This window comes from Streptomyces sp. NPDC057486, from assembly GCF_042802415.1.
Lineage (GTDB): Bacteria > Actinomycetota > Actinomycetes > Streptomycetales > Streptomycetaceae > Streptomyces > Streptomyces yanii.
Genome location: NZ_JBHVEE010000079.1, coordinates 1 through 46460 on the forward strand (window position 1 = coordinate 1; position 46460 = coordinate 46460).

The 46460-nt window shown below is 69.4% G+C and carries 40 protein-coding genes and 3 pseudogenes; 26 read left to right on the forward strand and 17 right to left on the reverse strand.

Features of this window, described 5'->3' with window-relative positions:
* The first annotated feature begins 111 nt into the window (after positions 1 to 111).
* Positions 112 to 444, forward strand: coding sequence for a TcmI family type II polyketide cyclase (locus ACFU6I_RS30265; protein ID WP_345517114.1), 333 nt, complete (start codon positions 112 to 114; stop codon positions 442 to 444).
* 70 nt (positions 445 to 514) lie between these two features.
* Here the strand turns inward: ACFU6I_RS30265 and ACFU6I_RS30270 are convergent, their stop codons facing one another.
* From ACFU6I_RS30270 to ACFU6I_RS30280, 3 genes are all read right to left on the reverse strand, one after another.
* Positions 515 to 1573, reverse strand: a complete 1059-nt coding sequence (locus ACFU6I_RS30270; RefSeq protein ID WP_384372408.1) for a methyltransferase — start codon at positions 1571 to 1573, stop codon at positions 515 to 517.
* A gap of 34 nt (positions 1574 to 1607) precedes the next feature.
* Positions 1608 to 2681, reverse strand: coding sequence for a nitrous oxide reductase family maturation protein NosD (locus tag ACFU6I_RS30275; protein ID WP_384372410.1), 1074 nt, complete (start codon positions 2679 to 2681; stop codon positions 1608 to 1610).
* Positions 2682 to 2829: 148 nt separating this feature from the next.
* Positions 2830 to 4458, reverse strand: coding sequence for an acyl-CoA synthetase (locus ACFU6I_RS30280; protein WP_384372412.1), 1629 nt, complete (start codon positions 4456 to 4458; stop codon positions 2830 to 2832).
* Between the two features lie 168 nt (positions 4459 to 4626).
* Between ACFU6I_RS30280 and ACFU6I_RS30285 the strand changes: the two genes are divergently transcribed.
* The 8 genes from ACFU6I_RS30285 (at position 4627) to ACFU6I_RS30320 (ending at position 12998) form a co-directional block, all read left to right on the forward strand.
* A complete protein-coding gene (locus ACFU6I_RS30285) occupies positions 4627 to 5427 on the forward strand; it encodes a crotonase/enoyl-CoA hydratase family protein (protein WP_384372414.1) in 801 nt (266 codons plus the stop codon).
* 15 nt (positions 5428 to 5442) lie between these two features.
* Positions 5443 to 6384 (forward strand): Zn-ribbon domain-containing OB-fold protein, encoded by a 942-nt coding sequence (locus ACFU6I_RS30290; protein ID WP_384372416.1) that lies wholly within the window; start codon positions 5443 to 5445, stop codon positions 6382 to 6384.
* Complete coding sequence (locus tag ACFU6I_RS30295; protein WP_384372418.1) at positions 6385 to 7437, forward strand: thiolase domain-containing protein; 1053 nt, start codon at positions 6385 to 6387, stop codon at positions 7435 to 7437.
* Positions 7430 to 8596, forward strand: coding sequence for a thiolase domain-containing protein (locus ACFU6I_RS30300; protein WP_384372419.1), 1167 nt, complete (start codon positions 7430 to 7432; stop codon positions 8594 to 8596). The genes ACFU6I_RS30295 and ACFU6I_RS30300 overlap by 8 nt, the downstream gene beginning before the upstream one ends.
* A 105-nt stretch (positions 8597 to 8701) precedes the next feature.
* Complete coding sequence (locus ACFU6I_RS30305) at positions 8702 to 8944, forward strand: DUF397 domain-containing protein (RefSeq protein WP_266989605.1); 243 nt, start codon at positions 8702 to 8704, stop codon at positions 8942 to 8944.
* Between the two features lie 534 nt (positions 8945 to 9478).
* Positions 9479 to 9910, forward strand: coding sequence for an ACT domain-containing protein (locus tag ACFU6I_RS30310; RefSeq protein ID WP_384372421.1), 432 nt, complete (start codon positions 9479 to 9481; stop codon positions 9908 to 9910).
* A gap of 23 nt (positions 9911 to 9933) precedes the next feature.
* Positions 9934 to 10434 carry a hypothetical protein gene (locus ACFU6I_RS30315; RefSeq protein ID WP_030928952.1) on the forward strand — a complete coding sequence of 167 codons (501 nt, stop codon included), beginning with the start codon at positions 9934 to 9936 and terminating at the stop codon, positions 10432 to 10434.
* A 329-nt stretch (positions 10435 to 10763) separates the two neighbouring features.
* On the forward strand, positions 10764 to 12998 hold the full coding sequence (locus ACFU6I_RS30320) for a glycoside hydrolase N-terminal domain-containing protein (protein WP_384372459.1): 2235 nt from the start codon (positions 10764 to 10766) through the stop codon (positions 12996 to 12998).
* On the opposite strand, the gene ACFU6I_RS30325 is transcribed toward ACFU6I_RS30320, so the two are convergent.
* The gene (locus ACFU6I_RS30325; protein ID WP_384372423.1) at positions 12974 to 15187 is read right to left on the reverse strand and encodes a germacradienol/geosmin synthase; all 2214 of its coding nucleotides are present in this window, start codon (positions 15185 to 15187) and stop codon (positions 12974 to 12976) included. The genes ACFU6I_RS30320 and ACFU6I_RS30325 overlap by 25 nt on opposite strands.
* Before the next feature lie 389 nt (positions 15188 to 15576).
* Between ACFU6I_RS30325 and ACFU6I_RS30330 the strand changes: the two genes are divergently transcribed.
* Entirely contained in the window at positions 15577 to 16911 is a 1335-nt protein-coding gene (locus ACFU6I_RS30330; RefSeq protein WP_384372425.1) for an N-acetylmuramoyl-L-alanine amidase, read from the forward strand.
* 214 nt (positions 16912 to 17125) lie between these two features.
* Here the strand turns inward: ACFU6I_RS30330 and ACFU6I_RS30335 are convergent, their stop codons facing one another.
* Positions 17126 to 18322 (reverse strand): ROK family protein, encoded by a 1197-nt coding sequence (locus ACFU6I_RS30335; protein WP_384372427.1) that lies wholly within the window; start codon positions 18320 to 18322, stop codon positions 17126 to 17128.
* A gap of 164 nt (positions 18323 to 18486) precedes the next feature.
* Between ACFU6I_RS30335 and ACFU6I_RS30340 the strand changes: the two genes are divergently transcribed.
* The 6 genes from ACFU6I_RS30340 (at position 18487) to ACFU6I_RS30365 (ending at position 27263) form a co-directional block, all read left to right on the forward strand.
* Positions 18487 to 19974, forward strand: coding sequence for a sugar ABC transporter ATP-binding protein (locus ACFU6I_RS30340; RefSeq protein WP_384372461.1), 1488 nt, complete (start codon positions 18487 to 18489; stop codon positions 19972 to 19974).
* A complete protein-coding gene (locus tag ACFU6I_RS30345; protein WP_384372429.1) occupies positions 19971 to 20990 on the forward strand; it encodes an ABC transporter permease in 1020 nt (339 codons plus the stop codon). The genes ACFU6I_RS30340 and ACFU6I_RS30345 overlap by 4 nt, the downstream gene beginning before the upstream one ends.
* Positions 20987 to 21991, forward strand: coding sequence for an ABC transporter permease (locus ACFU6I_RS30350; RefSeq protein ID WP_384372431.1), 1005 nt, complete (start codon positions 20987 to 20989; stop codon positions 21989 to 21991). Before ACFU6I_RS30345 ends, ACFU6I_RS30350 begins: the two co-directional genes overlap by 4 nt.
* 8 nt (positions 21992 to 21999) lie before the next feature.
* Entirely contained in the window at positions 22000 to 23202 is a 1203-nt protein-coding gene (locus ACFU6I_RS30355; RefSeq protein ID WP_384372433.1) for an ABC transporter substrate-binding protein, read from the forward strand.
* Positions 23199 to 24080 (forward strand): sugar phosphate isomerase/epimerase family protein, encoded by an 882-nt coding sequence (locus ACFU6I_RS30360; protein ID WP_384372435.1) that lies wholly within the window; start codon positions 23199 to 23201, stop codon positions 24078 to 24080. The genes ACFU6I_RS30355 and ACFU6I_RS30360 overlap by 4 nt, the downstream gene beginning before the upstream one ends.
* 105 nt (positions 24081 to 24185) lie before the next feature.
* Positions 24186 to 27263 carry a ThuA domain-containing protein gene (locus tag ACFU6I_RS30365; RefSeq protein ID WP_384372437.1) on the forward strand — a complete coding sequence of 1026 codons (3078 nt, stop codon included), beginning with the start codon at positions 24186 to 24188 and terminating at the stop codon, positions 27261 to 27263.
* Positions 27264 to 27365: 102 nt separating this feature from the next.
* On the opposite strand, the gene ACFU6I_RS30370 is transcribed toward ACFU6I_RS30365, so the two are convergent.
* On the reverse strand, positions 27366 to 28502 hold the full coding sequence (locus tag ACFU6I_RS30370) for an aminoglycoside phosphotransferase family protein (protein WP_384372439.1): 1137 nt from the start codon (positions 28500 to 28502) through the stop codon (positions 27366 to 27368).
* Positions 28503 to 28733: 231 nt separating this feature from the next.
* Here ACFU6I_RS30370 and ACFU6I_RS30375 point away from each other — a divergent pair, with 231 nt between their 5' ends.
* Positions 28734 to 30230, forward strand: a complete 1497-nt coding sequence (locus tag ACFU6I_RS30375; protein WP_384372441.1) for a hypothetical protein — start codon at positions 28734 to 28736, stop codon at positions 30228 to 30230.
* A 133-nt stretch (positions 30231 to 30363) separates the two neighbouring features.
* Here ACFU6I_RS30375 and ACFU6I_RS30380 read toward each other — a convergent pair whose 3' ends face one another.
* From ACFU6I_RS30380 to ACFU6I_RS30395, 4 genes and pseudogenes are all read right to left on the reverse strand, one after another.
* The gene (locus ACFU6I_RS30380; RefSeq protein WP_384372463.1) at positions 30364 to 31806 is read right to left on the reverse strand and encodes a PP2C family protein-serine/threonine phosphatase; all 1443 of its coding nucleotides are present in this window, start codon (positions 31804 to 31806) and stop codon (positions 30364 to 30366) included.
* Between the two features lie 318 nt (positions 31807 to 32124).
* Entirely contained in the window at positions 32125 to 32418 is a 294-nt protein-coding gene (locus ACFU6I_RS30385; protein ID WP_384372443.1) for a hypothetical protein, read from the reverse strand.
* A 129-nt stretch (positions 32419 to 32547) separates the two neighbouring features.
* Positions 32548 to 34177: pseudogene (locus ACFU6I_RS30390) on the reverse strand (IS200/IS605 family accessory protein TnpB-related protein).
* 152 nt (positions 34178 to 34329) lie between these two features.
* The gene (locus ACFU6I_RS30395; RefSeq protein WP_384372445.1) at positions 34330 to 34551 is read right to left on the reverse strand and encodes a hypothetical protein; all 222 of its coding nucleotides are present in this window, start codon (positions 34549 to 34551) and stop codon (positions 34330 to 34332) included.
* A gap of 209 nt (positions 34552 to 34760) precedes the next feature.
* Between ACFU6I_RS30395 and rpmG the strand changes: the two genes are divergently transcribed.
* Together rpmG and ACFU6I_RS30405 are read left to right on the forward strand one after the other, a co-directional pair.
* Positions 34761 to 34925 (forward strand): 50S ribosomal protein L33, encoded by a 165-nt coding sequence (gene rpmG / locus ACFU6I_RS30400; RefSeq protein ID WP_266989628.1) that lies wholly within the window; start codon positions 34761 to 34763, stop codon positions 34923 to 34925.
* A gap of 59 nt (positions 34926 to 34984) precedes the next feature.
* Positions 34985 to 35245, forward strand: a complete 261-nt coding sequence (locus tag ACFU6I_RS30405) for a type B 50S ribosomal protein L31 (protein ID WP_327248284.1) — start codon at positions 34985 to 34987, stop codon at positions 35243 to 35245.
* Between the two features lie 158 nt (positions 35246 to 35403).
* Here the strand turns inward: ACFU6I_RS30405 and ACFU6I_RS30410 are convergent, their stop codons facing one another.
* Entirely contained in the window at positions 35404 to 36006 is a 603-nt protein-coding gene (locus tag ACFU6I_RS30410; RefSeq protein ID WP_384372465.1) for a YoaK family protein, read from the reverse strand.
* 462 nt (positions 36007 to 36468) lie between these two features.
* Here ACFU6I_RS30410 and ACFU6I_RS30415 point away from each other — a divergent pair, with 462 nt between their 5' ends.
* Complete coding sequence (locus ACFU6I_RS30415) at positions 36469 to 37248, forward strand: VanZ family protein (RefSeq protein ID WP_384372447.1); 780 nt, start codon at positions 36469 to 36471, stop codon at positions 37246 to 37248.
* Between the two features lie 61 nt (positions 37249 to 37309).
* Here the strand turns inward: ACFU6I_RS30415 and ACFU6I_RS30420 are convergent.
* Positions 37310 to 37693 (reverse strand): annotated as a pseudogene (locus tag ACFU6I_RS30420) (cellulose binding domain-containing protein); the annotation flags it as partial.
* 352 nt (positions 37694 to 38045) lie between these two features.
* Here ACFU6I_RS30420 and ACFU6I_RS30425 point away from each other — a divergent pair.
* Together ACFU6I_RS30425 and ACFU6I_RS30430 are read left to right on the forward strand one after the other, a co-directional pair.
* Positions 38046 to 38819: a DUF4389 domain-containing protein gene (locus ACFU6I_RS30425; protein ID WP_384372449.1), complete on the forward strand. Its 774-nt coding sequence runs from the start codon at positions 38046 to 38048 to the stop codon at positions 38817 to 38819.
* A gap of 42 nt (positions 38820 to 38861) precedes the next feature.
* Positions 38862 to 39377, forward strand: coding sequence for a DinB family protein (locus ACFU6I_RS30430; RefSeq protein WP_345517137.1), 516 nt, complete (start codon positions 38862 to 38864; stop codon positions 39375 to 39377).
* Positions 39378 to 39507: 130 nt separating this feature from the next.
* Here ACFU6I_RS30430 and ACFU6I_RS30435 read toward each other — a convergent pair whose 3' ends face one another.
* On the reverse strand, positions 39508 to 40050 hold the full coding sequence (locus ACFU6I_RS30435) for a MarR family winged helix-turn-helix transcriptional regulator (RefSeq protein WP_384372451.1): 543 nt from the start codon (positions 40048 to 40050) through the stop codon (positions 39508 to 39510).
* A 149-nt stretch (positions 40051 to 40199) separates the two neighbouring features.
* Between ACFU6I_RS30435 and ACFU6I_RS30440 the strand changes: the two genes are divergently transcribed.
* A complete protein-coding gene (locus ACFU6I_RS30440; RefSeq protein WP_384372453.1) occupies positions 40200 to 40742 on the forward strand; it encodes a YceI family protein in 543 nt (180 codons plus the stop codon).
* 14 nt (positions 40743 to 40756) lie between these two features.
* Here the strand turns inward: ACFU6I_RS30440 and ACFU6I_RS30445 are convergent, their stop codons facing one another.
* Together ACFU6I_RS30445 and ACFU6I_RS30450 are read right to left on the reverse strand one after the other, a co-directional pair.
* Positions 40757 to 41479 carry a hypothetical protein gene (locus ACFU6I_RS30445; protein ID WP_384372455.1) on the reverse strand — a complete coding sequence of 241 codons (723 nt, stop codon included), beginning with the start codon at positions 41477 to 41479 and terminating at the stop codon, positions 40757 to 40759.
* A 149-nt stretch (positions 41480 to 41628) separates the two neighbouring features.
* Positions 41629 to 41844, reverse strand: a complete 216-nt coding sequence (locus ACFU6I_RS30450) for a hypothetical protein (RefSeq protein WP_384372457.1) — start codon at positions 41842 to 41844, stop codon at positions 41629 to 41631.
* A gap of 633 nt (positions 41845 to 42477) precedes the next feature.
* Between ACFU6I_RS30450 and ACFU6I_RS30455 the strand changes: the two genes are divergently transcribed.
* Positions 42478 to 43218 carry an SDR family oxidoreductase gene (locus tag ACFU6I_RS30455; RefSeq protein ID WP_384039241.1) on the forward strand — a complete coding sequence of 247 codons (741 nt, stop codon included), beginning with the start codon at positions 42478 to 42480 and terminating at the stop codon, positions 43216 to 43218.
* Positions 43219 to 43446: 228 nt separating this feature from the next.
* Here the strand turns inward: ACFU6I_RS30455 and ACFU6I_RS30460 are convergent, their stop codons facing one another.
* A complete protein-coding gene (locus tag ACFU6I_RS30460; protein WP_384039244.1) occupies positions 43447 to 43680 on the reverse strand; it encodes a hypothetical protein in 234 nt (77 codons plus the stop codon).
* Positions 43681 to 43729: 49 nt separating this feature from the next.
* Here ACFU6I_RS30460 and ACFU6I_RS30465 point away from each other — a divergent pair.
* A pseudogene (locus ACFU6I_RS30465) lies at positions 43730 to 43978 on the forward strand (RHS repeat-associated core domain-containing protein); the annotation flags it as partial.
* Positions 43979 to 44843: 865 nt separating this feature from the next.
* Positions 44844 to 45317: a hypothetical protein gene (locus ACFU6I_RS30470; protein ID WP_384039247.1), complete on the forward strand. Its 474-nt coding sequence runs from the start codon at positions 44844 to 44846 to the stop codon at positions 45315 to 45317.
* Between the two features lie 371 nt (positions 45318 to 45688).
* On the opposite strand, the gene ACFU6I_RS30475 is transcribed toward ACFU6I_RS30470, so the two are convergent.
* Positions 45689 to 46321, reverse strand: a complete 633-nt coding sequence (locus ACFU6I_RS30475; protein ID WP_384372467.1) for a class I SAM-dependent methyltransferase — start codon at positions 46319 to 46321, stop codon at positions 45689 to 45691.
* Positions 46322 to 46460: the final 139 nt, after the last annotated feature.

Below are 46460 nucleotides of genomic sequence, written 5' to 3' on the forward strand. Positions count from 1 at the left end.
GGCGCGCCCCCCCCCCCCCCCACACCCCGGTTGACGCCCCCCCCGCCGGTGGCCCCCCCCCCCCCCGCCCCGGCGGGGTGGCCGACCGGGTATCAGAAAGGCATCCTGCCCATGCATCACGCTCTGATCGTCGCCCGGATGGCGCCGGAGTCGGCGCCGGACATCGCCGAACTGTTCGCCGCCTCCGACGGCGGCGAACTGCCGCACCTCGTCGGGGTGAACCGGCGCAAGCTGTTCCAGTTCGGGGACGTCTATCTGCACCTGATCGAATCCGACCGCCCGCCGGGTCCGGAGATCGCCAAGGTGCACCAGCACCCGGAGTTCCAGGACCTCAGCGAGAAGCTCACCGCCTTCATCAGTCCCTACGACCCCCAGACCTGGCGTGGTCCGAAGGACGCGATGGCCCATGAGTTCTACCGGTGGGAGCGCGACTCCCGCGCCTGAGGCACACCAACGATCGCCCCGGGTCCGGCTTCAGAGCCGGACCCGGGGCGATTTCGTGAGGCGAAACGGTTCAGCTGGGCACGATGCACTCGAACGCGTGCAGATATCCGTTGACCGGGCTGATGTCGTCGACGATCAGCCCCGCTTCCTCCATCCGCCCGATCAGGCTCTCCTTGGTGTGCTTCGCACCGCCGACGTTGAGGAGCAGCAGCAGGTCCATGGCGGTGGTGAACCGCATCGACGGGGTCTCGTCGACCAGGTTCTCGATGATCACGACCCGGGCACCCGGGCGGGCCGATGCCATGACATTGCTCAGGGTCCTGCGCGTGCTCTCGTCGTCCCATTCCAGGATGTTCTTGATGATGTAGAGATCCGCCTCGACCGGGATCGCCTCGCGGCAGTCCCCGGCGACGATGCTGGTCCGTCCGGCGAGCGCCCCGCCGTCCCGCAGCCGGGCATCGGCGCGCGCGACCACGCCGGGCAGATCCATCAGCGTGCCGCGGACCTTCGGGTGCTTCTCCAACAGGCTGGCGAGCACGTGCCCCTGACCGCCGCCGATGTCGGCGACCTCGGACACCCCGGCGAGGTCGAGGAGTTCGGCGACATCCCGCGCGGACTGCATGCTGGAGGTGGTCATGGCCCGGTTGAAGATCTGCGCCGACTCGTGCGCGTCCTCGTGGAGGTAGTCGAAGAACCCCTTCCCGAACACGTCGGGGAAGACGCTCGTGCCGGAGCGCACCGCGTCGTCGAGACGCGGCCAGACCTCCCAGGTCCAGGGCTCGGTGCACCACAGGGAGATGTACCGCAGGCTGTTCGGGTCGTCCTCGCGCAGCAGCCGGGACATGTCGGTGTGGACGAAGCTTCCGTCGGCGGTCTCGGCGAAGATTCCGTAGCAGGACAGGGCGCGCAGCAGCCGGCGCAGCGGCGCCGGCTCCGCGTTCACCTCCGCCGCGAGCTCGGCTGCGGTGGCCGGGGTCTCACCGAGCGCGTCGGCTACGCCCAGCCGGGCCGCCGCGCGCACGGCCGCGGCGCAGGCCGCGCCGAAGACGATCTCGCGCAGCCGCATTCCCGGCTGCGGGGTGTGCAGGGGAGTGGTGGGGATGGGGGTGTTGGTGCTCACGGTGGTCATACCGTCTCGCTTCTTCTCGTGCGGGGGGTCGCGGTCAGCACATGCCGGTCGGTGCGGATGTCGCGCATGTGTTGCCGACGAAGGTGTTGTTCCGTCCGGCTTCCTGGTTTGCCAGGTCCGCGGGCTTGTTGCCCAGCACCACATTGCGGTTGATGGAGTTGCCGGAGTTGTGGGCGCCCACGAAGCTCTTGAACAGCACGAGGCCGCCGGAGAGCGGGGTGGCGCCGACGTTGTTCCGGATCGTGTTGTCGCGCACCTTGTTGTCCACGGTGCCGGTGAGGACGATGCCGGAGCCCTGAATGGCGGGGAGCCGGGGGGTCGCCGCGCAGAACTTGTTGTTGTCGGTGACCCGGTTGTTGTGGATGGTCATCACCCCGGCCTGCGGTTTGCCCTCGTCGCCGACGACGAACATGCCGCTGCAATTGCCGGTGGCGGTGTTGTCCCGGATGGTGAGATTGCGGACCCGGCGGGCGGTGATGCCGATCCGGTTGTTCGTCAGCGTATTGTCGCGGAGCTGCGTCCCGTGGGTGTCGGTGGCCCCACCCTCTTCGGCCACGGTGTTCGCGACGAAGATCCCGGCGTCGCCGTTGCCATGGGCGGTGTTGCTCCGGAGCTCGGAGCGGGTCGACCTCTCCTGGGCGATGCCCCAGACGCCGTTGGTGTCCGAGGTCACCTGCCGGACCTTGAGACCGTCGGTCCAGGACGCCCAGATGCCGTTCTTCTTGAATCCGGAGACAGTGAGGGAGCGGATGCTCACACCGTCGACGGTGTGACCGGACGTGCCCAGTACGCAGACGCCGCTGCCGGCTTTCGCACAGGCGTTGCCGGTCTTGGTCCCGGTCGAGGCCGGCTTGATGACGGTCTTGGCCCCGGTGCCGCGCAGGGTCAGCCCCTGCTTCTTGATCAGTACGCTCTCGTGGTAGGTGCCGGGCTCGACGACGATGGTGTCACCCGTCCGGGCGGCGTCCACGGCGGCCTGGATCGACTGGCCCGGATGGACTGTGCGCACAGCCGGGGTGGCGGCGGAGACAGACGGTTCGGCGCAGGCCACCGCGGTGGCCGAGACGACTGCCATGCACACGAGGTTGGTGATGTGGCTTTTCCTCATGAGCCGAAGCTATGGGCGATCGCCGCCCACTGCCACGCAGGGTGAGCGGACGAGCGTATCCCGTGCCCGAATGGCTTACGACCGGACGGCCGCGTCGCACGTCCGGGGGGTGCTCGCGGTGTGGCGCATTCGGGTGACCCGGCGCGTCTCAGCCCTGGGTCCCGCTGCCGGGCGCGACGACGGAGCGGGCCCACCGGTAGTCGGCCTTGCCACTCGGTGAGCGCTGGATCTGCGGGGCGATCACCAGGTGTCGGGGGATCTTGTATCCGGCGAGACGGGCCCGGCAGTGCGCCTGGACGTCGTCGAGCGAGGGCTCGGCCGCACCTTCCCGCAACTGCACGACCGCCGCCACGTGGTTGCCCCACCGGGCGTCGGGCACACCCGCCACCAGTGCGTCGTACACGTCCGGATGAGACTTGAGCGCCTGTTCGACCTCCTCCGGGTACACCTTCTCGCCCCCGGTGTTGATGCACTGGGAGCCACGCCCGAGAACGGTGACGATGCCGTCCGCGTCGACGGTCGCCATGTCGCCGAGCAGCACCCACCGCTCCTCGCCCTTGCGGAAGAACGTCTCCGCCGTCTTCTTCGGGTCGTTGTAGTAGCCGAGCGGCACGTGTCCCCGTTGGGCGATCCGCCCTGCCTCGCCGGGCGCCACCGGTTCGTACGTCGACGGATCGACCACCGCGGTGCGGGAGTTGACCCGGAGGCGGAAGCCGTTCTCCGGGCCGGAGTCGGCCGTCGCCGTGCCGTTGAAGCCGGACTCGGACGAGCCGAAGTTGTTCAGCAGCATCACGGTGGGCACCAGCGACTGGAACTCCGCGCGCACCGATTCCGACATGATCGCGCCGGAACTGGAGACGGAGAACATGGACGAACAGTCGGTGCCTCTCAGTGGTCCCTTCAGCGCGTCGATCAGCGGCCGCAGCATCGCGTCGCCGACCAGCGACACGCTGGTGACCTTCTCCTTCTCGATCGTCCGGAGCACCTCCTCGGGGACGAACTTGCGATGGATGACGACCCGCTGCCCGAAGTTGAACCCGATGAACGCGGTGAGCGTCGAGGTGCCGTGCATCAGCGGGGGAGTGGGGAAGAACGTGATGCCGTCACCGCCCGCGGCAACCCGCTCGGCCAGCTCCTGCGGCGTCTTCACCGGTTCACCCGTCGGGGCGCCGCCGCCGAGGCCGGAGAAGAAGAGGTCCTCCTGGCGCCACATCACACCCTTGGGCATACCCGTGGTCCCACCGGTGTAGATGATGAACTGGTCGTCGGGCGAGCGCGGGGCGAAGCCGCGCCCGGGATTCCCGGCCGCCTCGGCGTCGGCGAACGCCACGGCATCCGGACCGGGGGCGCCCGCCATCGGTGTGCCCACCCGTACGAGGTGACGGAGCTTGCGGGCCTTCGGCGCGGCGGCCGCGACCCGGTCGTCGAACTCGGCGTCGAAGACCAGACCCGCCAGATCCGCATCGCGGTAGAGGTAGATCAATTCCTCTTCCACGTATCGGTAGTTGACATTGACCGGCACCAGGCGCGCCTTGAGGCAGGCCAATACGGTCTGGAGGTACTCGATGCCGTTGTAGAGGTGGAGGCCGAGGTGCTCTCCCGGCGCGAGGCCCGCGTCGATCAGGTGGTGGGCGATCCGGTTGGCGGCGCTGTCCAGCTCCGCGTACGTGAGTCGGCGCTCCGCACCCGTGCCGGGGTGGTCGAGGTAGACGAGCGCCTCGCGATCCGGGACCGCGTCGACGACCGACTCGAACAGGTCGGCAAGGTTGTACTCCACCGTTCCTCCTGACCCCGGGGCACTGAGTGGCTCGGCGGTCATTAGAACGCCGACCGGCACAACTGGGAAGAGGTGCCGTAGAAGAAATCTGACTGACTGTCAGGAAACTATTGAACTGGACCCCGACCTACTGCAACCTGTTCTAGATCTGGAGACGGGAGGCAGGCAATGGGTGGTACGGAACACCTCACCGTGCAGCGCGAAGGCGCCACGCTGGTGCTCACCCTGAACAGGCCCGAGGCGAAGAACGCGCTCTCGCTGCCGATGCTGGTCGGGCTGTACGACGGCTGGCTGGCCGCCGACGAGGACGACGGCATCCGCTCGGTCGTACTCACCGGCGCGGGCGGTACGTTCTGCGCCGGCATGGACCTCAAGGCCCTGGCGGGCAAGGGGATGGAGGGCGAGCAGTACCGGGACCGGATGACGGCCGACCCCGATCTGCACTGGAAGGCGATGCTGCGCCACCACCGCCCCCGCAAACCGGTCATCGCCGCAGTCGAGGGGCACTGCGTGGCCGGTGGCACCGAGATCCTGCAGGGCACGGACATCCGCATCGCCGGCGTGAGCGCCACCTTCGGACTCTTCGAGGTCGAGCGCGGACTCTTCCCCATCGGCGGCTCGACGGTCCGGCTGCCGCGCCAGATCCCCCGCACCCACGCCCTCGAAATGCTTCTCACCGGACGCCCGTACAGCGCCGACGAAGCCGCTCGTATCGGGCTCATCGGCCGAGTCGTCCCCGACGGCACCGCACTGGAGCAGGCCCTCGACGTCGCCGAGCGGATCAATGCCTGCGGCCCGCTCGCCGTCGAGGCCGTCAAAGCCTCCGTGTACGAGACCGCCGAGATGACCGAGACCGAGGGCCTCGCCGCGGAACTGAAGCGCGGCTGGCCGGTCTTCGCCACCGCCGACGCCAAGGAAGGCGCCCGCGCCTTCGCCGAGAAGCGCCCGCCCGTGTACCGGCGTGCCTGAGCCAAGGAGACAACCGTGCCCGACGTCCTCAGCGCACCGCTGGTGGTCGAGTTCCCCTTCACCCGCTCCCTCGGCCCCGTCCAGAGCGCCTTCCTCACCGGGCTGCGCGAGAGGACCGTCCTCGGCGTGCGGACCGCCGGCGGAAGAGTCCTCGTCCCGCCCGTCGAGTACGACCCCGTCACCGCCGAGGAACTCCGCGAGCTGACCGAGGTCGCCGCCACCGGCACCGTCACCACCTGGGCCTGGAACCCCTCCCCACGCCGCGACCAGCCCCTCGCCACCCCGTTCGCCTGGGTACTGGTCAAGCTGGACGGGGCCGACACCGCACTGGTCCACGTCCTCGACGCACCGGGACCCGGGGCTGTGCACACCGGCATGCGCGTCCGCATCCGTTGGTCCCCGGAGCGTACCGGCGCCATCACGGACATCGCCTGCTTCGAACCGTACGAGGGCGAGGTCGGTCAACCATCGCCGCACAACGGCGAGTTCGCGGATCCTGTCACCGGCATCGTCACGCCGGCCCGCCTCGACTACACGTACACCCCCGGCCGCGCCCAGAGCGCGTACCTCAAAGCCCTCTCCGAGCAACGCACCGTCGGCGAGCGCTGCCCGTCCTGCGGCAAGGTGTATGTCCCGCCCCGCGGCGCCTGCCCCACCTGCGGCGTCGCCACTGCCGAACAGGTCGAGGTCGGCCCGCGCGGCACCGTCACCACCTACTGCATCGTCAACATCAAGGCGAAGAACCTCGACATCGAAGTGCCGTACGTCTACGCCCACATCGCGCTCGACGGCGCCGACCTCGCCCTGCACGGACGGATCGGCGGCATCCCGTACGACCAGGTGCGTATGGGGCTGCGGGTCGAACCCGTCTGGACCGGGGAGGGCCGCCACCCCGACCACTACCGGCCCACCGGGGAGCCGGACGCCGACTACGACGTGTACAAGGAGCTGCTGTAGATGCGAGACGTAGCGATCGTCGCTTTCGCGCAGACGGATCATCTGCGGCGCACCGACGAACTCTCCGAAGTCGACCTGCTGATGCCGGTCCTCCACCAGGTCCTCGACGCCACCGGTCTGAAGGCGAGCGACATCGGGTTCACCTGCTCGGGATCCAGCGACTACCTCGCCGGCCGGGCCTTCTCCTTCACCATGGCGCTCGACGGCGTCGGCGCCCACCCGCCGATCTCCGAGTCCCACGTGGAGATGGACGGTGCCTGGGCGCTGTACGAGGCATGGGTGAAACTCCAGACAGGCGAGGCGGACACCGCCCTCGTCTACGCGTACGGGAAGTCCTCTCCCGGCGAAGTGCGCGACGTCCTCACCCGTCAGCTCGACCCGTACTACGTCGGCCCGCTCTGGCCCGACTCCGTCGCCCTCGCCGCACTCCAGGCCCAGGCGCTGATCGACGCGGGCCACACCGACGAGGCCGCCCTCGCCGCGATCGCCGACCGCAGCCGCGCCGCCGCCGCGGACAACCCGCACGCACAGCTTTCGGGTTCGGTCCCGGCCGGTGACTACCTCGTACAGCCGCTCCGCACCGGCGACTGCCCGCCGGTCGGCGACGGCGCCGCCGCCGTGATCCTCGCCGCCGGTGACACCGCACGCGCCCTGTGCACCCGCCCCGCCTGGATCCGGGGCATCGACCACCGCATCGAGGCCCACAGCCTCGGGGTGCGCGACTTGACCGACTCGCCGTCGACCCGCCTCGCCGCCGAACGCGCGGGGGCCTTCGAACGACCGGTGGACACCGTGGAGCTGCATGCCCCGTTCACGTCGCAGGAGGTCGTGCTGCGCAGGGCGCTCGGACTCGACGCCGGCGTCAGCGTCAACCCGTCCGGAGGGGCGCTCGCGGCCAACCCCATCATGGCTGCCGGACTGATCCGGCTCGGCGAGGCCGCGGCCCGCATTCAGCGCGGCGAGTCGGACCGGGCGCTCGCTCATGCCACCTCCGGGCCCTGCCTGCAACAGAATCTGGTCGCCGTCCTCGAAGGGGAGGCAACTCATGCCTGAGGAGCCCGTGGCCGTCGTCGGTATCGGCCAGACCAAGCATGTCGCCGCCCGCCGGGACGTCTCCATTGCCGGTCTGGTCCGCGAGGCCGCCGTCCGCGCGCTGCGGGACGCCGCACTGGACTGGGCGGACATCGACGCCGTCGTGATCGGCAAGGCACCGGACTTCTTCGAGGGCCTGATGATGCCGGAGCTCTATCTGGCCGACGCCCTCGGTGCGGTCGGCAAACCGATGCTGCGGGTGCACACCGCCGGCTCGGTCGGCGGCTCCACCGCACTCGTCGCCGCGAATCTGGTCTCCGCACGCGTGCATCGCACCGTCCTCACCCTGGCCTTCGAGAAGCAGTCCGAGTCCAACGCCATGTGGGGCCTGTCGCTGCCCATCCCGTTCCAGCAGCCGTTGCTCGCGGGGGCGGGCGGCTTCTTCGCCCCGCATGTGCGCGCGTACATGCGTCGCTCGGGAGCGCCCGACACCGTCGGTTCGCTCGTCGCGTACAAGGACCGGCGCAACGCGCTGAAGAACCCGTACGCCCACATCCACGACCCGGACATCACTCTGGAGAAGGTCCAGTCGGCACCGATGCTCTGGGACCCGATCCGCTACTCCGAGACCTGCCCGTCCTCGGACGGTGCCTGCGCGATGATTCTCACCGACCGGGCCGGCGCGGACCGTTCACCGCATCCGCCCGCCTGGGTGCACGGCGGGGCGATGCGCAGCGAACCGACCCTTTTCGCGGGCAAGGACTTCGTGTCACCGCAAGCGGGCAAGGACTGCGCCGCCGATGTGTACCGTCAGGCCGGGATCGTCGACCCCCGCAGGGAGATCGACGCCGTCGAGATGTATGTCCCGTTCTCCTGGTACGAGCCGATGTGGCTGGAGAACCTCGGCTTCGCCGACGAGGGGGAGGGGTGGAAGCTCACCGAGTCCGGCGTCACCGAACTCGACGGCGATCTACCGGTGAACCCCTCGGGCGGAGTGCTCTCCACCAACCCCATCGGTGCCTCCGGCATGATCCGCTTCGCCGAGGCCGCCCTTCAGGTACGCGGGCAGGCGGGCGAACACCAGGTGCCGGGCGCCCGCAGGGCGCTCGGCCACGCCTACGGCGGGGGGGCGCAGTTCTTCTCCATGTGGCTGGTCGGAGCAGAACCGCCCACCGGCTGACCCGGCTGCCGTCCCGGACCGGCCGAACCACCCTTGGTCGCGGCCTGTCCGGGACCGCCGACGGTGGCTAGGCTTTGGCCGGGACGACGAGCGGGAGGAGCCGACGTGGCGGAGAGCACCACCACCCAGCAGCCCTTTGCCGGCTGGGACAAGCCGGACCTCGATCTCAGCAACGCGAACTGGCAGCCGGGCACTCAGGGGGCCGGGGATGTCCAGATCGCCTTCGTCGAGGGATTCATCGCGATGCGCAACGCCGGCAGACCCGGCAGCCCTTCGCTGATCTTCACCCCGGCCGAATGGCGGGCCTTCGTGGTGAACGCCCGCGACGGCGAGTTCGACCTCACCTGACGTCCGGCCTCCTGGGTGCGCGAGCGGCCCGACCTGCTCGGGCTCGCCCGGGCAGGTGAGGGCAGGACGGCCGAGGAGGAGACCCTCGCCGTACGGTCCCCGCGCGCCGCCGTCCGGGCGCTCTTCGCGCGTGCCGTCCGCCCCGACGGGCAGAGCGCCGCCGACGCGCGCAGCCCGACGCCCGTGCCGGAGGCACTCCCGGCTCAACGCCGCGGCCGATGCCGCCCCGACCGTCCCGCATCTGGAGTGGCCGGACGACGGCCGCCCTCGCCTCCGGGCCACCCGACCGGGGGTACGCCGCGGGGGAACGCCCTGCCCGCTGCCCCGGCCCGCGCCGTGATCGGCTTACTCGCCGGACCGGACCGTGCCGCCCGGCGCGCCTGCCGGGCCCCACGGCCCGTCCGCTGCTTCGTCAAGGAGCACCCCACCAGGAGTGGTGCACACTGTCCTGCGGCAATCGCGCCCGAGTGGCCCGCCGGCCCGAGCGGCGGCACCGCACCCCACACTCACAGGTGGCGCAGTAGCGTGGTGATCATGACTGGCGAGCGTGATCTTCGAACCCTGCTGAGCGGCCTGCGGCCGGAGCTGAATCCCGGCCGGTACGTCTTCACCACGGTGGCCGGCGGCGCAGTCCCCGTCGGCGTCACTCCCGTGGTGACGGTCGCCGAGCCCGAAGGGCTGACCCTCGTGATCGCCGAATCGGAAGCCCTCGCCGCAGGGCTTGCGTACGACTATGTGGCGGCCTGGATCACCCTTCGCGTCCACTCCGCCCTGGACGCGGTCGGACTCACCGCAGCCGTGGCGCTCGCCCTCACGGACGCGGAGGTCAGCTGCAATGTGGTGGCGGGCTACCACCACGACCACCTGTTCGTTCCCCACGCGCGTGGCACCGAGGCGGTGAGTGTGCTGCAGGCCCTCGCGGCGGAGTCCGACGGGAGGGTCTCCGGTCCCGGCTCCGCAAGGTGAGCCGGGACACGTAACATGTCTGCATGTCCTTCCTCCGCCGCCGTAGCGCCGCCACACCCGCGGGCCCGGATTTCGACGTCCTGGCCATGGACCCGGGCGACTGGCCCGGAAATCTCGGCGCCGGTCTGCTGCCCGCCCCCGACGGGAGCTGCCAGGGCGTCTTCCTGCGGTACGACCTGTTCGGCGGCCGCGGACCCGCGATGATCATCGGTAATCTCCCGGAGGGCTCGCCCGCCCGCGAGACCGAGGAGGGCCAGGTCCCCTTCGAGGTCGCACAGCTGCTGCTGGCGCTGGAGAACGACGAGCCGGTCGAGGTGACCGGCACCGATGACATGCCCGTGATGCAGGGCGACAATCTGCTGATCGTCCGGCGCGTCAAGCTCTCCGAGACCCGGATCTCCTGCGTCCAGTTCGACCGCAGCGACGGGGTGCTCGTCACCATCGCCAGCTGGGACCGGCCGATCACCGACGATCTGTACACCCTGCTGAAGCCGCTCCCGGCGGAGTTGTTCCAACAGGGCTGAAACGTCCCTGCTTCTCCGACCCCGGCATCCCGCAAGGGCCGTCCGTGCAGATCGGGCGGCCACGGGGTCGCTTCCGTCCAAGTAGTCGCAGCCTCTGTCCAAGAGGCTGTTTTGTCATGCGCCTTGTCCGATTAGTCATCGGACCTTTAGCGTCGTGCGGCATGACATCTGGGATCACGCGTCGCACGACTGTCAAGACAGCTGTCGGTGTAACAAGCGCTCTGGCGCTGGGAGTTCCTGCCCTTGCTGGAACGGCCGCGGCAGACAGTACCTCCGATGAATCGCGAGGATCGCAGGAGCCGGAGGGAATCAAGACATTGGTGGATCCGGTGCTCTGGTACCGCGCACCGGCGGCGGGCTGGGAGCGTGAATCGCTGCCCATCGGCGGCGGATCCCTCGGCGCCGGCGTGTACGGCACGCTCGCCACCGAACGGCTCACCTTCAACGAGAAGACGCTCTGGACCGGCGGCCCCGGCTCCGCCCAGGGATACGACTTCGGCAACTGGACCACCCCCAGGCCCGGCGCCCTCGCCGGAGTGCAGCAGCGCCTCGACAGCGAGGGTTCGCTCGACCCGGACTCCGTCGCCGACGAGCTCGGCCAGGCGCGCCGCGGCTACGGCGCCTACCAGGTCTTCGGCGACCTGCTGCTGGACCTGCCGAACGCCCCGGCCGCCCCCGACGCCACCTACCGCCGCGCCCTCGACCTTCGGACCGCGCTCGCCACCGTCGCGTACACCCACCAGGACGCCCGCCACACCAGGGAGTTCTTCGTCTCCCACCCCGGCGAGGTCATCGTCGGCCGCCTCGCCGCGGACCGCCCGGGACAGGTCACCTTCACGCTGCGTTACACCTCGCCGCGCGGCGACTTCACGACCACCGCCGCCGGGGACCGGCTCACCGTGAGGGGCGCGCTCCAGGACAACGGGCTGCGTTTCGAGGCCCAGGTCAGGGTCCGTACCAGCGGCGGCACCATCACTGCCGGAGCCGGTGGCACGCTCACCGTCACCGGCGCCGACAGCGCCTGGTTCGTCCTCGCCGCAGGCACCGACTACGCCGACCGCTACCCCGCCTACCGCGGCGACGACCCGCACAAGGCGGTCACCCGCACCGTGGACAGTGCGGCCGGCAGGCCGTACGAAAAGCTCCGCGACGCCCATGTGCGCGACCACGGCGCGCTCTTCGACCGGGTCGCCCTCGACATCGGCCAGCAGCTTCCCGATCTGCCGACCGACCAGCTGCGTGCCCAGTACACCGATGGCACGAGCCCCACCGACCGGGCGCTGGAAGCGCTCTTCTTCCAGTACGGCCGCTACTTGCTGATCGCCTCGTCCCGCGCCGGCTCGCTGCCCGCCAACCTCCAGGGCGTCTGGAACAACTCCACCACCCCGCCGTGGTCCGCCGACTACCACAGCAACATCAACCTGCAGATGAACTACTGGCTCGCCGAGGTCACCAACCTCGCCGAGACCACCGAACCGTACGACCGCTACATCGAGGCGATGCGCGCCCCCGGGCGGAGAACGGCGAAGGAGATGTTCGGGACGGCCGGCTGGGTGGTGCACAACGAGACCAACCCGTACGGCTTCACCGGCGTCCACGACTGGTCCACCGCCTTCTGGTTCCCCGAGGCAGCTGCCTGGCTCACCCAGCAGATGTACGAGCACTACCGGTTCAGCGGCTCCACCGACTACCTGCGCTCCACCGCCTACCCGGCGATGAAGGAGGCCGCCGAGTTCTGGCTGGCCAATCTGCGCACCGACCCACGCGACGGGCTGCTGATCGTCACCCCCAGCTACTCTCCCGAGCACGGCGACTTCACCGCGGGCGCCGCGATGTCCCAGCAGATCGTCCACGACCTGCTCACCAACACCCTGGAGGCCGCCCGCACGCTCGGCGACGCGCCCGCCTTCCGCAGCCAACTGGAGACCGCCCTCGACCGGCTCGACCCCGGGCTGCGGATCGGCTCCTGGGGCCAGCTCCAGGAGTGGAAGACCGACCGCGACGACCCGGTCGACGACCATCGCCACGTCTCGCACCTGTTTGCTCTGCACCCGGGGCGGCAGATCGAACCCGGCACCAAGTGGGCCGAGGCCGCCAAGGTCTCCCTCGCGGCGCGCGGTGACGGAGGCACCGGCTGGTCCAAAGCATGGAAGATCAACTTCTGGGCGCGGCTGCGTGACGGCAACCACTCCCACAAGATGCTCTCGGAACAGCTGAAGAGCTCCACCCTCCCCAACCTCTGGGACACCCACCCGCCCTTCCAGATCGACGGCAACTTCGGCGCCACCTCGGGCATCGCCGAGATGCTGCTGCAGAGCCAGTACGGCGAGGTCGAGATCCTCCCCGCCCTCCCGGCGGCCTGGCCGGAGGGCTCCGTCCGGGGGCTGCGCGCCCGCGGCGGCTTCACCGTCGACATCGAATGGTCCGCGAGGCAGGCCCGCCGCGTGGTGATCACGGCGAGCCGCAGCCGCGAAGTGACCGTCCGCAGCTCACTGTTCGCGAGCGGCAAGAAGGTCTTCAAGGCCCGTGCGGGCGGCCGCTACACGCTGGTCGCCGAGGGCTGAGCGAACAGCGCGGTCACCCGCGCCGCCGAGATGCCGAGCCCCGTGGGACCACTGAGGTGCCACGGGGCGCCGGTACCGCGCCGCAGATCCTCCTCACGGTAGCGCCGGCAGCCCCGGTGCCAGATCAGGATCCCCGCGATCCAGTGCTTGAGCTCCTGGACATAGCCCGCCAGGATCTCCCTCGCCTCGGCGCCGAGCCCGAAGTCGTCGTACAGGAGAGGAAGTTCCTGCTCGGCGACATGGAGAAACTGGCGGAGCCGCGAGTTCATCAGGTCGTGCACGATCGCCACCCCGGTCGGATAGTCGACGCCGAAGAAATTCTGCACGACCAGGACGCCGTTGTGCACCTCACCCTCGTACTCGATCTCCTTCTGGTACGAGAACAGGTCGTTGAGCAGCACCGCGTAGTCGGCCGCCGCGTTCTCCAGGGAGCGCAGCGGGCCGCTCCGGTAAATCGCCTCCGGCACCTTCCTGCCGTGACCGAGCCGGCACAGACTCATCGTGAGATCCGAACCGAACGTCAGCCGCCGCATCTCGATGTAGTCCACCGGATCCGGGATCCGGTTCTGTGCCTGATTGGCGAGCTCCCACAGCCAACTGGCCGTCATCGACTCGATGGCCGTACGGAACGCACGTCGCCCGCCGTCGTCCATCGGGGCCGAGGTCCGCGCCCAGAGATCGGCGAGGCCTCGCTCCAGAGCGTTCACCGGCTCCGGCACTGCGGACCCCTCCAACGGCATGAACAGCAGCAGCCGTTCATGCGCCAGCCGCGCGCCGGCCAGGTCGCGGGGCCGCCCGTGCACCACCGGGAACCAGTCGTCACCGTACGTCCCCCAGGCCAGCCACTGCGAGGAGAGGTCCAGCTCGTCGGGCGTCGCGTCCGGATGCAGACCCGCCGCGCACAGCGGCAGATCGATCGCGACGAGCCGTTCCTCGTCCCAGATGTGCGAGCCCGGCACGCCCGGCTGTGCCTCCAGGATCCCCATCCGGCGCGACCAGTCGACGAGCCGGACCCGGGCCCCTTCCAGATGCGGACTGAGCGTCGTGCCGAACGGCAGGTCGAAATCGGGCAGCAGTGACGGACCGACGCGCCGGTACGGCACATGGGTGTGGGTGCGCAGCCGCGCCGACTCCGAACGCGGAGTGAGCCGGATCGATGCCGCGGACATACCGAAGCCGAGGACGGCCTCACCGGCCCCGCCGTTGTTCATGTACCGGCTGGAACGCATGTGCCACTCATGGCCGCCGGACTGCCAGTCCTGCAACCCCTTGACATAGGCGAGCACCGCAGCGGTCTGTGCCGGTTCGAGCCCCTTCTCCGCGCACAGCGGCCCGAGTTCCGTGAGTGCGGTGTTCTCGAACTGCTGGAGCCGCGAGGTCAGCAGGTCGTTGACCGCCTCGGCCGCCTCCTGCGTGGAGCAGCCCAGGAACGTCTCCAGTACCAGCACGCCGTTGCTGTTCTCGCCTTCCTCCTCGACCTCCCGCTGATACGAGAAGAGGTCGTTGCGCAGATGCACTCCGTCGGAGAAGGCATCCCGCAGCACCCTCAGTGCCCGCTCGTCGGCCACCGACTCGGGCACCTCTGCGCCCGCCGCGTACTCCACCAGACCCGCGGACCAGGGGGCTCCGCCCACCTTGCGACGCATCTCGATGTACTCGACCGGATTGGCGATCCGACCCTCGTTGATATTGGCGAGCTCCCACAGCGACTCGTGGAGCAGATTCTTTGTCGCCTCCGCGAACCGGGCCCGCCAGGCGTCGGACATGCCCGGCACCGTCCGCGCCCACAGGTCGGCCAGCCCCGCCTCGACCGGATTGGTCGGCTCCGGTGTCGGCGCCCCACGCTCCATCGGCATGAAGGCGGGCAGCCGGTCCAGATACTTCTTTCCGCCCTCCCGGTCCGGGGTGCGCTTGAACAGCTCCAGGAAGTGGTCGTCGAAGAAGAACACCCACACATACCAGTCGGTGACCAGCGACAGGGCCTCCGCCGAGCAGTCGGGATGGGTGTACGCGCAGAGGAGTGCGTAGTCATGGGAGTCGAGGTCCTTCTCCTCCCAGATGCCCGACCCCTCCAGCATCCCTATGCTGCGCGCCCAGGTCCTGGTGTGCTGTCGGGCCTCCTCGACATGGGAGTTGAGCCGCGCCGGATACGGAACATAGAAGTCCGGCAGGGTGAAGGGCTGAGCCATGTGCGTCCGGCCTTTCCGGGAGTCGCCGCGCGAGGTCGCGCGTCGTTCCAGTCGTGTCCGCGCGAGCACTACCCCGGGGTCATCCTGGGCACGCACACCCGGAATTAGTCACACAAAAGGTGCGTCCTGGCAGGAGGCGCCGACACGCTCGGCCGCCTGGCCGCTGCTTGCGTAAAACCCGGGTAACGGCCCACCGCCAGAAACCCGTTGCCTCTTTCCCGTCGCAGGTCACAGGCCCTGCCAGTGGTCTGGTCCGGTGGCTCGACCGGCAACCCCCGATGCGCTCTTGACGCGCCATCACCTCAGGTCACAGAGTGTGCGCCCATAGCGGAACAGCGAGATCGGACCACGTACGACTTTCCATGCGCACAGCTCCAAGAAGGGTTGTCATGACGTCCAAGCAGAGGACCAGACTCACGCTCGCCCTGACCGCCGTCGGCGCCCTGAGTCTCGCGCTGCTCACCCCCGCGGCGCAGGCCGGCGCGGACGGGGTGCGGCCCGAGTGTCCGCGCGGCCTCGACTGCGACTGGGTCCCGGCGGCCTATCAGCAGACCGGCGATCCGGCCGACAAGGAGACGTACGGCAACTACGACACTGCGGACCGGCCGCACAGCAACAAGATCAAATTCATTGTTCTGCATGACACCGAGGAGGACTTCGACACCACCCTGAAGATCTTCCAGAACCCGCTGAAGCAGACGTCCGCCCACTACGTGGTGCGCTCGGGCGACGGTCACGTCACCCAGATGGTCAAGGGCAAGGACGTCGCCTGGCAGGCGGGCAACTGGTACGTCAACACCCACTCGATCGGCATCGAGCAGGAGGGGGTCGCCGTCGAGGGTGCGAAGTGGTACACCCCCGAGATGTACAACTCGACGGCGAAGCTGGTGCGTTACCTCGCCGACAAGTACGACATCCCGCTCGACCGGCAGCACATCATCGGCCACGACGGCGTGCCGCCCACCAGTGCGGCCGGTACCAGGAACATGCACTGGGATCCGGGTCCCTACTGGGACTGGAACCGCTTCATGGCGCTGCTCGGCAAGCCGACGACCGTTCCGAGCGCCCCGAAAAGCAGTCCGCTCGTCACCGTCAGTCCACGGTTCAAGGACAACCAGCAGGCCTTCCGCGACTGCGAAAAGGGCGTCGATCTGCCGGTCCAGGGCAGCAGTGCCGTCCCGCTCCACACCGAACCCTCCACCGACGCACCGCTCTTCTCGGACCCCGGACTGCACACCGACGGCTCGCCCGGCACGAACTGTGCGGCCGACTGGGGCAGCAAGATCAGCGCGACCCACCAGGCGGTCGTCGCGGACCACGCGCCCGGTTGGACGGCGATCTGGTGGTACGGCAAGAAGGCCTGGTTCCAGACCCCGGCGCACACCCGGACCACTGTCCCGACCGCCGGCTACGTCGTACGCCCGAAGGAGGGCCGGACCGAGGTGCCGGTGTACGGGGTGGCCTACCCGGAGAAGTCCGAGTATCCCGCGGACTTCGCGGACAAGCGGGTCGGGACGGCGCTGCCGTACACGATCAAGGCCGGGCAGTCGTATCCCGGCGGGGGTGAGGCGCCGACCGGGTTCTTCTATGCCCCGACGATCGATGCGTCGTATCCCCTGGACCACTCCTACTTCCAGGGCCGGGAGAAGTATGTGACGGTGCAGATCGGGCACCGGGTGGCCTTCGTGAAGACGTCCGACGTGGATGTCGTAGCGGTGCGGTGAGTGCCGAGGGCGGGGGCGGGCGTCCTGGCGGGGCTCCGCTCCCGCACCCGTGCTCCTCATTCGCCCAATGGGTAAATTCTTCCGAATCGACTTGATTATCCGTCCAGGCGGAAAATCGCTCCCGTCCTGCCATTGCGGAACGGGCCCGGGGCAGTGCCCCGGTTTCGGGAAGCGGCGGGTAGGAGAGCAGGCCCCGCGCATCGGGCCTCGCCTCCTACCTCCGTCCCCCCGCCACCTCCCGGTCCACCTGCCCCGGCGACAACGCGTGCTCGATCGCCAGGATCCCCGCCCCCACCGCCGCCGCGTTCTCCCCCGTACGGCTCGGCTCGATCCGCAGCAGCTGCGTGGCCAGGGGATGTGAGCGCCGGTACACGGCTTCCCTCACTCCGGCGAGCAGTTGATCGTGTACGGCGGCCAGTGCACCGCCCATCACCACCGTGTCCGGGTTGAAGAAGTTCACCAGCCCCGCGAGGACCTCCCCGACAGCCCGGCCCGCCTCGCGCACCATCAGCACTGCCTCGCGGTTCCCGGACTTCACCAGCCGCACCACATCCTTGCCCGATGTCGCGTCCAGCCCAAGACCGGCCAGCTTCGCCGCCAGTGACGCACCGCCGGCCACGGCCTCCAGGCAACCCGAATTGCCGCACCGGCACGGCTCGTCGAGTTCCGCGACGCGGATATGGCCGATGTCGCCCGCGCAGCCCTGCGCCCCCCGGTGCAGCCGGCCGTCGGCCACGATCCCGCAGCCGATGCCCGTGCCGACCTTGATGTACAACAGGTAGCGGCAGTCGGGGAAGGCGCGGCGCTGCTCCGCCAGGGCCATGACGTTCACATCGTTGTCGACGAGTGCCCGTACCCCGAACCGGGCGGCGAAGAACTCCGGGATCGGGTACTGGTGCCAGCCCGGCATGATCGGCGGGTCGACCGGACGACCGGTGGAGAACTCCACCGGGCCCGGAACCCCGACCCCGATGGCCTTGAGTGCCCTGGGCGTCCGGCCCGCTTCCTCGAGGAGTGCGTGCACGGTCCGTTCGACATGGCGCAGTACGGAGTCGGGGCCGTCCCCGATCGCCAGGGGATTCTCCTGCGTCGCGAGCGTCGCACCGCCGATGTCCAGCAGTGCCACCCTGCAGTGCGAGGCTCCCAGGTCCACCCCGGCCACCGCATGCTCACGGGTCCGCAGCGCCAGTCGGCGAGGAGGGCGCCCCCCGGTCGAGGCGCCGTCCGCGTCCTCGTCCACGAATCCGTGCGCGATGAGCGCGTCCACTCGCTGGGAGACCGTCGAACGTGCCAGCCCGGTGATCCGGGCGATGTCGGCGCGCGTTGTCACGGCCCCCGAACTGATCAGCGCGAGCACCTCGCCGGGTGAGTGCGAGGAGACGGCGGACGGGCGATCCGACTGCAAAGACATGGCAGTCACCCTAAGGACGACTTCCGCTGCTCACAAGGCAGTTGGTGTTCGATTGTCGGCAAAAGTCTGCGCCAATTCGGCAAAGAGTAACGATGCAAGAACCCTTGACAGTCCAAAGTCTCGTCACGACTCTGCTCAACAGACCACTGACCGAGGAGCCGGTGATGCTGACGATGCAGGGCGTGTCCAAGAGCTTTCTCGGGGTGCGTGTGCTCCACGACGTGGAGCTCAGCCTCGAAGCCGGAGAAGTGCACGCCCTGGTGGGTGAGAACGGAGCGGGGAAGTCGACTCTGATGAAGATCCTCGCGGGTGAGCACTTACCCGACGCCGGGACCCTCACGATCGACGGAACCGAGCACTCCTTCAGTCACCCGGCCCAGGCACAGGCAGCCGGAATCGGCATCATCCACCAGGAGTTCGCGCTCCTGGCCCACCGCACCGTCGCCGAGAACGTCTTCCTCGGCCGGGAACCCACCCGGTACGGACTCGTCGACCGCGGGGCCATGGAACGGCGCACCGCCGAACTCCTCGAACGGATCGGCGCGACCGGCATCAGTCCGCGGACCCCCGTCCACGAGCTGTCGGTGGCCCGCCGGCAGACCGTCGAGATCGTCAAGGCGCTCGCTTCCGACGTCCGCATCCTGGTCATGGACGAACCCACCGCCCCGCTCGCCGACCACGAGGCCGGACAACTCGCCGCTCTGGTACGCCGCCTGGCCGCCCGCGGGCTCGGCATCCTCTACATCTCGCACCGGCTCCGCGAGGTCTTCGACCTCTCGCAGCGCATCACCGTCCTCAAGGACGGCCGCCGCGTCACCACCCTCACCACCCGCGACACGGACGCCGACACCGTCGTACGCGCCATGGTCGGCAGGGAACTGGGCGCGTATTACCCGCCCCGCGCCCGGCCCGAGGAACTGGGCGAGCAGCGGCTCACCGTACGGGGCGGCGGCAACGCCCGTATCTCCGGCATCGATCTGACGCTGCGGGCCGGAGAGGTCGTCGGCGTCGCCGGGCTCCAGGGCTCCGGCCGCACCGCCCTCGCCCGCGCCCTGTTCGGCGCCGACCCCTTCACCACCGGCGCCATGACCGTCGGCGGCCGACCCCTGCGCCCGGCCCGCCCGAGGGACGCCATTCGGGCCGGGATCGCCCTGGTCACCGAGGACCGCAAGACCGAGGGCCTGGCGCTGCGCCAGTCGGTGCGCGACAACGCACTGCTCGTCACCCGGGCGGTGCCCGCCCGTTCCAGGCCGCCGACGGGCCGTGAGGTCACCGCTCTGCTGGAGCGCGTACGCCTGCGGGCCGACGGCGAGGACCAGCAGGCCCAGTACCTCTCGGGCGGCAACCAGCAGAAGGTCGTCATCGCGAAGTGGCTCGCCGCCCGCCCCCAGGTCCTGCTGTTCGACGAACCCACCCGTGGTGTCGACGTCGGCGCCAAGGCGGCCATCCACACCCTGGTACGGGAACTGGCGCGCGAGGGTCTCGCCGTACTGATCATCTCCTCCGAACTGCCCGAGCTGATCGGAATGAGCGACCGCATCCTCGTCATGTCCGAGGGGCGCCTCGCGGGCGAACTCCCCGCCGGAGCGACGGAGGAGACCATCATGCGGGTCGCCACCGGCGGCGCCGAAGCGCGGAAGGGGGCCGCATGACCGCCCTGCGCCCCGACGTCCGGGAACCCGTCTCCAGCCCGCGGACCCGGCGGCCGGCGGTGTCGCACTTCACCGGCCCCATCACCGGTGTCTGGCTCGCGGCGCTCGCCGTCACCGTCCTCGGCTGGATCGTCGTCGCCGCCCGCGGTGGGGACTTCCTCACCGTCACCACCGTCGTCGCGATCCTGCAGAACTGTGTTGCCCTCGGCCTCGTCGCCGTAGGACAGACCGTCGTCATCCTCACCGGCTCACTCGATCTGTCCGTGGCGTATCTGATCAGCCTGGGTACGCTCGTGGCCGCCGAGACGATGGAGAGCGGCAGCGTCCTCCTCGCAGTCCTGGCAGTCCTCGCGCTCTCCGCCGCTGCCGGTCTCGTCAACGGCTTGATCATCACCGGTCTGAAGGTCAACGCCTTCATCGCCACCCTCGGAACCGCGTTCGTCCTGCGCGGCTGGATCGAGGACAACTACACGGGCCCGGCGGGCAAGGTCCCCGCCTCCTTCCAGCACCTCGGCTACGACCGGATGGGCCCGGTCCCCGTCTCCGTCTTCCTGCTGCTGGCCGTCGCCGCCGTCGTCTGGCTGATCACCCGCCGCACCAGGCCCGGCCATCACATGTACGCGACGGGTGGCGACGAGCACGCGGCGCGCCTCTCCGGTGTCCGCACCCGGCGCACGGTCGTCCTCGCCCACATCCTCTGTTCCCTGTGCGTCGGCGCAGCTGCCCTCTTCCTCGCCGCCCGGCTCGGCGCCGGAGCCCCGTGGGCCGGCACGGAGGCCCGCTACGACCTGGAGTCGATCGCCGCCGTCGTCCTCGGCGGCACCGCACTCGCCGGAGGCCGCGGGGGAGTGACCGGGACCCTCGGCGGCGTCCTCGTCCTGTCCGTACTCGACAACGTCTTCAACCAGCTCGGCGTCGACCCCTTCTTCAAGAACGTGGTCCGGGGCGTCGTCATCATCGCGGCCGTCGCCGTCTACGCCCGAGGCCGCCGCACCCCGCAGGGGAGGACCGCATGACCACCGCAACCGCCTCGCTCGGCCGCCGCACCGTCCGCTCCCTGGGCACCGGCGCCCCCGTCTACGGGCTGCTCCTCGTGCTCCTCGGCGCTCTCGCCCTGACCGACCCGGGCTTCTACGAACCCGACCGCCTCCTCGCCTTCGTCAGACGCGCGGCCCCCCTCGTCATCCTGGCCGCGGGCCAGTATCTGGTCATCGTCTGCGGCGAGTTCGACCTCTCCGTCGGGGCGATCGTCACCGCGGGCGTGGTCGTCGCCGCCGAGCTGTACGGCTCGTTCCCCGACGCCCCCTGGCTGCTCGTCACCGCCGTCCTCCTGCTCGCCGGAGCCCTCGCCGGTCTGGTCAGCGGACTGATCACCACTCTCCTGCGCGTGCCGTCGTTCATCGCCACGCTCGGCATGATGCTGATCCTCGAGGGCGCTGTCTTCTTCTGGACCGGAGGCTCCCCCCACGGCATGCTGCCCGCCGAGTTCCGCCGACTCGGCCGCGCAGCCGTGTTCGGCTGGCTGCCCTGGGCCGTCCTCGCCTGTCTCGCCGCGGGAGCCCTCGCCGTACGGCTGATGCGTTCCGACTTCGGCCGTACGCTCCTCGCGGCCGGCGACAGCGAACGCGCCGCCGCGCTCGCCGGAGTCCGGGTCGCCCGCGCCCGTACCATCGCCTTCGTCCTCTCCGGCACCGCGGCCGCGCTCGCCGCCGTCCTCGTCGGCGGCTTCTCCGGAGTCTCCGCGCAGGCGGGCCGCGGGTACGAGTTCGAGGCGATCACCGCAGTCGTCCTCGGCGGCGTCGTGCTCGGCGGCGGGCGCGGCTCCGTCATCGGCGCGATGGCCGGAGCGCTCTCACTCCAGGCGCTGTTCACCCTGCTCAACCTGCAGGGCGTCTCCGGAGCCCTGGAATCGACCGTGCAGGGGGTCGTCGTCATCGCCGCCGTCGCCCTCGGCGCCGCCGACTGGTCCCGGCTGCGCCGTCGCCGTACCCACCCCTCGGGAGTGAAACGATTATGAGTACCCGCATGGCACGCCACGCACTCGCGCCCGTCACCGTTCTGTTGGGCGCGGCACTGCTCGCCGGCTGCACGAGCGATGCACCGCCGGGCGCACCCGCCGCCTCCGGCAGCGCCGACGGCACCGGATCGGGCACCGGAAAGCAGTCGAAGTTCTTCGACCGGGCCGAATACGAACGGCAGCTCGCCCTCGCCGACGAGACCCCGCAGGGCCCTGCGGACAAGCCGTGGGAGCAGATGCTCAGCCCGGAGCTCATCGACACGACGCAGTACAAGAAGAAGAGCCCCGGCTCCGTCCACCTCTGCTTCTCCAACGCGGGTGTCTTCAACCCCTGGCGCCAGGTCGGCCTGAAGAACATGCAGGCCGAGGCCGCGCTCCACAAGGAGATCGGCGAGTTCACCGTCCTGGACGCCCAGGGCAAGGACGACAAACAGATCTCCGACATCCAGGAACTCACCGGCAAGGGCTGCGACGCCCTGATCGTCTCCCCGAACACGACCGCCACCCTGACCCCCGCCGTCGAGCAGGCCTGCGCCAAGGTACCCGTCATCGTCTTCGACCGGGGCGTCGAGACCGACTGCGCCGTCACGTTCATCAACCCCATCGGCGGTTACGGGTACGGCGCGGTCGCCGCCGACTTCCTCGTCGAGCAGGTCAAGCCGAAGGGGAAGATCCTCGCCCTGCGGATCTCGCCGGGCGTCGACGTTCTGGAGACCCGGTGGTCGGCCGCGAAGGTCGCGTTCGACAAGAGCGGACTGGACGTGGTGGACGTGAAGTTCACCGATGGCGACCCGGCCAGAACCAAGTCGATCGTCAGCGACGTACTGACCCGCAACGGCGACATCGACGGCGTGTGGATGGACTCCGGTGCGACGGCCGTCGCCGCCGTCGAGGCGTTCGAGGACGCGGGCAAGGACGTGCCGCCGATCACCGGCGAGGACCAGCAGGACTTCCTCCAGGCGTGGAAGGAGAAGAAGCTAACGGCCATTGCACCGTCGTACCCCACCTTCCAGTGGCGCACCCCTGTCATCGCGGCGCTGAGGATCCTCGGCGGACAGCAGGTCCCCAAGGAGTGGAAGCTCCCGCAGCCCACCGTCACCCAGGACACCCTCGACCAGTACCTCAAGCCCGGCATGCCGCCGCTGCACTACGCGATGTGCGGCTGCGAGAAGCTCCCCGGGTTCCCGAAGAAGTGGGGAGGCAAGGAGTGAGCGCCGCCCTGCCGCTCGGGGCCAACCCATGGATCTGGCACTCCCCGGTGACGTACGAAGCACTGGGCGACGTCCTGCCGCTCCTCTCGGCGTGGGGCTTCGACTGCGTCGAGATCCCGATGGAGAACGAACGCGACTGGGAACCCGTGGCCGTCACCAAGCTCCTCGAGGCCTCGGGGCTCGCCCCGGCCGCGGTCGTCGCCGTCATGCCGCCGGACCGCAATCTGGTGCGTACCGACCCACAGACCGTCGCGGTCACCCAGGACTATCTGCGCCGCTGCGTGGACGCCGCCCATGCCCTGTCCGCCCCCACGGTGGCCGGACCCGTCTACACCGCGGTCGGCCGTACCTGGCGGATGGACCGCATCGAACGGGCGGCGGCCTACGCGGAGTTGCGCGAGAACCTCGCCCCCGTCGTCGACCATGCGCGGGCCGCGGGCGTACGGATCGCGGTCGAGCCGCTCAACCGCTACGAGACCAGTCTCCTCAACACCGTCGGTCAGACCCTCGACGCCCTGGCCGGACTTCCCGAGGACACCATCGGCCTCGCCCTCGACACCTACCACCAGAACATCGAGGAACGCTCCCTGCCCGATGCCGTACGCCGCGCGGCGGGGCGCATCGTCCACGTCCAGGTGTGCGCGAACGACCGGGGCACCCCCGGTGCCGACTCCCTGGACTGGCCCGGCTTTCTCACCGCACTCACCACGAGCGGCTACCGGGGTCCGCTCTGCATCGAGTCGTTCACCGCGCACAACGACGCCATCGCGATCGCCGCGTCCGTCTGGCGGCCGCTCGCCGACACGCAGGACGCCATCGCCACCGAGGGGCTGGCCTTCCTTCGCCGCACCCTCGCCGCCAGTCCCGTCCCCCGCTGACCACCCCCCAAGTCCCTTACGGATCCCGACCCAGAAAGGACACTATCCGTGAGCCAGCCCGTGACCTGTCATGCTCGTGACATACGACGGGCGGTCATCGCATTAGTGAGCGCACTGCTGCTCGCGCTGACCGCCCTGCCCGCAACCGCCCAGGCCGCCACCGCGGCCAAGGGCCCCGCCTTCCGCGTCCTGCTCTTCACCCGCGCCGTCGGCTATGTGCATGCCTCCATCCCGGCCGGCGTCAAGATGCTCAAGGAGCAGGCCGCCGCCAACAACTTCGCCCTCGTCGAGAGCGCCGACCCCACGGTCTTCGACGACGCGAAGCTCAAGGACTTCGACGCGATCGTCATGCTGCAGAACTCCGGCATGGTCTGGGACACCGACGCCCAGCGCCAGGCGATGCAGACGTACGTGCGGGGCGGTGGCGGTGTCGTCGCCATCCACAACACCCTGGACATGGGAATCGAGTCCGAATTCCCCTGGTGGGACCAGGCCATCAACGGCGGCGTCCACATGCCCGCCCACTCGCCCGGCGTCCTCCAGGGAACCGCCAAGGTCGCCGACCGCGTCCACCCCTCCACCGCCGGACTCCCGGAACGCTGGGAGCGCCCCGAGGAGTGGTACAACTTCGACAAGAACCCCCGGGGTGACGTCCACGTCCTCGTCACCGCCGACGAGACCACGTACAACCCCGGCGGCTCCGCCATGGGCGCCGACCACCCCATCTCCTGGTGCCGCAACACCGAGGGCGGCAAGGTCTGGGCCACAGCCATGGGCCACGACACCCCCGCCTACAGCGAACCCGCGTTCCGCAGCCACGTCCTCGGCGGCATCGAGTGGGCCGCGGGCCACAAGCCCGGCGACTGCGGCGGCACCGTCTGGAGCGGCTACGAGAAGGTCACCCTGGACGACAACACCGCCGACCCGATGGAGCTCGACGTCGCCAAGGACGGCCGTGTCTTCTACATCCAGCGCAGCGGCGAGGTGAAGATCTACGACCCGGCGACCCACGCCACCAGCACGGCCGGCAAGCTCGACGTCTACACCGGTGGTGAGGACGGTCTGGTCGGCATGGAGCTCGACCCGTCCTTCAAGGACAACCACTGGATCTACCTCTACTACGCTCCCGCCGGAGCGTCCGACGACGTCAACCGCCTCTCCCGTTTCACGGTCAAGGGCAACACCCTCGACCTCGCGAGCGAGAAGAAGCTCCTCGACGTCCCCGCCTACCGCGACCGCACCTTCCCCGAACCCGGACACACCGGCGGCGCCGTCGAATTCGGCCCGAACCGCACCCTCTATCTCGGCGTCGGCGACGACACCCCGCCCAACCTCGACCCCAACTGGCAGGGATACGCGCCACTCGACTGGCGCGAGGGCAAGCAGATGCTCGACGCCGCCCGCACCGCGGGCAACACCAACGACCTGCGCGGCAAGATCCTGAGGATCAAACCGAAGGACTCCGGCGGCTACACCATCCCCAAGGGCAACCTCTTCGCCGAGGGGACCGCGAAGACCCGCCCCGAGATCTACGCCATGGGCTTCCGCAATCCGTTCCGCTTCACCGTCGACCCGAAGACCGGCTACGTCCATGCCTCCGACTACGGGCCCGACCGCGGCCTGCCGACCACCGACCGCGGACCCGAGGGCCTCGTCGAGTACAACGTGATCAAGAAGGCCGGGAACTTCGGCTGGCCGTTCTGCCACGGCAACAACCAGGCGTACGCCCCGTACAACCCGGACACCAAGGAGGTCGGCGCCAAGTTCGACTGCGCCGCCCCGGTCAACCCCTCGCCGAACAACACCGGTCTGACCGAACTCCCGCCGATCCAGCAGCCGGAGATCTGGTACGGCTATGGAGCGTCGAAGGAGTTCCCCGAGGTCGGCAGCGGCGGCTCGGCCCCGATGAGCGGGCCCGTCTACCACTACGACAGCAAGAACCCGTCCACCACCAAGTTCCCCGCCTACTTCGAGGGCGCGAGCTTCTTCTACGAGTGGTCGCGCAATTTCGTCAAGGAAGTCCGCTTCGGCCAGGACCAGAAGCTCCTGAAGATCAATGACTTCCTCTCCTCGCAGAAATTCAACAAGCCGATGGACATGACGTTCGGCCCCGACGGATCGCTGTACGTCCTCGAATGGGGCAGCTCCTTCGGCGGCGGCAACAACGACTCCGGGCTCTACCGGATCGACTACGCGCAGGGGAAGCGCATCCCGGTCGCCAAGGCCACCGCCTCCGCCACCGACGGACCCGTCCCGCTGAAGGTCGACTTCTCCAGCAAGGGCAGCAACGACCCCGACGGTGACGCACTCAGCTACGCCTGGGACTTCGACGGCGACGGCACGTACGACTCCACCGAAGCCGACCCCACCCACACCTACACGGCCAAGGGCGACTTCGTCGCCCAGCTCAAGGTCACCGACTCCACCGGCAAGTCCGGCTACGCCAACATCCCCGTCACCGCCGGGAACACCGCCCCCAAGGTGACCATCGACTTCCCGGTCAGCGGCAAACTCATCGAGTTCGGCGACAAGATCCCGTACAAGGTCACCGTCACGGATCCCGAAGACGGCCCGGTCGACTGTTCCAAGGTCACCGTCAACCCGGCTCTGGGACACGATGACCACGAGCATCCCACCACCGACCTCCCCGGCTGCGAAGGCACCGTGGACACCGGCGACCTGGGGGGCCACCCGGAGGGCGCCGACCTCACCTACGTGCTCAACGCCAAATACACCGACCGGGGCGGCGACGGCGTCTCGGCCCTCACCGGCTACGGTCGCGCCGTGCTCCAGCCCAAGCACAAGCAGGCGGAGTACTACGACGCCCAGTCCGGCACCCGGATCGTCTCCCAGGCAGGAGCCGAGAACGGAAAGCGCATCGGGGACATCTCCCACGGCGACTGGGTCGCTTTCGACCCGATGAGCGTCGAGGGCATCGGCTCCGTCAGCTACCAGTTGTCCTCACCGTACGGGGTCGGCGCGATCGAACTGCGCGCGGACGCTCCCGACGGCACTCTGCTCGCCACCACTCCGGTTCCCAATACCGGCGGCTGGGACACCTATCGGCCCACCCCGGCCGTACCCGTCCAGGAACTGAAGGGCACCCACAAGCTGTACCTCGTCTTCACCTCGCCGCAGAACAACTCCTTCGACGTGGACGCGGTCGACTTCAGGAGCTCCTGACCCTCCGTCCCGTCCGACAGAGCACAGCACGCACAACAGCGTGCCGCGGGTCCGATGTGTCGGCATCGGACCCGCGGCAGGCATGTCCCGGACAGCGCAGCGTCAGCGAGTGCCGACCGCGGCACGCACCGCCCGCCGGGCCATCGCGCAGTCGTCATGCAGCCGACGCAGCAGCAGCCGCTGCTCCTCGCCCGACGGCAGCGCACCCGGCCGGTCCTGAGTCCCGATTGTGGCCACGCCCTCCCGCATGGCCCGCTGCACCGCCATCTCGTACGTACGGATCTCCCGTGTCAGGACGAGCATCAGGTTCACCAGGAACGCGTCCCGCGCCGCAGGCCCTGCCGCCTGTGCCAGCTGGCTGATCTGTCGCCGCGCCACCGGCGCGTCACCCAGCACCGTCCACAGCGTTGCCAGGTCGTACCCCGGCAGATACCAGCCCGCGTGCTCCCAGTCCACCAGCACCGGACCCGTGGGCGACAGCAGGATGTTGGAGAGCAGGGCGTCGCCGTGGCAGAACTGCCCCATGCCGTGGCGGCCGCCCGCATGCGCCAGACCGTGCAGCAGCTTCTGCAGGTCGCCCAGATCACGGTCGGTGAAGAGCCCCAGCTCGTGGTAGCGCGCGATGCGGGATGCGTAGTCCAGTGGGGCGTCGAAGAGCCCCGCGGCCGGTCGCCACGCGTTGACCCGGCTGATCGCGCCGAGCGCTGCCCGCACATCGGCGCGGGGCGGAGCCTCCGTAGGGTGCCTGATCAGCGCCGCCACCCGCCCAGGCATTCGCTCGATGACCAGGGTGCAGTTCTCGGGATCCGCCGCGATGAGCCGCGGTACCCGGACCGGCGGGCGGTGCCGGACGAACGCCCGGTATGCCGCTATCTCGTGGCGGAACCGCTCGGACCATGCGGGAGAGTGGTCCAGTAAACACTTGGCTACCGCCGTCGTGCGCCCGGTTGTGCCGACGATGAGCACTGAACGCCCGCTGCGCCGCAGCACCTGGACCGGATTGAACTCCGGGCAGATCCGGTGCACCGAGGCGATCGCCATCCTCAGCTGTGCACCCTGCGGGCCGGACAGGTCCAGCCGTCCGCTGAGGGGGCCGGAACCCGGTCCCGCCGGCCTCCGGGGCCGGACCGTGCCGGGAGCCGACGGTGCGGCGCGGCGGTCGAGGTACGGTCCGCCGCCCGCCCCCAGCGGACGCAGCGGTCGGGGCGGGGCGGACACGGAGGACGATGCTGTGTACATGGGCGAGACAGATCCCTTCGTGCGCCGACAAGTTGCGTGCACCGCCCCGGCCGGCGGCCGTTCGGCACCCTGGGGAGTACCTAGGGCTGCCGGACGGGGTGGCGCTTTCCTACCTGACACCGGACCGCGGGTTGCGGACCATCTGGCGGACCCTGGCGAACCCTGGCGAATAGTCGCAACGCATCTGACAGGGGGCTAGTGTCAACACAGCCGAGAACCTGGGGGCTTGACGTGACCGGAGAACCCAACACCCGCCTGTCTGACCTGTTCGGCCTTGCCGGCTGGTCCAAGGGCGAACTCGCGAGAATGGTGAACCGGCAGGCGGCGGCCATGGGCCACCCGCAGCTGGCCACCGACACCTCGCGGGTGAGGCGTTGGATCGACATGGGGGAATCCCCACGCGATCCCGTGCCCGAAGTGCTGGCTGCCCTGTTCACCGAGCGGCTCGGTCGTGTCGTGACCATCGAGGACCTCGGGTTCGGCCGGCGCGGGCGTGTGGGGAAGCGGCGAGAGGACGGGACGCAGGACAATCCCGACGAACTGCCGTGGGCGCCCGAACGGACGGCAGCGGTCCTCACCGAATTCACGGGAATGGACCTCATGCTCAACCGACGCGGCTTGGTGAGCGCGGGCGCCGCGCTCGCCGCAGGATCGACCATCACCGGCCCCATGCACGACTGGCTGCACACCGACCCCGTTCTGGCGGCCGACGCTCCACGGAGCGACGCTCCCGTCCACGCGGACCAGGCCGGTTTCGACCGGTACGAGGCCGCCCCCATCGGATCGGAGGAGATCGAGGCGCTGGAGCGGTCCGTCGAGGTGTTCCGCGCCTGGGACGCCTCCCGGGGTGGCGGACTCCAGCGGAAGGCCGTCGTGGGCCAGCTCAACGAGGTGGGCGGCATGCTCACCTACCACCACCCCGACCATCTGCAGCGCCGCCTCTGGGGCGTCGCCGCCAACCTCGCTGTTCTCGCGGGGTGGATGTCCCACGACATCGGTCTGGAACCCACGGCCCAGAAGTACTTCGTGATCGCCGCCCATGCGGCGCGCGAGGGAGGCGACCGCCCGCGCGCGGGCGAGGCGCTCTCCCGGGCGGCCCGTCAGATGGTCCACCTGGGCCGCCCCGACGACGCCCTGGACCTGATGAAGCTGGCCAAGTCCGGTTCGGGGGACATGGTGCTGCCACGCACCCAGGCGATGCTGCACACCATCGAGGCGTGGGCACAGGCGTCCATGGGCCGCGGGCAGGCCATGCGCCGCACCCTCGGCCAGGCCGAGGACCTCTTCGTATCGGACAAGGGAGATGTCCCGCCGCCCAGTTGGATGCAGATGTTCGACGAGGCGGATCTGCACGGCATGCAGGCGTTGGCGTTCCGTACGCTCGCCGAGCACGAGCCGGCGGCGGCGATCGTCGCCCAGCGCCATGCCAAGCAGGCACTGGAGCTGCGCGTCAACGGGCGCCAGCGCTCGAAGATCTTCGACTACATCTCGCTCGCCTCGGCGTGCTTCATCGCCGACGACCCGGAGCAGGCCGACCGTTACGCACGGCTCGCCCTGGTGTCGATGGGGGAGACCTCCTCGCACCGCACCTGGGACCGACTGCGCGAAATGTACCGGCTCACCGGTCAGTTCGCGGGATACGCGAAGATCCAGGACCTGCGCGAGGAGATCGAGCTCGCCCTGCCGCAGAGTTCGATCATCAAGCGACCCAGGCGTTCGGAGATCTGATCGGCCGACGCCGCGAAGAGGCGGAGCGTCCACCACTGCCGAGCAGGGCATGCGTAGGGGGTCTCGGCCGTCTGCGTTCCTGTGCCGCGCTCTGATTCGCTCTGCTCTCGCGCTCCGGCGGCCTACCGGGCGTTCACGCCCCGATGCGGGCGACCAGCACGCATGCGTCGTCCAGGCGCTCGGTCCCGCCGAACTCCTCGACGACGGCACGTACGCACTCCTGTGCCGTACGGGCCTCGGCGAAGCGCGGTGCGAGACCGAGCAGTGCCTCCGGGCCCGTCCCCGGGTCATTGCGGCGGGTCAGTCCGTCGGTGTGCAGAACCAGCACATCACCGGGCAGCAGGTGCACTTCGTCCTGCTCGTACGCGACCCCCGACGCGGCACCGAGCAGGACCCCGTCCGGCGGGGGCAGTGGGCGTCCCGCTCCGTTGCGGAAGAGCAGTGGCGCGGGATGGCCGGCCTGCGACCAGGCGAGGGTGCCGGTCGCCGGTTCGAAACGGCAGCACACCGCGCTGCCGAGAGCGGGCTGGGCCGACGATTGGAGTAACTGGTTGAGATGGCCCATCAGAGCGCCCGGCTCGATGCCGGCGACGGCCATGCCGCGCAGTGCGCCCAGCAGCATCGCCATGGCCGTGGTGGCCGGGATGCCATGACCGGTCAGATCGCCGACCGTGAGGAGCGTTCTGCCGTCGGGCAGCTCCAGTGCGTCGTACCAGTCGCCGCCGATCAGGGCGCTGGAGTCCGAAGGAAGATAGTGCGCCGCGACATCCAGTGCGCCGGGTCCCTGTTGCGGCAGGCGCAGTGAGCCGCGCCACGGGGGCAGCACGGTCTCCTGCAGCTCGACCGCCATCCGTCGTTCGGTCTGCGCCATGTGCTGCTGGCGCCGGACCGACTCACGGGTCCGGCCCACCACACGCTGGCTGCGGCGCAGTTCGCTCACATCGCGCAGAACCGCCCACATGGAGGCGGTGCAGCCGTCCGCGTCGAGGACGGGCTCGCCCATCATGTGCAGGGTGCGCATTCGTCCGTCAGCCCGCAGAATGCGGAACTCGCCGTCTATCGGCTTCCCGTCGACCAGACAGGCCGTCACCAAAGAGGTGAGCAACGGCTGATCCTCCGGAAAGAGCACAGACGGAAGCTCGTCGAGCGACAGTGGTCCCGCCTGTGGGGACCGGCCGAAGATCTGGAAGAGCTCCTCCGACCAGCTGACCTCGTCGGTCAGCAGATTCCACTCGGCGCTTCCCACACGGCTGAGCAGTGAACCGGGCCGCGGCTCGTCGAACGGCTTCTCCCCGGCGGGCTCCGGCTTCTCGGCGAGCTGCTCCGCATCCCCCGTCGGCATACCTTCCTTCAGCTGTCCCAGATGCGCGCCGAGATCGTCGAGATGATGGACCGCCAGTTCGCAGAGCGCACGCTGCCAGCGCAGCTGCGGATCGTCCTCGTCGACCAGGACGGCGTCGCGCCGCACCGCGTCCACGTCTCCGCGCAGCCGAAGGGTCCGGTCGATCAGCACATCGACGGCGTCGCGTTCGGGCGGCTGCGGGGCGGGGCGGTCCGCGAACAGATGGGGCGGCATCTCGTACTCCGATACAGGCACGGCACGACCAGGTCGGAAGGTGACCGATGACGACTGTGGCACAGGCCGAGGAAGCCCGTAAGCGATTTGGCAACACTCGATACGTAGTTGCATCTGGCATATGCCATAGGCGGCCTGGGTGGCGGATTTTCCGAACAGCCTTGCTGTATAAGAGTGTTGATGCAAGTCATCCGGCGTGTGCGACGCCGCGCGCGCCGGAGTGCGCCGGGTCCCGCGGGTCGCGCAGCACCCGGTCCGGGCATATGCGAGGAGCCCCTGTGGACGTGCAGGGGCTCCGGGGGCCGATGGTGGCCTCGGCTAACAGACGGCGATGCGCCCGTACGAGCCGACCTCCCACTTCCATTCCAGGGTCTCGCCCGGGAACGTGGTCCAGCACTGCTTGTCCGGACCGTTGTTGATGACCAGCTGGATGTGCATGTTCTTTCCGCAGTTGTTGGTCGTCCAGGCCGTCTTCTTCTGCTTGACGACCTCACGCGCGATACAGGCGGGCGCGGTGCCACCCGCGGCGGCCGCCGGGCCCGCCGCGGTCAGCGTGGCCGCAGCGATCAACGCCGTGGCGGCGGCGGTCGTCAGGGTGTTCTTGAAGCGCATGGGTGTCGTTCCTCCGGCAGTCGTTGCTGTACTGGGCACAGTGATCAACGAGCGACGTCGCTCTTCGTGGCGCCGTCCGCGAAGGGCGACGGATGGGCGCCCGCCACCTCCTGCAACACCTGACCGTTCCTAACCAGTGTGCGTGAGTGAGTCCTGGACCCACTGTTGCGTACTGGGCGCATCCCGAGCGGTGTTGGATGCGCTGGGTTCCCGCGTTCGCGTCCCGTTCGGTGACGGCCCTGCGGGGGGCCGGTCCGTTGCGGGTGGGCGGGTTCCCTCACGCCCCCGGGTGCCTGGTCCGGCCTGGGCGGTCCGATGCCCCGCACGATCGCTCCGGTCGTGCGGGGGGCGGTGCCGTCCGACGCCGGACCGGGTGTCCGAGGGCGCGTCGTCCGATCGCGATGCCCGCGGCATCGTGACGGGACATGGTGCGATGCGCGGTGACCAGTGGCTTCTGCCAGTGCTGGGCACCCCACAAAGTGGTGTAGGCGGGGTCGACCGCGACGATCGCAAGGCCGTGTTCGGCGGCCATGGAGACGAGCCGGGCCTTGAGCCTGCCGGTCGGGATGCCGGAGATGAGCTGCCGGAACCGTTTCCTGCGGCCGTGTTTCTCCCGGGTCTTCTCGGTGGTGAAGTCGAGGTCTTCGATGCCGATCGCCGCGACACCGACACGCCTCGCCCAGTGGATCAGCCGGGTCAGCGCGTGGCGGAGCTGCGCGTCGCGGTGACCGGCGGTTCCGGACAGGTCGAAGCCGAAGCGGCGCGGGTCGCCGATGGGGTTGCCGTGCGAGTCGAGCCGGTAGGCGGCGAAGTGGTCGGCGTTGGTGTCGACGCCGATCATGCCCCGGGCGCGGGCGGCCTCCAGCGGGATGGTCTTCACGACGGGGCGCTGCCACGAGGCCGTGAGGTACCAGCGGCCGCGCTCCGTATCGAGGTGGATGCGGTACGCGACGGCCCGGTTCGCCGCGACGCGGTCGGCCCACTCCGCACCCCGGTGCGCGAACGCGATCCGGGGGGTGAGGACGTACCGGCCGTGCCCGGCGTTGGCCAGGTGCGCGAGCGGGGCAGGCAGTCTGATGCTGACCTCGCCGTCCGGGGTGACGCGGATCGTCTCGTTCCCGAACCGCTTCCCCGACTCACCGTCCGCGGCGATGAACCAGCGCTCCGCCTCCCACCGTTGCCGCCACTGGTCTTCGGTGAGCCCGGCCTGGGCGAGGTGGTGGCGGGTGTTGAGGAGACGTTTGCCGCCCCGCACGACACGCACCCGTCCGGCCTGCCGGTCGGCGACAACGGCCGCATGCCGCGCCTCCAGCATCACGAGACGGCGGGATTTGCGGAACCACTCGTTCTTCGACCGGTAGCCACCCGCCGCCCGCTTGGTGCCCTTCTCCCCGATCGGGAGAGACAGGCGGTGCCGCAGCATCTTGATCCCGGCTTCCAGTGTCTGGATGTGTGCTGCCTGGCAACGGCGCGTGAGCGCCCACTGATCGTGGGTGGCCTTGGTGATCGCACCCGCGATCCGCGAAGACGACTCCTTCGTCAGCTCCCGCTTACGCGTGGCCCAGGTGTCCGCGCTGTGCTCCAGACCGTCCGCACAGCGGGCCTTGAGATCACGGGAGGCCAACGCACCCTGGTGCTCACCGACCGCGCGCAGGACTTTCTCGTCCTGGGGAGTGAGGTGCCCCAGCCGGTCCCGGACCGCCACCCCGCAGGGCCCGGGCACCACGAAGGGCGCGGCCAACTCCCGCACACCACCCACCACATCACCCCCGCCCTCAAAGGCCAGCCACCCGCTGTCCAGCCCAACGAGCAGCAGCCGCCAAGGTCACCCATTCGACCCCAGAACCCCCGTTCACGCCCCCACAAACCCGCTGACGGGACTCACTCCCGCACACCACCACTCACTTCAGCTCAGCAAACCGACAGCAGCTCACAACCCTGCGCCTCCGGTACGAGGTTCGCAGCCGCCCCTGGCCGAGGCCGGTATCGAGCCTGCCGTGCGCATATCCGCTCGGCGACGGACACGCCGTGGAAGCCGAGTCCCTCGGCGGTGCTCGCGACGGTGTCCACGGCTTCCGGCCCCGCGTGCGGGCCGAATGCGGGGAGATCGATGCCTGGGCGAGGGGTGCGCACGGGGGGTCTCCTCGGGTTCGGCGGCGGGTGTCTGCGGGACTGCGGTACCCGGCATTCAAGACCGGCGACGCGCCTGACCCTGATCGCTGCGCACCGATGTCCGGGGCGGGAATGTCGGCGGACCCACCCGCGTTACAGCGGCAGAACGAAAACGACACCCATTCCCACAAGCTTGGAACTGGGGTCGGTGGAAACGACCGGAGGTGCCCATGGCACGCAGTGAAACCCGCCCCGTCGTCACTCTGAGGTCGACGGCCGGTACCGGACAGACGTATGTGACCCGCAAGAGCCGCCGCAACAACCCCGACCGGCTGGTGCTGCGCAAGTACGACCCCGCCGCGGGGCAGCACGTCCTCTTCCGCGAGGAACGCTGACCCCTCGAGCCCGACCGGCAGTAGCAAGCCCTCCCCACAGCAGCAAGGAAGGAACGCGCATGAAGCCCCGCATCCACCCCGTCTCCCGTCCGGTCGTCTTCCGCGACCGTGCCGCGGGGGTCGCCTTCCTGACCCGCTCGACCGCCGACTCCGACCGGCGCGTGGAGTGGGAGGACGGCGCCAGCTACCCGGTCATCGATGTCGAGACCTCGTCGGCGAGCCACCCCTTCTACACCGGCACCCATCGCGTGCTGGACACGGCGGGCCGGATCGAGCAGTTCCGGCGGCGCTACGGGACCACGGCGCCCGTCGGGCGCTGAGGCTCGTGTGTCGCGTCACAGTGGGCGGTACGGATTCGAGGGAACGGAATCCAATGGTTTATCGTTCACCTATATGTGGATGACGCGCACAGCGCCCACCCCCGAGCTGCCCCGGCTGGATTCCCCCGATCCGGCCGGGGCCTCTCTCTGCCCGCCCTTCATTGCCGTGATGCGCGCCGTGGCACCACCTCGACCAGCAACGCACCTGCCGCCGGCACCGCCGCGACCACGGCTGCGGTGCCCGGCCAGAGCCGTACCGCCAACGCCGTGACCGCCGCACCCGCCACGACGGCGAGAAGCCGGCCGATCACCCAGCCGTCCCCCTCGCGCAACGCACCCAGCGCCACGCGGCTGACGAGGGATGTCAGCGTGCCGGTGAAGTAATTGGTCGGCGTCGGGCGGATGCGACCCTGAATCCCCATCGCCAGGGCAATGACCGCCAGCAGCCCCAACCGGCCCCAGTCGGACGTGACCGGGGCGAGCCCCCACATCACGGCTCCGGTCGCGAGCAGCGCCACCTCGACCAGCAATATCACCGACAGCCGGTACCGAAGCCGCTCACTCATCCACGCACCGCACGCGACGCCGCAGCCGTACGCGACGAGCGCGGTCACGACACGCAGCGCCACCCCGTCCTCCCCGGCACCGGCGGCGGAAACACCCAGCAGCACCAGATTCCCCGTCATCACCCCGGCGAAGACCTGGCCGACGCAGATGAAGACGAACGCATCCGCCGCGCCGGACGCGGTGGAGAGCAGTATCAGGACCCATTCGCTTCGCGGATCGCGCACGGAACCCGTGCTCGGGCGGCCGGTGGGCACAGTGGGACTGGACACGCCTGACACCCTAGGGTTCGGTGGTGTGAACAGACACATACACGTCGCGCGACTCCACAACTCCCGCCACGTCGGCGGATAGCAGGGCGCCGAGGGACACACAGCCCGGTGGGGTCGGCTCTCCTCGAACCGGCAGGGACCCGTCAGCCGGCGGCGCGCGGTACGACCGTCGAGAGCGCCTGAGTCAGTGCGTGCCAGTCCGCGCTGATGATGCTGGCGCGCCGTCCGGAGAGTTGAGTGACGGGCAGGGGTACGGAAGCCGGCCGTTCGGAGTTCGACAGGGACAGCGGGTCGACAAGCGGGTCTGCCCCGTCCTTTGGTGGTCCGCCGGGGCATGGAAGGCCGTTCCCCAGGTGTGGCCGTGATCGATGCGGGCATCCGGGTGCCATGACTGCAGAGGCGGACCGTACGGAGCGGCGACGGAGGGTGTGGGGAGCCACGCTGCTGCGTACGCTCGTGCTGGTGGCTGCCCTCGTGGCCCTGACCGCCTTCTCCTTCGCTCTGGCGAAGGTGACGCTGACCCCGTCATCGGCATCGGAGGACCTCGTCCGTTCCAACCTTCGGCCGGGAAGATCGCTGCGGCAGTACGCCGAGGACTACACCTTCCTCGCGGCCTGCAAGCAGGCCGGTGGAAACCTGCTGCTGGGCGTCCCGTTCGGCATCCTGCTGCCGATTCTCGTGCCGCGCCGGCTCCGGATGCTGCGCATGGTCCTGCTGACGGTGACGGTGATGGTGGTGATCGAACTCGTCCAGGGCGCCCTGGTCACCGGGCGCGCCTTCGACATCGATGACGTGATCCTCAATACGAGCGGTGCGCTGCTCGGATATCTGCTGGTGGGGCGGCGGGTCAGCCATCGCTATCACGTGCTGGCGAACGGAACGACCAGGTCGGAGGCGGCTGCGGAGCCGAAGGCAAAGCCTGGTCCCCGGCCGAGGTCAAAGCGGAAGCCTGCGTCGAGGTCCGAGCCGAAGTCCACGTCCAAGCCGACGCCCACATCCAACTCGAAGCTGACCTCCACGTCCAAGCCGAAGCCAAAGCCGAAGTCCAAACCCAAGCCGAAGTCCAAGCCCAAGGCCCGGAGCGGGGCCGCGACCGGCCGAAGCGCGCCCGGGCTGGTTGCCTCCGGACGGTCCCTGTTCGGCCGGCTGCTGAGCCGTGGCCGTTGATCGGTGAGCCGGGTCCGGGCGGGGGGCGCCCGGACCCGGCCGTCACGGTTTCTGGAGCGCCGGGTAGGCGCTCTTCATGAGCAAGGAAGCCGGCACTGACGCTCGCTCCAGAGCCGAGTGTGCCGTTCCATGACTCGTTCGCCGCCGTGACGGTCCTGCCCGACTGGGACCACCGGGCGTTCCAGCCCTGAGTCACCTTTTCCTGGCCGGGCAGATCGAAGACAAGGCTCCAATTGCTGACCACGGAGCCGTCGTTGGTCACGATGACGGATCCCTGGAAGCCGCCGCCCCACTGGCTGACGGTGGTGTACTCCACCGTGCAGACCGGGGCGGATCCGGAGGCGGTGACCACAGGGGCAATGGCGATGCCGGTCGTGGCGAGAGCTGTTCCCAGAAGCAGGCGGAACAGGTTGCGCAGGTGCGGTAAGTGCGGGGGGTGTCGCATGAGCGACTCCGTGCAGTTTGGACATACCGGCTCCGGCACGTCGACTGATGGAACCGCTCCCACTGGTTCAAGGCTTGTGCTCGACCGGATGCACCCCCCATGTATCCGAGCCGCAAGGAGGACCCTGCGATGTCACCGGGAAGTGCACGAAGCCCCTGGGCGCCCAGGAGATTCGGCAGAACCGGAATGCCATCAACCGTACGGATCACTGCCGGGTCCCGCCCGGTCCGGTGCGGCCCGTTCGGACACCCGATCGGCCCGTGGCCGATTGCGGGCCCCCACCGGCGGGCCGAGCGTGGGGTGACGTCGTAGGTGCCGATGGCGTACGCATCGTCCGCCGAGGAGGAGCGACATGGCTGACGCCCGATGGACGGGCCCCAGGGGAGCGGACGTGGGGGAGTGGCTCCCTGTGCTCGACCTCGTCGAGCCGGCGAGGCAGCGCCGGCTCACGGTGCTGGTGCGGCTGTTCCTGCTGATCCCGCACTTCATCGTGTTGTTCTTCCTCTACATCGCGGCCTTCTTCACCACGATCGCGGGCTGGTTCGCCGCCCTGGTCCTGGGGCGGCTGCCCGAACCGGTCTTCCGCTTTCTCGCCGCATATCTCGGCTACCAGACGCGGGTCGGTGCGAGCGCGATGCTGCTGATCGACCGCTACCCGCCGTTCGCCCTGACGCCGCCGCCGGACTATCCGGTCCAGATCGAGCTCCGGCCGACAGAACTCAACCGGCTGGCCGTCTTCTTCCGCCTGATCCTGATGATTCCGGCAGCGGTGGTGTCGGGACTCGCCACCTCCGGCTGGTGGGCGCTGTCCTTCATCTGGTGGCTGATCACACTGATCCTGGGACGCATGCCCCAGCCCCTCTTCGAGGCCTCGGCCGCGACACGCCGGTACGAATTCCGCTTCGACGCCTACTTCATGATGCTCACCCCGGCCTACCCCAAGGGGTTCTTCGGCGAAGAAGCTCTGTCCGTACCCGAGCAGCAGCCTCGTTCCGCCACCCGGCCGCTGATCATGAGCGGAGCGGGGAAGGCCCTGCTGATCCTCTTCCTGGTGGTGGGCGTGGCCACGAACATCACCACCTCCGTCACGACCGACTGGTCCTCGGAGAATACTGACGGCTGGTGAAAGGCCTGGCAGGATCCGGTGGCCGACGGGCATGATCTGGCGATGACATGGACAGCGCCAGACGCAACGCGCAAGCCCGGATCCCTCGTCGCCGGTGAGCGGGAGATGCTCACGGGGTATCTCGCATGGTTCCGCAGCACCCTGCTGCAGAAGTGTGCCGGCCTGACCGGTGAGCAGCTTGCCGAACAGACCGTACCGCCGTCCAACCTCACCCTTCTCGGGCTGCTTCGCCATATGGCGAAGGTCGAACGCACCTGGTTCCGGGAGCGTTTCGCCGGCCAGTCGCTCGACCCGATGTACGACCCCGCCAGGGGCAAGGACGCGGACTTCGAGGACCTGGACCCGGCGTGCGCCGCCGACGACTACGCGCGCCTGGTCGAGGAGTGCCGACTGGCGGACGCCGTCATTGCCGACGCGTCGCTCGACGACACCTTTGTCCACGGCGGCGAGGTCTTCTCACTGCGCCTCGTGCACGTCCACATGATCGGGGAGTACGCACGCCACATCGGCCACGCCGATCTGGTGCGGGAGCGGCTGGACGGGGTGACGGGGGCCTGAGGCGGCGCCGAACGACGACTGTCCAGTCGGCTCGCGGCGGTTCGGACCGGCTGTGCGGTGGACTGTCCGGCCTCCCGGGAAGTCACCCGGCCGTTCGCGTGCCCCTGGGTGACCTGAGGGGCCCAGGTCCTCAGACGACGCCGCCGATCCCCGTGTCCCGGTGCTCCGTGTGCGGCCGCGCTGTGCACGGCCCGGGAGCCGGATCGAGCAGGGCGATGTCGCCGGCCATGGCGGCGAAGCGGCCCTCGCTGATCCCGGCCGCCGCCACCCGGCGTCGCAGGGCCGCCGCCAGGGCCGTGGAGGCCTCGGCGGCCGCTGCCAGGCCCGCAGGTGTGAGGGCGGCGTATGTCACCCGGCGGTCGGCCCGGGAGGGCCTTCGCTCCACCAGGCCCGCCTCGCTCAGCCGGTCGACCACCTTGGTGGTGCCGGCGGTGGAGAACCCCATCAGCTGGGAGAGCTGATTCATCGGCGCGGCATGGTCGGGCACCGTCAGCAGGTACCAGAGCACCTGGACCGACGAGGCCGCGGAGTGCGAGGCCCGTTCCACGTCCTCCAGCAACTGATCGCCCAGCCGTCGCAGCCCGCTGTGCAGGGTGTTCCACTGCAGCAGTAGTGCTGCGTCTTCGGCCCTGGGGCAGCCGTCGGTCTCTTCAGCCGGTGTGGCCTCTGCCATGGGTCCGGTCCCCACCCTTCCGACGTGCAGTGATCTCTGCAAGGGTACGTCAGCGCGCTAATATCTCGCTGGCTACCTAATTGCCAGCGATACGTTTACTCTTAAACCAAGTGCTGAACGTCACCGTCTATCCGGAGAGCTCTGATCTCATGACCAATCCCGCTGAGACCACCCCCTCGACCGAATCGGCCGCCACCGGCAGCTGGACCCTGGACCAGAACGCGACCACCGTTGCGCTGCGGCACAAGACGATGTGGGGTCTCGTCAACGTCAAGGGCGCCTTCACCGGGGTCACCGGCGAGGGAGAGGTCGACGCCGACGGCTCCGCGCGTGGCTCCGTCACCCTCGACGCGACTTCCCTCGACACCGGCCACGCGAAGCGTGATGCCCATCTGCGCTCGGCCGACTTCTTCGACACGGACCGCTACCCGACGCTCGTCTTCACCGCCGACAGCGCCACCCGCGATGCCCGCGGCAACGTGGAGGTGGCCGGCCGGCTCACCGTCCACGGCACGACCCGGCCGCTCGCCTTCTCGGCCCGTACCACCGAGTCCACCGCGACGGCGGTCACCCTGACTGCGGAGATCGACGTCGATCGTGCCGATTTCGGGCTGTCCTGGAACAAGGGCGGAATGATCAAGGGACCGGCGACCCTCTCACTGACCGTCCGATTCGTGCACCTTCCGGCCTGAGCAGACGCGTCTCGTCAGTGTTCCCGCTCGCCGCACACGGCGGGAAACATCACCGAGCCCGCCGGCAGCGACCCGGGCGGGACACCGACGACACGCAGACACGCCTCGAGGCTCGCGTCCACGGGCGGATATTCGACCCGGACCGCATCGAGACCGGTGACACCGTCGGCGGTGTGCAGTTCGGCGGGGTGGGAGCCGTCCGGAACGGTGCCCGCCAACACCCCGAAGGCCGACGTGTCGCTGCCCGCCCCGACACAGTCGTCGATGACGAAGCGCCAGTGCCCGGCCGCTTCGTCGAGCAACGACGTGCCGGCCCTGCCGTGACCTGCGAGCAGCTCGCGGCGCGCACGGATGTGGTCGGCGAGTGCACAGCAGACCGGGACCGCCGCGCCGTACGGCGTGCCGATCCGGGTGTCCCCGGCGAACGGGTACGACGACAGGGCCTCGTCGAGCAGACACAGCGCCGCTCGCCCGGCCGAGGGGTGCCCGCCCTCCACGATGTCCAGGAGGATCGGCGCCGCGATCACGGCCGCAGGGAACACGCCCCCGCTGTGGCCGTGTACCAGGCCGCCGCCCGCGAGCCGCGATGTCGCTTCCGCCACGGCCACCAGCCCTGCGGCGGACGCGAGATCGCGCAGCCCGGACGCGGCGTCGCCCGGCCGGTACCACCCCGCGCGGCCCGGCACGGCAGCCCAGTCCACGGCGTCGATCGCGTCCAGTACCCCCGTCAGCACCACACCGGTATAGTCCCACGGTTCACTGCTCGGTGGCTTTCCTGCGGGCCGGTGGGGACCGACACCGGTCTGCTGTTGACCGTCGGCGGTCTGTACCTGTCTCCAGTGGTGATGGCCCTGTCCACCGGACTTCGGTCAGCCCGTCCGGTCCGTCAGTCCTGGGAGACGAACCGGGCGACACCGTCCCCGGCAGCGATGTGCAAGTGCATGTGGCGGTTGTGCTGCTCGTCGCCGAGCGTGGTCAGCACTTGGCGGCCCCCATGCCGGGCGACGACGTCGCGGGTGGCGGTCCGGACGACTTCCAGCAGGTGGGCGGCCAGGGCAGCGTCGAGTTCGAGAAGTGAGCGTACGTGGTGCTTCGGCACCACGATGACGTGGTCCTTGCCGAATCCGGGGACAGGGGGCCGGAACGCCGGCGGTCTCCACGACCACGTCGATGTCAATTCTCCGGGGGATGACTTCGGCGCAGTGACCAGTCGGGTTCATCCCTGTAAGGGCTCTTGGGGCAGGTGCGGCATGCGGGTTGTGGGCGTTGGCAGTATCCGCAAGGGACCGGACCACCGCTCCGCGCCTGCGTCCCGCTTCGAGCGTCTCAACGGCCGGTCGTGCGGCGCCGCCCGGCGTAATGGACGACGCCCTCAGCTGCCGCCAGTAGGGCCGCAGTTGTCGCGCGTGAGGAGAGCCTGGTGTTGCTCGCCCCGGTGTCGGGCCACGGCCGACACCCGCACACTCCGCCGGTCCGTCGTGCGCAGCCCGTGCGCGGGCGGCCCCCATGTGGACCGAACCGGAGCGGCTTCACGCCGGCGCTCCCGCTTCCAAGGCGTCACCGCACGGTCGTACCGTCCGCGGTCCGCGTCGCGCATCGCGTCATGGCGCATCCGGCCGTGCCAGCACCATGCCCGAAACTACGCCTGATGCGGCACGGTTTTGGTGGCAGGGCGGCGCTGAGGTACGACTTGCTACGTCGTCACCACCGCATGAGAAGTCACGGGAGGCAGTGCATGTCACGTCCGGTCACCATTGTCACGGGGGGAAGCCGGGGTATCGGCGCCGCTACGTGCCTCCGCTTGGCAGCTGACGGGCACGATCTGGTATTGGGATACGTCAAGAACGCGACGGCCGCCAAGGAGACCGCGGACGCGGTGCGCGCGGCGGGAGGACGCTGTGTGACCGTTCAGGTCGACACGTCCGAAGAGTCCGGCGTCGAGCGGTTGTTCGACACCGCGACGGCCGAACTCGGCGCGGTGACCGGGCTGGTCAACAACGCCGGTGTGACGGGTCCGCTGGGACGGCTCTCGGACGCCCGCACCGCAGATCTGCGACGCGTGGTCGAGGTCAACCTCCTCGGCTACTTGCTCTGTTGCCGCAGGGCTGCACGCGACATGGCGGCGCTGGGCTCCGGCGCCATCGTGAACGTCTCCTCCGCGGCCGCGACCCTCGGCAGCCCCGGCGACTATGTGCACTATGCGGCAACAAAGGCGGCCACCGACGCCCTGACCATCGGCCTGTCCAAGGAACTCGGCCCGATGGGTGTCAGGGTGAACGCCGTCGCCCCCGGCATCACGAACACCGAGATGCATGCCGAGATGGGGGACCCCGACCGGCCCGCGAAGTCCGCCGCGCAGATCCCGCTCGGCAGGCCCGGCGAACCGGACGAGATCGCCGCCGCCATCGCGTGGCTGTTGTCGGCCGATGCCTCCTACACCACCGGTACGGTGCTGAGGGTCTCCGGCGGCCGCTGAACCGATGCGGTGCCTGCGCACGGGGCGTGACCGGCGGCGTCCAGGATCCGCCGCGGCGGTCCCCGAGCGGCCGTGTGGAGTTGCTCAGTCTCCTTGGAAGAAGCGCCGGGGACAGCCCGGAGGAGGTGGGGCACCGCGGCCGCGCCGTGGGTAGGGTGCCGCCGCGCCCTGCACCCGATCGTTCGGGGTACCGCCCCTCCCCGAGGGGCGGTACCCGTTCACGCCGGCTCAGGCGTTGTACTGCACGTACAGCGAATACCCCACCGCGTAGTTGCCGGTGCAGCTGTACGAGCTCGCACCGTCGTAGTGCACGTACATCGCGCCGGTGCTCTGGCAGTCGGACAGAAACCGGTACGTGGCGATGTACGTCCCGCTCGCCGCCTGTGCCGGGCTCGCCACCGCGGTCGCCAGGCCCACCGACGCCGTCGCCGCGAGCGCCAGGCCCGCAATCCATCGTGTCATCCTCGACATGCCCCACCCCGTTCGTGTGCTGATCGTGTGCGAGCCCTCGCCCGATGCCGCCGACCCGACGAAGGAGGAGTACAACCCGTACCGGTTCAACGCGAAGCGCTGGGACGCCCAGTCCGGCACCTACGACATGGGCTTTCGCGATTACAGCCCGGGTCTGAACCGCTTCACCACCCGGGACATGTACACCGGAGCGCTGGCCGACATGGGTCTGGGAGCCGACCCTTACACCAGCAACCGGTACGCGTTCACCGGTGGCAACCCAACCAGCTTCATCGAATTGGACGGCCACCGGCCCGCGGAGTGTGTCGAGTCCGGCTACACATGCTCGATGAACAGTGCGGGGGGCTGGGACGTCGACTACAAGGCCCAGGCGTCGAGCGGCGGATACACGGAGGGCGCGCCTTCGGAACCGTCCTTCGACTTCGGAAACAGTTTCCCGTACGACCCGAATGCCGAAGCAGGCTGGAAGGACTACTGGAACTGGAACAAGTGGGACGCCATCATGCACGGCGGCATGGTCGCCTCCGCGCTGGGCTTCTATTCGGACGGCGCCCTGGACGATGCCGTTCCGCTCTACTCGCATTACCGCGACGGGTCTGGAACGGACGACGAGGTCAACTACCGGGAGGCGTACTACGAGGACGCCGCGATCAAGACGAACGTGGACAATGAGATCGCCCGCGCACAGGCTGCGGCGGAAGGCCTCAGTTCGGGCCTGCACAAGGACTCCTTCGAAATGACGGGAAAGCTCCGGAACATTTCGGGATACCCGGAAACCGAGAACTGGAAGAAGGCCCTCGGCGACCACAAGGTATGGGGCAGTGCCACGGTCACGAGGAAGGGCGACCAGATGACCATGAAGGTCACTGTGCACGCCTTGGACCAGTACGACTTCAACGATGGCGCCAAGGACATCAGGTCCGGCGTCCCGGACGATGTCAACGGCCGCTTCGCGACGCTGGGCTGGGCCAAGCCATTCCTGGTGCGCGGTACATTCACGCGCAACGTGACGTGGACGGTCGGACAGGCGGGCAGCACCACGGAAGGGAACGATGTTTACAGGTAGGCGAGTAGCCGGGCCGCAGAGCGGCGTAGTTGACCGGTGGGCCGGGCGTGCTGTTGCGGCGGTTGCCGCTCTGGCCGTCTGCGGCCTGTTGACCAGCTGCGGCGGTGAGCTTCAGCAGGCAGAATCCGCAGGCACCGGCGCTCCACGCGTCGATGCCGCCCGGAAGTCCGACCAAGGCATCCGGCGGGACAAGAAGCTTGTCCGGGAGTACTTCCCCGAACTGGGTGACTTCGAGGCGGTGGTGTGGAAGGGAGAGATTCTCGGAGACCCCCGGTCGGTGGTGCCCGGCCCCTCGGACTTCCAAGTCTCCGGGGTGGTCCATCTCGGCGACGGTGACACCGCGAGACTGCGGCGGGACTACGTATGGAAGTCTGAACCCGGTACGCCAGTGGTGCTGTCGGATATCCGGCCCGAGGTGCCGAAGGGCGCCGACTGGCAGACGAGCGAGGACTTTACGCTCAACGTCACCGATGACCACTATGCGGCCACGTTCTACGCGGACTTCGACCGGAAGATCGTAGTCTTCGACGCCCGGAACCCGGAGCGCCACAAGACTCCGTAGATCATTGCCTTGGTCCTGCCGGTCCGCTGCTGTCACAGCCGCGGACCGGCAGGGCTCTTGCGGTGATTCGGACAACCGCGGACCTGAGCAGCGGACAGCGGCTCGGGTTCCCCGGGAAGGGCCATGCCACACCTTCGCAGAAGGCGGGTTGAGCGATAGGGGCGGCTCATCCGACTCACCCCGTAGGTGATCGTCTCAGGCCCTCGTCGACGCTTCACTCGACATGGTGCCGTCCGCCCACGTCCTTTGGCGCGTCGCGTCGGAGGGCCACCGCCAGTCCGACGGTCGAGCGGACGAGCACCCTCATCGGCCCCCCGCGCCCCGGGCCACCGCCTCCACGCGGACCAGCATCCGGCGATCATCCCCGTTCGTCAGAGGCGCACGCAGTGAAGGAAGAGGTGCGGCTCGGGTACCGCCTCAGGGTGGGACGGGGTGAACACACTGCTCTGCTCCCACTGGACCGCCAGACCCGCCCCGGTCACCACCGAGGTGAACTCATCGGCGCCGAAGCTGGTCACGTGGACCTTCTGGCCCATGAATACGGCGCCGACATCCTCCACATCCAGCGGCACCGTCGCCACGACCAGGTGCCCTCCGTGCCTCAGCGACCGCCCGAGCCGGTGCAGCAGCCGTGACTGTTCGGCCCGCGACATCTGCAGGAGCGAGAAGTACACACAGACAGCGTCGAAACTCTCGTCCTCCAGCACCAGTTCACGGATGTCGGCGCGCTGGAAGGCCGCCCCGGGCACCTGCCGGGCCGCGAGGTCCACCATCACCGGAGAGACATCGACCCCCAACACGTCATGACCGGCGTCGGTCAGGCTCTGTGCGGTCGGCCGGCCCGTTCCACTGCCTACGTCCAGGACCCGGCTGTGCGGGGCGAGGTCGGTCAGTAGGCGTTGCAGCGAGGCCCGGTGCGCCGCCGAGCCGGCGAAGGCTCGCTCGTAGTCGGCGCCGAGAGCGTCGAAGACCGTCACGGCCGTGGGGCGGAGCTGGTCGTCCATCGAGGCGTTCCCTCCGAGGGCGGGCGAACGGTTCCCCGGAATCGTTGCACCGTTCACGACGACCTTCAACGCCCCCAGGCCGACCCGCCCGCACAGCACCCTGCGCAACGCGCTGCGCCGCCGGTGGTCCCTGCCGGGG

Excerpts from the sequence above, each read along its gene's own strand:
- ACFU6I_RS30425 (WP_384372449.1), top strand. The coding sequence starts at position 38,046 with ATGGCTGACGCCCGATGGACGGGCCCCAGGGGAGCGGACGTGGGGGAG.
- ACFU6I_RS30440 (WP_384372453.1), top strand. The coding sequence starts at position 40,200 with ATGACCAATCCCGCTGAGACCACCCCCTCGACCGAATCGGCCGCCACC.
- ACFU6I_RS30270 (WP_384372408.1), bottom strand. The coding sequence starts at position 1,573 with ATGACCACCGTGAGCACCAACACCCCCATCCCCACCACTCCCCTGCAC.
- ACFU6I_RS30355 (WP_384372433.1), top strand. The coding sequence starts at position 22,000 with ATGGCACGCCACGCACTCGCGCCCGTCACCGTTCTGTTGGGCGCGGCA.
- ACFU6I_RS30330 (WP_384372425.1), top strand. The coding sequence starts at position 15,577 with ATGACGTCCAAGCAGAGGACCAGACTCACGCTCGCCCTGACCGCCGTC.
- ACFU6I_RS30265 (WP_345517114.1), top strand. The coding sequence starts at position 112 with ATGCATCACGCTCTGATCGTCGCCCGGATGGCGCCGGAGTCGGCGCCG.
- ACFU6I_RS30370 (WP_384372439.1), bottom strand. The coding sequence starts at position 28,502 with ATGTACACAGCATCGTCCTCCGTGTCCGCCCCGCCCCGACCGCTGCGT.
- ACFU6I_RS30300 (WP_384372419.1), top strand. The coding sequence starts at position 7,430 with ATGCCTGAGGAGCCCGTGGCCGTCGTCGGTATCGGCCAGACCAAGCAT.
- ACFU6I_RS30405 (WP_327248284.1), top strand. The coding sequence starts at position 34,985 with ATGAAGCCCCGCATCCACCCCGTCTCCCGTCCGGTCGTCTTCCGCGAC.
- ACFU6I_RS30380 (WP_384372463.1), bottom strand. The coding sequence starts at position 31,806 with ATGCCGCCCCATCTGTTCGCGGACCGCCCCGCCCCGCAGCCGCCCGAA.
- ACFU6I_RS30430 (WP_345517137.1), top strand. The coding sequence starts at position 38,862 with ATGACATGGACAGCGCCAGACGCAACGCGCAAGCCCGGATCCCTCGTC.
- ACFU6I_RS30310 (WP_384372421.1), top strand. The coding sequence starts at position 9,479 with ATGACTGGCGAGCGTGATCTTCGAACCCTGCTGAGCGGCCTGCGGCCG.
- ACFU6I_RS30325 (WP_384372423.1), bottom strand. The coding sequence starts at position 15,187 with ATGGCTCAGCCCTTCACCCTGCCGGACTTCTATGTTCCGTATCCGGCG.
- ACFU6I_RS30335 (WP_384372427.1), bottom strand. The coding sequence starts at position 18,322 with ATGTCTTTGCAGTCGGATCGCCCGTCCGCCGTCTCCTCGCACTCACCC.
- ACFU6I_RS30385 (WP_384372443.1), bottom strand. The coding sequence starts at position 32,418 with ATGCGCTTCAAGAACACCCTGACGACCGCCGCCGCCACGGCGTTGATC.
- ACFU6I_RS30455 (WP_384039241.1), top strand. The coding sequence starts at position 42,478 with ATGTCACGTCCGGTCACCATTGTCACGGGGGGAAGCCGGGGTATCGGC.
- rpmG (WP_266989628.1), top strand. The coding sequence starts at position 34,761 with ATGGCACGCAGTGAAACCCGCCCCGTCGTCACTCTGAGGTCGACGGCC.
- ACFU6I_RS30275 (WP_384372410.1), bottom strand. The coding sequence starts at position 2,681 with ATGAGGAAAAGCCACATCACCAACCTCGTGTGCATGGCAGTCGTCTCG.
- ACFU6I_RS30475 (WP_384372467.1), bottom strand. The coding sequence starts at position 46,321 with ATGGACGACCAGCTCCGCCCCACGGCCGTGACGGTCTTCGACGCTCTC.
- ACFU6I_RS30285 (WP_384372414.1), top strand. The coding sequence starts at position 4,627 with ATGGGTGGTACGGAACACCTCACCGTGCAGCGCGAAGGCGCCACGCTG.
- ACFU6I_RS30460 (WP_384039244.1), bottom strand. The coding sequence starts at position 43,680 with ATGACACGATGGATTGCGGGCCTGGCGCTCGCGGCGACGGCGTCGGTG.
- ACFU6I_RS30315 (WP_030928952.1), top strand. The coding sequence starts at position 9,934 with ATGTCCTTCCTCCGCCGCCGTAGCGCCGCCACACCCGCGGGCCCGGAT.
- ACFU6I_RS30340 (WP_384372461.1), top strand. The coding sequence starts at position 18,487 with ATGCTGACGATGCAGGGCGTGTCCAAGAGCTTTCTCGGGGTGCGTGTG.
- ACFU6I_RS30350 (WP_384372431.1), top strand. The coding sequence starts at position 20,987 with ATGACCACCGCAACCGCCTCGCTCGGCCGCCGCACCGTCCGCTCCCTG.
- ACFU6I_RS30435 (WP_384372451.1), bottom strand. The coding sequence starts at position 40,050 with ATGGCAGAGGCCACACCGGCTGAAGAGACCGACGGCTGCCCCAGGGCC.
- ACFU6I_RS30415 (WP_384372447.1), top strand. The coding sequence starts at position 36,469 with ATGACTGCAGAGGCGGACCGTACGGAGCGGCGACGGAGGGTGTGGGGA.
- ACFU6I_RS30295 (WP_384372418.1), top strand. The coding sequence starts at position 6,385 with ATGCGAGACGTAGCGATCGTCGCTTTCGCGCAGACGGATCATCTGCGG.
- ACFU6I_RS30345 (WP_384372429.1), top strand. The coding sequence starts at position 19,971 with ATGACCGCCCTGCGCCCCGACGTCCGGGAACCCGTCTCCAGCCCGCGG.